We start from the raw sequence: 54910 nt of genomic DNA, 5'->3' as shown, positions 1-54910 counted from the left end.
CAGGCCCACCAACTTCCTCACCCGCCCGGGTGCCTGGGCCAGCACCTGTTGCACGGCCTTGCCGCCCATGGAGTGCCCGACGAGCGAGAAGCTCTCCCAGCCGAGCTGGTCGGCCAGCGCGAGCGCGTCGTCCGCGATCTCGGCGAGCGTGTACGCACCCGCCACGTTCCGGCGCTCGCCGTAGCCCCGGTAGTCGAGGAAGGCGTAGGTGAAGGCGGAGCCGTCCAGGTAGTCCAGGAACGGGCCCCAGCCGGCGCTGGTGCCGAACCAGTCGTGCAGCACCAGGACCTTGTGGGCGCCGGTGCCGATCAGGCGGTGAGGGATCGTCATATCCGTTGTTCTGCCCGCGAATCCGGGCCGCCGAACTACCGGCCGGTAGGCGGATCCGCCACCGCCGGGCGGCCCGCCGGGCACCGGATCAGAGCGTGCGCCGGTACGCCGTGCCGGGCCGGCCGTCGACGACCTCCTCGCCCACCGCCGTGAAGCCGGTGCGGGCGAGTACGGCCCGCGAGGGCGCGTTGTCGAGGGTGGTCACGGCGGTGAGCGCGGTGAGCCCGTACGCCGTGGCGGCGAGCCGGCACGCCTCCTCGACCGCCGCCCGGGCCACGCCCCGGCCGCTCGCGCTCTCGGCGACCCGGTAGCCGAGTCCGGCGCTGCCGCCGGCCGCGTCCACCAGGTTCACCCGGCCGAGCAGCGTGCCCCCGGCGTCCAGGACGACGTGGAAGTGGCAGGCGCCGGTGGCCTGTTCGGCGAGCAGCGCGGCGTGGCGGCCGGCGAACCCGTCCGGGGTGAAGTAGCCGTCCCCGCGGTCGGGCACCGAACGCGCGAAGTACGCCCGGTTCTCGCGTTCGAAGGCGAGGAGGGCGTCCGCGTGTGCGGCGGCGAGCCGTTCCAGCCGCACGGCCGGGCCGGGGGAGCGGGGCGCACCGGGGGTGCCCGGCGTTCCGAGCCGGGGCGCCTCCGGATGGACCGAACCGTCTTCTGTGGTCATCCGATCATGCTCCGGCCCGGGGCGGGAGCTGTCCAGCAGACGCGGAGGACGGCGGACGGGCGGCGCGGGCCGGTCCGGGACGCTGACGGCCGGAGAATGGCGGACAGTCCGCACCCTCGAAGGAGATTCCCGTGATCGGCCGGCTGCAGTGTCTCGTCCTCGACTGTCCCGACCCGGCCGTGCTGGCCCGCTTCTACGCGGGGCTGCTCGGCGGCGAGGTGGACCGGCCGGATCCGCGCTGGTCGCTGGACGAGGCGTGGTCCACCCTGCACACCCCCGGCGGACCGGTGCTCTGCTTCCAGGGGGTCGCCGACCACCGTCCGCCGCGCTGGCCGGACCCCGCCCACCCCCAGCAGGCCCACCTGGACATCGACGTCGACGACCCGGCCGCCGCCGAAGCCGCCGTCCTCGCCCTCGGCGGCACCCTCCTCCGGGACGCCGGGGGGTGGCGCGTCTACGCCGATCCCGCCGGCCACCCGCTGTGCCTCCTGCCCGTCCGCCGCTGACCCCGTCCGCGGCCGGACCGGGCCGCCGCCGGCCCTGCGCACCCCCGGACCGGACCGGCCGGGCGCTCCCCGGCCGGTGTGCCGGAGAGCGCCCCTCGGCGGTTCCGTTCAGGCGATGCGGCGGATGCGGCGGACGGCCAGGACGAGGAGCAGGGCGGTGAGGGCGAGGAAGAGGCCCGTCTCGATGCCCTGGAAGGTCCAGAAGCGGTCGGCCGGCTGGTACTCCTGCCAGTTGGTGTAGGGCGCGGGCCCGAAGCCCTGCTGGGCGAAGTGGGCCACGCACCCGGCGGAGTCGCCGGAGCCGTCGGTGTCGCAGCCGACCCGGGCGTCCGGGAGGACGAGTTCCCCGACGCCGTTGCGGACGCCCTCCTGGTAGACCCAGGAACCGGTGAAGCGGTTGCCCGTGAGCGGGCTGTCGATCGCGTAGCTGAGCGTCTTCGTCGGCAGGAAGTGCGGGCGGGCGAGGGTCTCGACCAGCACCCGGACGGCGACGAAGGCGGCGAGCGAGATGCCCATCGCGGGCAGCACCTTGCGGCTCAGGGTGCCGACCAGGATGCCGAGCGCCACCGCGAACAGCGTGTAGCCGATCGGCGCCGCGCCCTGGACGTCGAAGAAGAGGTAGCCGAGCCGGCCCGCACCGTTGGCGGCCAGCGGGGCCAGCCACCAGGCGACGCCCAGCGAGTAGACCACCGACAGGACGAGGGCGACGGCGCCGACCAGGCCGAACTTGGTGAGGATCCAGCGGCGGCGGCTGATGCCCTGGGTCCAGACCAGCCGGTGGGTGCCGTTCTCCACCTCCCGGGCGACCAGCGGGGAGCCGAAGAAGAGGCCCACCAGGACCGGCAGCAGGACGAAGAGGATGGCGAGGAAGAGCATCGCGCCGTACTGGTTCTCGAAGCGCTGGCTGAGCGACTCGCAGCCGCCGCCGGAGACGAGTTGGGTGCCGCCCAGCTTGCGCAGGCACGCCCCGAGTCCGGAGTCCTCGAAGGTGGACCGCATGCCGAGGCCGGTGGGGATCAGGGCGGCGGCCAGGACGGCGAGGGCGATCGCCGTCCAGAGCGCCTGCTTGCGGTGTTGACGCCAGGTCAGCCAGATCATGCGGCCACCTCCGGGAGGGCGGCGGTGCCGGTGCTGCGGGTGTCCGCGGCGCCCAGGTAGGCGAGGACGAGGTCCTCCAGGGTGACGTCGTGCACGGCCCACCGGTCGGTGTCGACCGGGCCGTCGGTGCGGACCAGCAGGGTGGACTGCCGTTCGGTGTGGCTGGCCCGGATCACCGCCGCCACTCCGGGCACCGCGGCGCCGTCGGCGACCCGCGGGCCGACCAGCCGGCAGTGGGTGGCGAGCAGGTCGTCCACCGCGCCGGAGAGCTGGACGTGGGCGGTCTGCAGGACGATCAGGTGGTCGCAGACCCGTTCGAGGTCGGCGAGCAGGTGGGAGGAGAGCAGCACGGTGGTGCCGTACTCGCCGACCGCACCCATCAGGGCCTGCATGAACTCGTGCCGGGCCAGCGGGTCGAGGGCGGCCACCGGCTCGTCCAGGAGCAGCAGCCGGGGCTTCTTGGCCAGCGCCAGGGCGAGCGCGACCTGGGCGCGCTGGCCGCCGGACAGCTTGCCGACCGGCTTGTCGGCCGCAATGCCGAGCCGGGTGAGCCGCTCACGGGCGATCGCCGAGTCCCAGCGGCGGTTGAGCCGGCTGCCCATGGTGATCAGCTCGGTGGCGGTGAAGTCCGGGTAGAGCGGGGTGTCCTGGGCGACGAACCCCAGGTCGGCCAGGGCGTCGATGTTGTCCCGCGGGTCCCGGCCGAAGACGCGGACCTGTCCGGCGTCGGGCTGCAGCAGGCCGACGGCGAGGTGGAGCAGGGTGGACTTGCCGGCTCCGTTGGGGCCGACCAGGGCGGCGATCCGCCCGGCGGGGAGCTGTAGCGAGCAGCCCCGGAGTGCCCAGGTCTGGCCGTAGCGCTTGCCCAACCCGTCTGTCTGCAAAGCGACTTCCGTCATGTGTTCCCCCAAGGATGCGGTCTGGCGGGATGTCGTACGGGCTAGCCGGTGTGCCGGCTGCCGTGCCGGCCGTCGCCCGGTGGCGTCCGGTCGAACGTGGCCCGCGTGGTGGTGTCGATCAGTGCGGTGATGTCCTCGCGGGTGAGTCCGGCCTCCTGCGCCTTGCGCAGCCAGGTCACCAGCTCGTCGCGCAGTTCCGCCTGGTTGGCCAGCGAAGGTCCGGCCAGGGTGCGGACCAGGAACGTCCCCACCCCGGGCCGGCCCTCGGCGAGCCCCTCCAACTCCAGCTCCCGGTAGGCCTTGAGCACGGTGTTGGGGTTGATCGCCAGGGACTGCGCCACATCGCGCACCTTGGGCAGCCGGTCCCCCGGCTGCGCCAGTCCGACGCGCAGCGCCTGCTTCACCTGAAGCACCAGCTGCATGTACGTGGCCACCCGCGAGCGGCCGTCGAGCACGAACTCGATCACCAGTTGTTCTCCTGTCCTACGACAGTAAGACAGGATAGACGTGCGTCAGTCAAGTGGTGGGAGGGAAAGCTGAATTGCCGCCGGTCAGCGGGGTCTGACGAGGAGTCCGCCGGTTCGCTCGGCGCGCCCGGGCCCGCGGGGTCCGGCCGCCCGTACGGCCGGCGGCCGGAGCTGCGGGGCGGTCAGTGCAGGGACAGCGCGTCGCCCACGGCGAGCCGGCCGGGGGCGGCGACCCCGGCGAGCGCGTCCAGCCGGGCCTCGTGGGCCTGGGCGATGGCCTTGAGGATCTCGGGGGCGTGCGGCAGCCCGGGCTGGGCGGCGGTGGTCATCGCGCAGCGCTCGCTGGACCGGACGAAGGAGAGCCGCGCGCCGGAGCGGGAGCCGGTCCGGCCCTCGCGGCCGAACCACGTGTCCTCGACAAACGGCGGGGTGCCGGGCGGGGTGCGCACCAGGACGTTGGGCCGGAAGCGGCGGACGTCCACGACGGCGGACGGCGCGGCCTCGGCCACCCAGTCGAGGGTGGCGGTGGTGAGCACGCTGACCGGGAGCTGGTCGAAGTGCGAGACGGCGTCCTCGCGGGCGAGTTCGACGTCGTCGCGCTGGAGGTAGGCGCGCAGGAAGGCGGTCGGGTCGGCGACCGGACCGCCCAGCGGGTCGAACAGCTCGGGGCCGTCCAGACGGTGGCCGAGCCGGGAGGAGAGCCGGAGCAGGCCGTCCATCCGCCGGAACCGGCGGGTGTTCTTGCCGGAGCCGAGCTTGCCGTTGGCGTCGCGCACGGCGTAGAGGCGGTCGCCCGCGAGCCCGCGGTCGTCCACCTCGACGGAGTCGAGCCGCTCGCCGCCGGTGGACTTCACGGGGTAGCGCCAGAGCTGCTCGATCACTCCGATGATCTCTGCCATGGCCGGACAGCGTACCGGCGTACGCCGGGGATGGTCTAGACCAAGTGCCCTTCGGGCCAAGCGGTTCGGCAGATCGGGTCGGTCGCTCCCGGTAGGTCCGGGGTGAGCCGGGGCGGTCCGCGGTCACCCCAGCCGGGCCACCGCCCGGACCGGCGCCCCGTCGGCTGCCACCAGCCGGATCGGGAAGAGCGAGATCTCGACCGGGAGCCCGGCCCGCTGCGCCTCCAGCAGCGCCCGCAGATCGGTCAGGTTCTCGGCGATGACCCCGCCGCCGGGCGCGCCGAGCAGGATCCGGTGCGCGGCCAGGGTGGGCTCGTCGGCGGCCGGCTGGTCGTGCTCGTCGGTGAGGTCGGCGAGCAGCGCGGCCACCGCCGGGTCGCCGGGCCCCGGGTCGGGCGTGGGGTCGACGCTGAGCGCGTCCACGCCGACCGTCCGCACCCCGGCGGCGACGATCGCCTCGGCCGCGCCGGCGGACAGGCTGGGGTGGGCGAGATAGGTGTCGGTGCCCCAGTGCCGGGCCCACCCGGTGGCCAGCAGCAGGACGGTGCCCTCGCCGGCGTGCTCCAGCGCGGGCGCGAGCTGCTCGGCGGTCACCTCCGAGCGCGGCTCCAGGCCGCGCAGGTCGGCGACGACCGCGGGGCCGGTGAACCGCTCCAGCGGCAGGCCGTCCAGGGTGGGCCAGGTGACGTCCACGTGGTACGGCGCGTCCACATGGGTGCCGGACTGCGAGCCGAGGTGCAGGGCCAGCACGTTCACCCCGGCGGTCGCGGTGGTGAGCGCGGGTTCCAGGACGACGGCCGGGTCGCCGGGGTAGACCGGCATCGCGGTGGTCACCTGATGGGTGAGGTCGACGAGGGTCGCTGCCATGGCACCCATCCTCCCAGGAGGGCGCCGGGGCCGGGTGGGCCGCGTGAGGATAGAAAGTAAGCACTATGGAAAAGCCGAACCAGCCAGTCCGTCAGCCCTGGGTCGTGGGAGTGTCCGGCGCGTCCGGCACGCCCTACGCCGCTTCCGTGATCCGCGCGCTGCTCGCCGCCGGCGAGGCCGTGGACCTCGTGGTGAGCCGCGCCGCGCGGCTCACCATCCTCGACGAGACCGGCATCTCCTTCCGCGACGCGCACTGGCGCACCGACCTCGCCGCCTGGCTGGCCCTCCCGGAGGACGGCCTGGACGACGTCCGGTACTGGCCCGCCGGGGACTTCGCGGCCGGCCCGTCCAGCGGCTCGTACCCGGCCAAGGGCATGCTGGTCGTCCCCGCCACCACCGGTGCGGTGGCCGGCATCGCGCTCGGCCTGAGCAAGGACCTGCTCCAGCGGGTCGCCAGCGTCACCCTCAAGGAGCGCCGCCCCCTGGTGGTCTGCGTCCGCGAGGCACCACTCAACGGGGTGACGCTGAAGCACCTGGTGGAGCTGGACGCGCAGGGCGCCGTCGTGCTCCCCGCCTCGCCCGGCTTCTACGCCGGCGGCTCCACCGTCCGTGAGCTGGTCGACTTCGTGGCCGGGCGGGTGCTGGACGCCGTCGGCGTGCCGCACGCGCTGTACCGGCGCTGGGAGGGCGAGTTGGGCGCGGCCGCCCGGGAGGGCGACCGGCCGGCCTGACGACATGGGTCCGTCGGCCCGAGGGGGAGTGGGGAGCCGGCAGTCGGGAGAGTATGTTCTCTGCGATATCCGGGTTGGTCCGAGCATGGCACCTTTGAATCCGGATAATGATCTGTGGGTCTGGTGAGGTTCGGAAGGACGCGGACGGTATATGGACACGGTGGACAGACAGCTCATCCAGGCGCTCCGGGAGAACGGCCGTGCGTCCTACGCCGAGCTGGGCCGACTGGTCGGCCTCTCCGGCCCGAGCGTCACGGACCGCATCAACCGGCTGGAACAGGCCGGCGTGATCACCGGCTACCGCGCGACGGTCAACCCGGCCTCGCTCGGTTTCGGTGTCACGGCCCTGATCGGACTCCAACTCACCGACGCGGCCGACCACGAGGACGTCGCGTTCCGGCTGAAGGACCTCGGCGAGGTCGAGGACTGCTGGTTCATCGCCGGTGACGACTCGTACATGCTCAAGGTCCGGGTGCCGGACGTCGAGGGCCTGGAGTCGGCGGTGAAGCGGATCTCCGGGACGAAGGGTGTGGCCCGTACCCGTACGACCGTCGTACTCTCCACCAAATGGGAGAGCCGGGTGAGCGAGCTGCCGCTCGCCGAAGGGGAGTGACGGCGATGGCACTGGTCGGTCTGGAGGAGCTGCACGCGGCCCGGGAGCGGATCGCGGGGGTCGCGGTGCGCACCCCGCTGGTCCCCGCCCCCTGGGCGAACGACGGCGAGCGGCGGCTCTGGCTCAAGCCGGAGAACCTCCAGCCGACCGGGGCCTTCAAGACCCGCGGCGCGTACAACCGGCTCGCCGCGCTGAGCGGGGCCGAGCGCGCCCGCGGGGTGGTCGCCCAGTCCAGCGGCAACCACGCGCAGGCGGTGGCGTACGCGGCGGAGCTGCTCGGCATCAAGGCCGTGATCGTGATGCCGGACACCTCGCCGGCGGTCAAGGTCGAGGGCACCAGGTCGTTCGGCGCCGAGGTGCTGCTGGTGTCGCCGGAGGAGCGGGACTCGGTGCCCGGCGAGCTGGCCGAGCGGCACGGCTACGTCTGGGTGCCGCCGTACGACGACCCGTTCATCATCGCGGGCCAGGGCACCGTGGGCCTGGAGATCGCCGAGGACGCCCCGGCGGAGCTGGACACCGTCCTCGTCCCCGTCAGCGGCGGCGGGCTGATCTCCGGCACGGCGGCCGCGCTCAAGCTGACCCGTCCGGGCGTGCGGGTGATCGGTGTCGAGCCCGAGCTGGCCGCCGACGCCCGGGAGAGCCTGCGGACCGGCGAGCGGGTGGCCTGGCCGGTCGCCGACACGTACCGGACCGTCGCCGACGGGCTGCGCACCCCCTCGGTGGGCGAGCTGCCCTTCCAGCACCTCACCGCCTACGTGGACGACATCGTCACCGTCACCGAGGACGAGATCCGCGCGACGGTGGCGCTGCTGGCCCGGCGCGGCCGGCTGGTCGCCGAGCCGTCCGGCGCGGTCGCCCCGGCGGCGTACTTCCACCGGGCGGCCGAGACCGGCGGACGGCACACGGCCGCCGTGGTGAGCGGCGGGAACATCGAACCGGCGTTGCTCGCGGAGCTGCTCGCGGACTGAGCGCCACAGGGGCGTACGCTCGTTCCGGCAAGGAATCGAAGTCGGAGGAGGCGGGGCACCGCATGGACGCAGGGCTCAAGCGCGAGCTGGAGGCGAAGGTCTACGCGGGTGAGCGGCTGACCCGCGAGGACGGGATCGCGCTCTACGAGAGCGACGACCTGGCCTGGCTGGGCGGCCTGGCCCACCACGTGCGGACGCGGAAGAACGGCGACGTCGTCCACTTCAACGTCAACCGCCACCTCAACATGACCAACGTGTGCAGCGCGTCCTGCGCCTACTGCTCGTTCCAGCGCAAGCCGGGCGAGAAGGACGCGTACACGATGCGCATCGAGGAGGCCGTCCGCCTCGCCAAGGCGATGGAGGTGGACTCCCTCACCGAACTGCACATCGTCAACGGTCTCCACCCGACCCTCCCGTGGCGCTACTACCCGCGTTCGCTGCGGGAGCTGAAGGCGGCGCTGCCGAACGTCTCGCTGAAGGCCTTCACCGCCACCGAGATCCACTGGTTCGAGCGGATCAGCGGCCTGCCCGCCGACGAGATCCTGGACGAGCTGATCGACGCCGGCCTTGAGTCGCTCACCGGCGGCGGCGCGGAGATCTTCGACTGGGAGGTCCGCCAGCACATCGTCGACCACGACACCCACTGGGAGGACTGGTCGCGGATCCACCGCCTCGCCCACAGCAAGGGCCTCAAGACGCCGGCCACCATGCTGTACGGCCACATCGAGGAGCCCCGCCACCGGGTCGACCACGTGCTGCGGCTGCGCGAGCTGCAGGACGAGACCGGCGGCTTCCAGGTCTTCATCCCGCTGCGCTACCAGCACGACTTCCACGACTCCAAGGACGGCGTCGTGCGCAACAAGCTGATGGCCCGTACCGAGATGGCCACCGGCGCCGAGGCACTGAAGACCTTCGCGGTCTCCCGGCTGCTCTTCGACAACGTCCCGCACGTCAAGGTCTTCTGGGTGATGCACGGCGTCACCACCGCCCAGCTGGCGCTCAGCCACGGTGCGGACGACATGGACGGCTCGGTGGTCGAGTACAAGATCACCCACGACGCGGACAACTTCGGCACCCCGAACAAGCTCGGCCGGGACGACCTGCTGGGCCTGATCCGCGACGCCGGCTTCCGGCCGGTGGAGCGCAACACCCGCTACGAGGTCATCCGCGAGTACGACGGTCCCGACCTCGGCCGTCGCGAGACCCCGCAGGCGATGCGCCTCTGACCCCGCGGCCCCGCAGGGGGCCTCCGCGACCGGCGGTTCCCGCCGTCGCGATCCCGTCGCCCGGGCCGCCCGCCGGCCCGGGCGACGGCTTCTTCACGGGCTCGACACAGACCCCGGGTTTCCCAACGGGGCCTCGGTTTGGCAGGATCGGCCGCATGTCCGGTTCCGATCGCTCCACCGCGTACCCGTCGTACGAGCCGGTGTACGAGGTGCCGCAGCAGCCGTACGGCGGTCACCAGCAGCCGTTCCCGCAGCAGTACGAGGCGCCGCACGCGGGCCCGTACGGGTACCAGGACGTTCCGGGCGGCGTGCCGTCCGGGTACCGCAGCCTCGCCGAGCACGACGTCTACGACCAGCCGTTCCAGGCGTCTCCGGCGGAGCCGGAGGACCTGGCGGCCGGACCGGAGCCGTCGGCCCGGCCCCGGTCGGTGCCCGCTCCCGCCGCGGCCCCCGCCGGGTCCCGGGCGGCCGCCCGGGGTCACCGCCGCAAGCCCAAGAAGAAGCGCACCGGCCGGGCCGTCACCGCCGGCACCGCCCTGCTGCTCGCCGCCGCCGCGGGCTGGTACACGGTCGGCCAGGACGCCGCGAGGACGGGCGTGACCAGCGCCGACGGCCCCGGCCCGGACGCCGTCGCCGCCCCGGACCGCTCCACCGCCCAGACGGTGACCGACCAGGCCTCCCCGACCGCCGCCCCCGCCGCCCCGGCCGCCGACGCACGGCACACCGAGGAGCCCGCCGCCGACCGCAGCGAGGCCCGCGCGGACGGCTCGGTGGCCGCCATACCGGGCCTCGGCCCCGGCTTCGCCGCCCGGATACCCGTCGAGACCACCCAGGTCGTCTTCGCCTCCGGCGAGGGCAAGGACACCAACAAGGCCGTGGTCACGCTCTGGACCCGCACCGCCGAGGGCCGATGGCTGGCCGGCGAGACCTGGCAGGGCCACAACGCGTTCAAGGGCTGGACCACCGATCACAACGAGGGCGACCTGCGCAGCCCCATCGGCGTCTTCTCGCTCACCGACGCCGGCGGCCGCAAGGCCGACCCGGGCAGCAAGCTCCCGTACGACAAGGACGCCAACTTCGTGGTCTCCGGCCGGGGCTTCGCCGGCGAGCAGCTCGCCGGTTCCTTCGACTACGTGGTCGCGATCGACTACAACCGGGTGCCCGGCAACTCCCCGCTCGACCCGCGCCGCCCCAACGGCTCGACCAAGGGCGGCGGCATCTGGATCCACGTCGACCACGGGGGCCCGACGCACGGCTGCATCTCCGTCCCGGAGGAGAAGATGGCGCAGCTCATCCGGACCCTGGACCCGGCCGCCCGCCCGGTGATCGTGATGGGTGACGCCGCCTCGCTGGCCGTCTGAGCACGCCGTCCGGGGCCCGGCCGGCCCCGTCGGTGTCCCGCGGCGGCCCGGGCACGCCCCAGTCGCCGCAACGGTCCTTGTCGGTCTCCTACAGCATCCCGGCACGGATCCTGTAGCCGGTCACGCCCGACTGACCAGCGGGTAACCGGGTTGAGTGGGCAGTATGACCGGTTCGCGCATCGTGGCACTCGGCCACTACCAGCCCCCCAAGGTCCTCACCAACGACGACCTGGCGAAGCTGGTCGCCACCGACGACGAGTGGATCCGCAGTCGGGTGGGCATCCGGACGCGCCACATCGCCGAGGGCGAGACCGTGGTCGACCTGGCCACCGAGGCGGCGCAGAAGGCGCTGGCCAACAGCGGGCGGTCGGCGGCCGACGTCGACCTGGTCGTGGTCGCCACCTGCACCGCGGTGGAGCGCAGTCCCAACACGGCCGCCGCCGTCGCCGCCCGCCTCGGCGTGCGCGCGCCCGCCGCCTACGACATCAACACGGTCTGCTCGGGCTTCTCGTACGCGCTGGCCACCGCCGACCACGCGATCCGGGCCGGCGCGGCGCGGCTGGCGCTGGTGATCGGCGCGGAGCGGATGTCGGACACCATCGACTGGACCGACCGGTCCACCTGCGTGATCTTCGGCGACGGCGCCGGCGCGGCGCTGGTCGAGGCCCAGGAGGAGGGTGCCGAGCCGGGCATCGGCCCGGTGGTCTGGGGCTCGGAGCCTGAGCGGGGCGACGCCGTGGTGATCACCGGCTGGGATCCGGTGATCAGCCAGCAGGGCCAGTCGGTGTTCCGCTGGGCCACCACCCAGATCGCCCCGCTGGCCCGGGAGGCCTGCGCGAAGGCCGGTGTCGACCCGTCCGAGCTGAAGGGCTTCGTGCCGCACCAGGCGAACCTGAGGATCATCGACGCGATCGCGTCCCGGCTGGGCATCACCGACGCGGTGGTCGCCCGGGACGTGGTGGACTCGGGCAACACCTCGGCCGCGTCCATCCCGCTGGCCTTCTCCAAGCTGGTCGAGCGCGGCGAGCTGGCGCCGGGCGACCCGGTGCTGCTGTTCGGCTTCGGCGGCGGCCTCGCGTACGCGGGCCAGGTGGTCCGCTGCCCCTGAGCGGGCGGGAGCGGCCCGGAGCGGGCACCGAGAGCCCCTGGACCGGCCCGAGGCCGTCCGGGGGCTCCGTCGTGTCCCCGGGGGCTCACCGAGGGCCTGCCGGGGCCTGTGGGGCCTCACTGGGGCCTACCGGGGCCCGGTAGAGCCGGCCGGGGCCCGCGGTGGCCCGTGGTGGCCCGGTGAGGGCCCGGGCCCCGGTCGGGCCCGGGAACACGTATGCCGGTGGGCGGGCGCCCCGTGCTGGGGTGCCCGCCCACCGGCATGTCGTGGCGCGCTGCGGACCGCCGGCGGACCTCCCCCGAGGACACGGCCGCCGTCCGTCGTACCCCGGACAGGAGGCCGGGGCCGCGCGAAGCGGAAGGGTGGTTGGAGTGGATCGGTCTACTTGGGCGCCTTCTTGCCGGTGACACCCAGGTACACCAGGGGAGCGAGGTTGGGCTTGAGGTCCTTGACCTTGACGCCCCAGGAGGTGAAGGCCTTCTGGTGCTCGGCCGCGGAGGCGAGCAGCGAGACCAGTGACCCGGCGACCGCTGCCGGATCCAGTGACTTGTCGGCCTGGCCCTTCGCCTGGAGTTCCTTGACGGCTTCCGTGAGCGGCTTGGCGACCGCGTTGAGGACGGTCATGCGGATCTTGAAGAACCGCTTGTCCCCTTCGGCGGCACCGAGCGTGACCACTCGGAGAATGGCGTCGTTCTTGCGCCAGAAGGCGAGGAATCCGTCGACCAGTTCTTCCGAAGTGGCCGTGCCGGACTTCCCTGCCCAGGACTTTCCGGCCACCAGCTCTTTGAGGGTGTCGGCGTCCTTGGCCATTTCCTCGGCGATTTCGAGGACAGCGCCCTCGACATCCGGGAAGTACTGGTAGAAGGTCGCGGGGGAGGTACCCGCCATACGGGCGACGTCGATGACCTTGACGTCCCGATAGGGCGACGTGCTGAGCATCTCGCGGAGGCAGTCGAGCAGCTTCTGCCGCGTCTCCTGTCCGCGTCGCCCGGCGACGCGACCGTCGACGGTGCGAACTTGTCCTGTCATGCCGTCAGCTTACCGTGGCACGATCTTGGCGCGATTCGGTGATGCGACTATTACTCCGCACGGGGGTTGGTATAGGCGCCTGAAGCACTTCGGACGGATATTCATCCCGCCCCCGGAGGCGTCTTTGGCGCCCCCCCGTGTGCTTTTGACGCCACAGGGTGACCACCCCTCCGCTGAGGGGTGGTCGAGTAACGGAGCGTGACGATTACGGTTCGGGTGTGACCTGCCCCGCTCGGGGGCTCCGGGCGTGTCGGCGGCAAGCCGCGGCCGGAGCGGACGTCAGAATCCGGCCGTTCCTGCGGCACTGACCGGGCAGTGGGCCGCCGGACCGGCACTGAACGCCGGTGGGCGGGGGAGGTTGGAGTTGCACCCGGCGGCATTGGACAATCAGGTCCGGCACCACGCGGCGGGTGTCCGGCACCACGCGGGCGGTGCGGAAACGGGGAGGTGGCAGCGGGTGGACCAGCTGACGGCGCACGATCCGAGGCGAATCGGGCCCTTCGAGGTACTGGGGCGGCTCGGCGCGGGCGGAATGGGCCTGGTCTACCTGGCGCGCTCCGCGTCCGGCCGGCGGGTGGCGATCAAGACCGTCCGGGGGGAGTTGGCGGAGGACGAGCTGTTCCGGGTCCGGTTCGCCCGGGAGATCGAGGCGGCCAAGACGGTCGGCGGGTTCTACACCGCCGCCGTGGTCGACGCGGACGCGGACGCCCGGGTGCCCTGGCTGGCCACCGCCTACGTGCCGGCCCCGTCCCTGGAGGACCTGGTCACCGACTGCGGGCCGCTGCCGGCCGGGGCGGTGCGCTGGCTGGTCGCCGGCATCGCCGAGGCGCTGCAGTCCATCCACGCGGCCGGGCTGGTCCACCGCGACCTCAAGCCCTCCAACGTGCTGGTGGTCGAGGACGGCCCCCGGGTGATCGACTTCGGCATCGCCGCCGGCGTCTCCAGCACCCGGCTGACCATGACCAACGTGGCGGTCGGCACCCCGGCGTACATGTCGCCGGAGCAGGCCCGGGACAGCAGGGGCGTCACCGGCGCCAGCGACGTCTTCTCGCTCGGGTCGCTCCTCGTCTTCTGCGCCACCGGCCACCCGCCCTACCGGGGCGCGAACCCGGTCGAGACGGTGTTCCAGCTGCTGCGCGAGCAGCCCGACCTCTCCGGCCTGCCGGCCGAGCTGGTCGACCTGGTCCGGGCCTGCATGCGGCCCGCTCCCGAGCACCGGCCGACCCCGGAGCAGATCCAGGCCGAACTGGCCCCGCACCTGTTCTCCCGGGACGACGCCTCCGGCGAGGCCGGGGACTGGCTGCCGCCCAACGCGCTGGCCATGATCGAACGCAAGCGCGGTCGCCGGCAGCCCCCGCCGGTCGTCGTGCCGGCCGCCCCCGTGCAGCCGCCCGTCGCCCCGCCGGTGCCGCAGCCGCACCACCAGGTCCCGCCGCAGGGTCACGGGCAGGACGACCCGCGCACCCGGCCGGGCGGGCGTCACGCCCCGCCGCAGGCCGGGCCGGTGCACACCACGCCGCTCGGCCAGGACCCGGAGCCGGCCACCGAGAAGCTGGCCGCGCCCCGCCGCCACCGCGCGCCGGTCGCCGAGGAGAGCGCCGTCGAGGTGCGGCTGTCCGGCGCCTCGGTGCGGATAGGGCCCGGGCCGCGCGCCGAGCAGGCCGGCTCGGGCGCGGCGCCGGCCGAGACCGACTGGGTCCGCCGGATCACCCCGCCCCCGGCCCGGGCGGCCCGCTGGCGGCCCTGGCGGTTCCGGATGTCCAACGACGTCTGGGGCACGCCGGTGGTCGCCGACGGCACCCTGTTCGTCTCCAGCTTCGAGGTGCACGCGCTGGACATCGCCTCCGGGCAGCGCCGCTACAAGACCCGGGACGTCGCCTGGGCGCTCGCGGTGGACGCCGGCCGGGTGCACGCCGCCGACGGCCCCCACCTGTACACGGTGGACGTCGCGGACGGCGCCGAGCGCTGGCGGCACTCGCTCGACGGCTGGGTGTACTCGCTGGACGCCGCCGACGGCGTGCTCTGTTGCGGGATCCGGGGCGGCGGCGTGCAGCTGCGCTCGGCGGCCGGCGGCGCCGAGCTGTGGCGCGCCGACGACGCCCAGCAGGACTACGAGAACCCGCAGTCCGGCCCGGCCCTGGTGGGGGGCGCGGCCTACTACTACGGCGGCGGGCGGCTGCGCTGCGTCGACCCGCGCGGCGCCGGCCTGCGCTGGTCGGTCCCGGTCGGCGAGGACGTGCCGTCCCGCCCGGCCGAGCGCGCCGGGGTGCTGTACGTGACGGCCGGTACCCGGGTCTACGCGCTGGACGCGGCGAGCGGCGCCGAGCGGTGGCGGTTCGAGGCCCCGGTGGTGCTGTTCACACCGCCCGTGCTGGACGCCGACGCGGTCTACGTCGCCGACTACCTCGGCACGGTGTACGCGCTGGACGCGGCCACCGGGCGGGACCGCTGGCGCGCGGCCACCGGCAACCGGCAGGGCGCCGAGCCGGTGGTGGTCGGCGACGGCATGGTGCTGGTCGGCAGCGGCGAGGTGCTGTACGCCTTCGAGGCGGCCACCGGGCGGGAGCGCTGGCGGTACGCGGCCCGGGGCGAGATCGTCGGCTCCCCGGCCGTCGCCGACGGGCTGGTCCACCTCGGCAGCCGGGACCACTCGCTGCACACCCTGGACCTGGCCGGCGGCCGGCTGCGCTGGGAGCTGGGGACCAAGGGCGAGCTGACCGGCTCGCCGGTGGCGGTCGGCGGGAAGGTGTTCGTCGGCTCCAAGGACCGCTGCGTCTACGCGCTGGACGCGTTCTACGGGACGGCGGTGCCCTCGCACTGACCCGGTGCGCCCGGTGCGCCCGGTGCGCCCGGGAGGGCCGGGAGGGCCGCGCCCGGGGGCCGGGTCTCGGCCTCGCGGCCCTGGGCCCGGGCTAGGGCCGGCGGCGGGCCTCCGGGTGGCGCGCGCACCAGCCCTCCCAGGCCGAGGCGACCATCTCCTCGACCCCGTGGCGGGCGGTCCAGCCCAGCTCGCGGTGGATCAGGTCGGCCGAGGCCACCACCCGGGCCGGGTCGCCGGCGCGGCGCGGGGCGTACTCCGGAGTGGTGTCGTAGCCGGTGACCCGGCCGATGACGTCCAGCACCTCCCGGACGCTGACGCCCTCGCCGCGGCCGATGTTGAGGACCAGGCGGGTCTCGCCCGCCGGGTCGGCGGAGAGCCGCCGGGCCGCCGCCACGTGGGCCGAGGCGATGTCGGAGACGTGGATGAAGTCGCGCACGCAGGTGCCGTCGGGGGTCGGGTAGTCGGCGCCGAAGACCCGCGGGGCCAGGCCGGCGGTGAGCCGTTCGAAGACCATCGGGATCAGGTTGAGGACGCCCGCGTCGGAGAGCTCCGGCGAGGCGGCGCCGGCGACGTTGAAGTAGCGCAGCGAGACCGTGGACAGGCCGTGCGCCCGGCCGGCGGAGGAGACCAGCCACTCGCCGGCCAGCTTGGTCTCGCCGTACGGGTTCATCGGCGCGCAGGGGGCGGACTCGGTGACCAGGTCGACGTCCGGCATGCCGTAGACGGCGGCGGAGGAGGAGAGGAGGAAGCGCCGCACCCCGGCGTCGACGACCGCCTCCAGCACGGTCTGCAGGCCGGCCAGGTTCTCCCGGTAGTAGTGGAACGGCCGTTCGACCGACTCGCCGACCTGCTTCTTGGCGGCGAAGTGCAGCACCCCGCGCACGTCGTGGCCGTGCAGCGCCGCGTCCACGGCGGGCCGGTCCAGCGTGGAGCCCTCGACGAGAACGACCCCCTCCGGCAGCCCGCTGCGGTTCCCGGTGCTGAGGTCGTCCAGCACCACGACCCGCTCGCCCGACGCCACGAGCTGCTGCACCACGTGGGTGCCGATGTATCCGGCACCACCGGTGAGCAACCAAGTCATGCCCGAGATCCTAGGCGTTCCCGCTCCCCCGGTACGCAGCGGGCGAGTCGGCACGGCTATTCGGACATTTCGGTGAAATGCTGACAAAGATCTCTGCGCCATGTCCGTGTACCGAGGGAGCCGGAGGCCGTCACCGTGAACCGCAAGAAGGAGCCCACCCGTCCGATCCCGGCCGGACCGCGTCCGACCGGGCCGAAGGCGTTCGCCGGGAGGCCGCTCGCTCCGGGTGCGGTCGCCGCGCTGACCGCCCTGGCGCTGGCCGCTCCCGCGCTGGCCGGGTGCAGCAGCGGTTCCTCCTCGTCGTCCACCTCCCCGGCCTCCTCCTCCGCTCCCTCGTCGTCCCCGTCGGGCGCCCGGGCGGGCGGCGCCAACCAGCTCCAGGACGACTACCAGCGGGTGATCAAGGACGTCCTGCCCTCGGTGGTGCAGATCACCACCGCCACCGGCCTCGGCTCCGGGATCGTCTACGACGACAAGGGCGACATCGTCACCAACGCCCACGTGGTCGGTTCGGCCACCACCTTCGCCGTCACGCTGGTCAACAGCAGCAAGCCGCTGGACGCCACCCTGGTCGCCAGCTACCCGGAGTCCGACCTCGCGGTGATCAGGCTGAGCAGCCTGCCGGGAGGTCTCAGGCCGGCCGCCTTCGCGGACTCCACCAAGGTCGAGCTGGGTCAGATCACCCTCGCCATGGGCAGCCCGCTCGGACTCTCCAGCAGCGTCACCCAGGGCATCGTCTCGGCCACCGGCCGGACCGTCTCCGAACCGAGCGGCGGCGGCTCGCCCGGCGCCACCATCGGCAACATGGTGCAGACCTCGGCCGCGATCAACCCCGGCAACAGCGGGGGCGCACTGGTGGACCTGAACAGCCGGGTGATCGGCATCAACACCCTCGCCGCCACCGAGCCCGAGGCCAACGGGGCCGCCGCCCCCGGCATCGGCTTCGCCATCCCGGCGTCCACCGTGACCGGCATCGCCGACCAGCTGATCAAGGACGGCAAGGTCACCAACTCCGGCCGCGCCGCGCTCGGCATCACCGCCCGGACCTTCTTCGACCAGAGCTTCCAGCCGGCGGGCGCCGCCGTGGTGGCCGTCGCCCCCGGCGGCCCGGCCGCCTCTGCGGGCCTCCAGCCCGGGGACGTGATCACGAAGATCGGCGACACCGAGGTCACCTCGCTGAACTCGCTCACCACCGCGCTGGCCTCGCTCGCCCCGGGCAGCAAGGTCACCGTCACCTACACCCGGGACGGCCGGAGCGGGACGACCGAGGTCACCCTCGGCACCCTGGAGACGCCGTAGGGCGTCCCCCGAGCCCCCGGGCGGCGGCCGGCCCGTACACCGCGCAAGGGTTCGCGGGCCGCCGCCGTCCGGGCACCGGTCGTCCGGGCACCGGTGAAACCGGGCCCCGTCGCCGGGAGGCGACGGGGCCCGGGTGGGTTTCCGGCCGGAGGTTCCCGCTCAGCGCCGGGCGGTGCGGGTCCGCCAGGGGAGCTCGATCGTCACCGTGGTCGGGCCGCCGTGCGGGCTCTCCACCAGGAAGACGCCGTCCACCGCCTGGATGCGCTCGGCCAGGCCGCCCAGGCCGCTGCCCGGGTAGGGCGCGGCGCCGCCCTTGCCGTTGTCCTGGACCAGCACCATCAGCTGGTCGCCGGCCCGCCAGACGTCCACCGTCGCGGAGCGGGCACCGGAGTGCTTGGAGACGTTGGTCAGCAGCTCGCTGACGGTGAAGTACGCGATGCCCTCGACCGCCGAGTCCGGCCGCTCGGCCGCCCCGTCCCGGCCCTTCAGGTCGACGTGCACCTTGACCCCCTCCGGCACCGTGCAGCGGGCCGCCACCGAGGAGAGCGCCGCGTCCAGGCCGCGGTCGGTGAGCACCGCCGGGTGGATGCCGCGGGCCAGGTCGCGCAGCTCCTGGAGGGCGATCTTCACCTCGCCGTGCGCGTTGCCGACCATCTTCGCGGCGGCGGCCACGTCCTCCGGCGACTCGGTCTCCTGCAGCCGCTCCTTCGCCATGCCGAGGTCCATCGCCAGGGCCACCAGCCGGGCCTGGGCGCCGTCGTGCAGGTCGCGCTCGATCCGGCGCAGGTCGGCGGCGGCGGTGTCGACCACGGTGCCGCGGTCGTCCTCCAGCTCGCGCACCCGCTCGGAGAGCGCCCCCCGGTAGAGCAGGGTCTCCACCAGCATCCGGTCCACCTCCGACTGGTAGCGGACCACCCACGGCAGGACCGGCCAGCCGACCAGGACGCAGACCAGCGTCAGGGTGAAGCTGAGGATGCCCCAGGGCAGCATCAGCACGTAGTAGAGGGCCGAGCGCCAGGAGAGCGCGTCGGTCAGCTGGGCGATCGCGAAGCCGGTGATTCCCGGGCGGCGGCGCTGCACCGGCTCCGGCTCGTGCACCCCGGAGTTGTACAGGGACCGGGCCCGGCGGCGGGCGAACCCGCCCATGGCCCGGCAGCCGGCCAGCCCGGCGGCGAGCAGCGGCAGGCCGATCACGGTGACCGACAGCCCCAGGCCCACGGAGAGCGTCACGATCGTGAAGACGAACCCCGCGATGCCGATCGGCAGGTTCAACAGCAACTGCCCGACCTGCCGCCACATCCGCGCGCCGTACAGCGGGGCGCGCTCCGCCGGCACGTCCCGCTCCTTCGTGCCGTCCGCGGCTCGGCGGTGCAATGGCTTCATCTCGGTCTACCGTCCCTCTCGGTCGAGCTGGTGATCCAAGCTTCGCCGGTCCGGGTCGCACGATGCCATGGGGGTGATACGTCTTCCCGGGCGGGGGTTATCCCCACCCCGTCCGAGGTGGGGCGGCGATACCGGGCGTCCACCGGATGTCCACCGGCCGTCTTGCGGATCGGGCAGGGTACGGGGTACCTGTGCGGTGCACTTAGACTCACGCTCTGGCGATGGTTATGAGCGTGTAAAGAGACGTCGTAGAACTGCCCTGCGGGCGGTTTCCACGGCCGATGTGGAGGCGAGGGCATGGAGGGGCAGCAGGCGGCTGTCGCCGCGGCCGACCCGGCGGCCGGCAGCGGCTACTTCGACGCGTACGCCGCGATGGGCCTGCTCGCCGTCGTCGGCGTGCTCTTCGTCGTCGTGGCGTTCACCGCGAACCGCCTGCTGCGGCCGGTGGTGTACTCGCCCGAGAAACTCCTCGCCTACGAGTGCGGCGTGGACCCGGTGGGGGAGGACTGGGCGCACACCCAGGTCCGCTACTACGTCTACGCCTTCCTGTACGTGATCTTCGCGGTCGACGCGATCTACCTGTTCCCGTGGGCGACCGTCTTCGCCTCCGCCGGCTACGGCGCCGGGACGCTGATCGAGATGTTCGTCTTCATCGGCTTCCTCGCGGTCGGGCTGCTCTACGCCTGGAAGAAGGGCGTTCTGGAATGGACGTGACGCACACCCACCCGCACGGGCACGGCGCCCCGGACGGTCCGGTTCCGCTGGGCGTGCCCGACCCGTCGCGCCCCGGCGCCGCCGCCGAGCGGCGCAGCATCGGCCCGCTGGCCCGGCTCGCGCCGGACCCGGTCAAGGTCGTCCTCAACTGGGGGCGGCGCTACAGCCTCTGGTGCTTCAACTTCGGCCTGGCCTGCTGCGCGATCGAGTTCATCGCCGCGTCGATGGCCAAGCACGACTTCATCCGGATGGGCGTCATCCCCTTCGCGCCGGGCCCCCGGCAGGCCGATCTGATGATCGTCTCGGGGACGGTGACCGACAAGATGGCGCCCGCGGTCAAGCGCCTCTACGAGCAGATGCCCGAGCCGAAGTACGTCATCTCCTTCGGCGCCTGCTCCAACTCCGGCGGCCCCTACTGGGACTCCTACTCCGTCACCAAGGGGGTCGACCAGATCATCCCGGTCGACGTCTACGTGCCCGGCTGCCCGCCCCGTCCGGAGGCGCTGCTCCAGGGCATCCTCAAACTGCAGGAGAAGATCGCCGCCGAGTCGCTGCCCGGCCGCTACACCGCACCCGCCGCGGCGCTCCGCCGCCCGCTGGTGGCCGGGCCCGGTTCCGCCGAGGGAGGGGCCTCATGACCACGGCCGAGCAGTACGCGGCGTCGGTCGGGGAGTGGGCGACCGGCGCCGAAGCGTACGGGCTGATCACCGTCGACGTCCCCGCCGAGCACTGGATCGAGGCGCTCACCGCCGCCCGTGACACGCTGGGCCTGGGCTTCTTCGACTGGCTGAGCGCCGTCGACGAGCTGGCCGAGGGCTTCTCCGTGATCGTCCACCTCGCCTCCGTCGACGCCCCGGGCGTCCGCCACCTGGCGCTGCGCACCCGGGTGCCGCGCGAGAAGGCCGCCCTGCCGACCGCCGTGTCCGTGTACGCCGGTGCCGCCTGGCACGAGCGCGAGACGCACGAGATGTTCGGCATCGACTTCCCCGGACACCCCTACCTCGCCACCCTGCTGCTGCCGGACGGCTTCGAGGGGCACCCGCTGCGCAAGGAGTTCGTGCTCGCGGCCCGGGTCGCCAAGGCCTGGCCGGGCGCCAAGGAGCCGGGCGAGTCCGACCACGGCGACGGGCCGGCGCGGCGCAAGATGCAGCCGGCCGGTGTGCCGGACCCGAACGAGTGGGGTCCCCTCAAGGGCACCCTTCCGCCGGTCGCGGAGCGGCCCGCGCGTGCCGCGCGGGCGGCGGGCGCGGCCCGGACCCCGCGTGCTGCCGGGGCTGCCGGGGCTGCGGCTCGTGCCGCGGGTGCGTCCGCCGAGGGCGCCGCGGCCGTGCGGGCGGACCGGCCGCGGCGGACCAGGACGGTCGACGACGGTTCGGTCAGCCAGGCCACGGAAGCAGTGACGGAAGCGGTGGCGGAACCAGCGACGGACGCGGCGACGGACGCGGCCGGGGCGGCTGCGCCGCCGGTGCGGGCGGACCGGCCGCGCCGGGTCCGGTCGGTCTCCGACGGCTCGGTGAGCCAGGCGGCCGGCGCGGGACCGGAGGCCGACGCGACGCGGGCCCCCGAGGCCGCTGCCGCGCCCGCTCCGGAGGCACCCGCCCCGGAGGCCCCGGCTTCCGCGACCGGTGCTCCCGAAGCTCCGGCCACCGGAGCTCCGGCTCCCGGAAGTGCCGCTCCTGCGGTTGCCGATGAGGAGCGGCCCGGACGCCCGGCGCCCGCGCGGACCAGGTCCGCCGACGCGCCGTGGCACAACCCGGTGCCGGCCCACGACGACTCCCCGAAGGCCCCCGACGCGGACAGGTCCGCGGAGCCCGAGGCGCCCACGAAGCCGGAGCCCGGAGCACCGGCCGCGGCGGGCGACCCGAGCGGCGACCCGAGCGACGGCCCGAGCGGGAAGAGCGACGACGGCGGGACACCGGCCGAACCGGCCGGCCAGGACGGAGACAGCGCGTGAACCTGCTCGACACGGCGCTGCGCTGCGTCGCCACGCTGGTCGTCTTCCTCACCTTCCCCCTGCTCATCGGCCAGACCGAGCACAAGGTGATGGCGCACATGCAGGGCCGCCTCGGCCCGATGTACGCCGGCGGCTTCCACGGCTGGGCGCAGCTGGTCGCGGACGGGGTCAAGTTCGCGCAGAAGGAGGACATCGTCCCGGCCGGCGCGGACCGGCGGATCTTCCAGCTGGCGCCCGCCGTCTCCTTGCTGCCGTACCTCTTCGTGCTGCTCGCGATCCCGGTCGGCCCGGACGGCTTCGTCGGCCAGGCGGTCGACGCCGGACTGTTCTTCGTCCTCGCCGTCATGGGCGTCGGCGTGATCGGCAAGCTGATGGCGGGCTGGGCCTCGGCCAACAAGTTCTCGCTGCTCGGCGGCCTGCGGACGGCCGCGCAGCTGATGTCGTACGAGCTGCCGATGGTGCTCGCGGCGGCGTCCGTCGCGATGGCCGCCGGGACGCTGTCGCTGCCCGGGATCATGGACGCCTGGGAGTGGTACTGGATCCCGTGGCAGATCATCGGCGCGTTCGTCTTCTTCGTGGCCGGTCTGGCCGAGCTGCAGCGCCCGCCGTTCGACATGCCGATCGCCGACTCGGAGATCATCTTCGGCGCGTACACCGAGTACACCGGCCTGCGCTTCGCGCTGTTCCTGCTCTCCGAGTACGTGGGCATCCTGGTCGTCTCCGCGCTCACCGCGGTGCTCTTCCTGGGCGGCTGGCACGGACCGCTGCCGGACCAGCTCGGCTGGCTGTGGACGATCCTGAAGACCTTCGCGCTCGCCTTCGTGGTGATCTGGCTGCGGGTCACCTACCCCCGGTTGCGCGAGGACCAGCTGATGCGCCTCGCGTGGACCGTGCTGATCCCGCTCGCCCTCGTCCAGCTCGCCCTCACCGGCGTCATCAAGGTGGCGATCTCATGAGCTTCCCCGGCGCCGGCCTGGCCAAGGGCCTGGCCGTCACCCTGCGGACGATGACGAAGAAGACCGTCACCGCGCAGTACCCCGAGGTGCAGCCCGACCTCCCGCCGCGTTCGCGCGGCGTGATCGCGCTGCTGGAGGAGAACTGCACGGTCTGCATGCTCTGCGCCCGCGAGTGCCCGGACTGGTGCATCTACATCGACTCCCACAAGGAGACGCTGCCGGCCGCCGACCCGAACGCCCGTGCCCGCACCCGCAACGTGCTGGACCGGTTCGCCATCGACTTCTCGCTCTGCATGTACTGCGGGATCTGCATCGAGGTGTGCCCGTTCGACGCGCTGTTCTGGTCGCCCGAGTTCGAGTACGCGGAGACGGACATCCTGGAGCTCACCCACGAGCGGGACCGGCTCCGGGAGTGGATGTGGACCGTACCGGTGCCGCCCGCGCTGGACCCGGCGGCCGAGGAGCCCAAGGAGATCGCCACCGCGCGGAAGGCCGCGGACAAGCTGGCCGCCGCCGCTGCCGCGGCACTCGAACAGGGGGGTGACGCGCAGTGAGCGCCGCGACCCTGCTCGCCGCGACCGGGTCGCTGGACCCGGCCGCGCGTTCCTTCCTCTCCCCGACCGGGGTGGAGATCGTCTTCCTGCTGGTCGGCATCGCGGTGCTCGGTTCGGCCGTCGTCGCCGTCACCACCAAGCAGCTGGTGCACGCCGCGCTCTGGCTGGTGGCCGCGCTCGGCGGGCTGGCGGTGGAGTTCCTGCTGCTCACCGCCGAGTTCATCGCCTGGGTCCAGGTCCTGATCTACCTCGGTTCGGTGGTCGTGCTGGTGCTGTTCGGGCTGATGCTCACCAAGGCGCCGATCGGGCGCTCGCCGGACGCCGACTCGGGCAACCGCTGGGTCGCCCTGGTGGTGGCGCTGGCCTCGGGCGGCACCCTGGTGACGCTGGTCGTGGACGCCTTCCGGACGTCCTGGATCGACCTCGGCGCGGGCGGTGGCTCCGCGGCGGTGACGGGCGCGAGCCTGTTCCGGACGTGGGTGCTGCCGTTCGAGGCGCTCTCGGTGCTGCTGCTGGCCGCGCTGGTCGGCGCGATCGTGCTGTCGCGCGGCGGCGGACGCCGGGTGCCGGTGCCCCGGGCCGGGCGGATCCGGGCCGGCAAGCCGGTGGGTTCCAACGGGACGGTCGCCGCGACCGCGCCGAAGGCCGCCCCCGCGGTTCCGGCCGTCGAGGCCGCCGAGGTTGCCGAGGTTGCCGAGGCCGCCACGGCTGCCCCGGCCGTCGAGGGCGCCGCCTCCGCTCCCGCTTCCCCTCCGGCCTCCGCTCCGACCACCCCCGAGCAGGAGGGCTGATGCACCTCGCCTACCCCGCCGTCCTCGCCGCGCTGCTGTTCAGCGTCGGCGTGTACGGCGTGCTCGCCCGGCGCAACGTCATCCTGGTGCTGATGTCCGTCGAGCTGATGCTCAACGCCGTCAACCTCAACCTGGTCGCCTTCGACGTCTGGCTGCGCGACTCGTTGCACGCCGGCCAGGCGCTGACCCTGTTCACCATCACCATCGCCGCCGCCGAGATCGGACTCGGGCTCGCCGTCGTCCTGCTGCTGTTCAGGGCCCGGGGCACCGCGGACATCGACAAGGTCACCACGCTGGGCGACCCGGCGGAGTCCACCGTCGACATCGAGGAGGCGCCGGTCGGAGCCGAGGCGCTGAAGGGCCGGGCCGCCGCATGAACCTCGCCCTGCCCGCCCTCGTCCCCGCCCTGCCCGCGCTCGGCGCGGCCGCCACCCTGGCCGTCGGCAAGCGCGTCCCCGGTCTGGCCAGGCCGCTGGCGATCGTGCCGGTGGCCGTCTCGGCCGTGCTCGCCCTGGTCGTCGCGATCCAGCTCGGCAGCGGTCAGTCGCTGGACGTCGCCACCCGCCTCACCCCGACCGGCGGCCCGGACATCGCGCTCGCCTTCCACCTGGACGGCTACAGCTCGCTGATCTCCGTGCTGGTCGGCCTGGTCGCCACCTGCGTGCAGGTCTACTCGACCGCCTACCTCAAGGACGACCCCCGCTACCCCTCGTACGCGGCGCTGGTCTCGCTCTTCACGGCGGCGATGTTCCTGGTCGTGTACTCCGGCGACCTGATCGTGCTGCTGGTCGGCTGGGAGATCATGGGCATCTGCTCGTACTTCCTGATCGGCCACCACTGGGAGACCCAGGACGCCCGCTCGGCCTCGCTCAAGGCCTTCCTGGTCACCAAGCTCGGCGACGTCCCGTTCCTGTTCGGCATCTTCCTGCTCGGCGCCGACGCCGGGAGCTTCCGGATCGAGGACGTGCTGCGGGCCGCCGCCGACGGACAGCTCGGCCACCCCACGCTGACCGCGCTGCTGCTGCTCGCCGGTGTGGCCGGGAAGAGCGCGCAGTTCCCGCTGCACACCTGGCTCCCGGACGCGATGGCCGGCCCGACCCCGGTCTCCGCGCTGATCCACGCCGCCACCATGGTCGCCGCGGGCATCTACCTGGTCGCCCGGCTGCTGCCGGTCTTCCTGCTCTCCGGCGCGGCGCTGGTCGTGCTGGCGGTGATGGCGGCCGTGACGATGATCGGCTCGGCGCTCTGCGCGCTCGCCCAGGACGACCTCAAGCGGGTGCTCGCCTACTCGACCGTCGGCCAGCTCGGCTACATGGCCGGCGCGCTGGCCAGCGGCGACCGCGAGGCGTCCGTCTTCCACCTGGTCAGCCACGGCGCCTTCAAGGCGCTGCTCTTCCTCGCCGCCGGTGTGGTGATCCATGCCGCGCACACCAACTCGATCTCCGTGATGTCCCGGATGCCCGGGCTGCGCAAGCGCGTCCCGGACGCCTACTGGACGATGGGCATCGCCCTGGTCGCCCTGGTCGGTCTGCCGCCGTTCTCCGGCTTCTTCAGCAAGGAGGCGGTGCTGACCGCCGCCGAGCACGCCGCCAACGGCGAGGCGCTGACCAACGGCGTCGGCCCGGCCTCGGCCGTGCCGCAGGCGGCCGGGTGGATCGTGCTGATCTCGGCCGGGCTCACCGCGCTGCTCACGGCGGCGTACGCGACCCGGATGTTCCTGGTCGCGTTCCACAGCCCGGCCACCGCCGGGGCGCCGGCCACGGCCGTCGCCGCCGTCGCCGCCGGTGCCGGGGTCTCGGCGCCGACCGCCACGGGGTCCTCCGACCACGAGGCCGGTGCGCCGTACTCGCCCGAGGTGGACGAGGCCGACCCGGCCACCGCCGAGCCGCCCGCGATGCGCTGGCCGCTGTGGGTGCTGGCCGTCCCGACCGTGGGCTTCGGCGTCGCCGGCCTGCGCTCGGACTGGCTGCCCGCACTGCTCGACGGCGGTTCGCTGCGGCCCTCGGCGGTCACCGCCGTCACCGGCACCGGCCTCGCCGTGGTCGGCATCCTGCTGGCGTACGGGGCCTGGCGCTCCGCCGCGGCCCGGCTCGGCGCCGGGCGGCCCGCCCCCGCGGCGGCGGGCCGGGTACCCGAGCAGGCCGGATCCCCGGCCGCCGAGGTGATCGCCGCCGATCCCGGACGCGCCCTGCTCGGTCCGCTGTTCGACCCGGCCCGGCACGGCTTCGGCGTCGACCGGCTCTACGGAGCGCTGTTCGTCCGCCCGGTGGCCGCCGCCGCACGGCTGGTCCGCTTCCTCGACCGCGAGGTCGTGGAGACCTACGTACGCGGCAGCGGGGTCGGTGCCAACCTGCTCGGCCGGGCCGTCCGGCTCGCGCAGACCGGCAACGCGCAGACGTACCTCAGCGCGCTGCTGGCCGGCGTCGTCCTGCTGGTCGTCCTGGTGGCGGTGTAGCCGGATGAACCAGCCGATCCGTCCCACCCCGTCGACCGCAGCCCGTAGGAGCCCCCGATGAACGCGGTCCTCATCGCCCTCCTGGCCCTGCCGGTGCTCGGGGCCGCGCTCACCCTGGCGCCGGTGTTCGGCACCGACGCGGCCGCCGCCGACCGGCGCGCGCTGCGCTTCGGCACCGTGCTGACCGGCGTCGTCCTGCTGCTCACCGTCGTCCTGGCGGCCGGTTTCGACCACGACGAGCCCGCCCGGATGCAGGCCACCACCGACGTGGCCTGGATCCCGGCCATCGGCGTGCGGTTCCACCTCGGTGTGGACGGCGTCTCGCTCCCGCTGATCGTCCTGACCTCGCTGCTCACCTTCCTCTGTGCGCTGTACTCGGAGCGGCGGCTGCCGTCCGGGGAGGGCGTGCCGTCGGCCCGCTCCTTCGTCGGGCTGTTCCTCCTCCTCGAAGTGGGCATGCTCGCCACCTTCGCGGTGCTGGACCTCCTGCTCTTCTTCGTGGCCTTCGAGATCGTGCTGATCCCGATGTACTTCCTGATCGCCCGCTGGGGCACCGGGGCCAAGGTGCCGGCCGCCAACCGGTTCATCCTGTACACGCTGCTCGGGTCGGCCGTGATGCTGCTCGGCTTCCTGCTGGTCGGCGGCAAGGCCGGAACCTTCGACATGCAGGCGCTGGCCGCCGCCCACGGCTCGGGCCTGAGCCACTCCACCCAGGTGATCGCCGCCCTGGCGATCATGGTCGGGCTCGCGGTCAAGGCCCCTGCCTGGCCGCTGCACAGCTGGCTCCCGGACGCGCACACGGCGGCCCCGACGGTCGGTTCCGTGCTGCTCGCCGGCGTGCTGCTGAAGATGGGGACGTACGGCCTGGTCCGCGTCCTCCTCCCGGTCGTCCCCGACGGCACGGCGACCCTCGCCCCCTACCTGGGCGCCTTCGCCGCCGTCGGCATCGTCTACGGCTCGCTGGCCTGCCTCGCGCTGGCGCGGCCCGGCGCCAAGGGCGACCTCAAGCGCCTGATCGCCTACTCCTCCGTCGGCCACATGGGCTTCGTCCTGCTGGGCATCGCCTCCCTCACTCCGGTGGGCGTCAACGGCGCGCTGTTCGCCAACATCGCCCACGGTCTGATCACCGGTCTGCTCTTCTTCCTGGTGGGCGCGATCAAGGACCGTTACGGCACGGCGGACCTCGACACCCTGGCCGGTACCACCGGCGCCGCCCTGTACGGACGGGCACCGCGGATCGGCGCGCTGCTCGCCTTCGCGGCCGTCGCCAGCCTCGGCCTGCCCGGGCTGGCCGGCTTCTGGGGCGAGCTGCTCGCGATGTTCGGCGCGTTCGACCCGGCCGAGGGCCTCTCGCGTCCCGCGTTCGTCACCTACATGGTCCTGGCCGGCCTCGGCACCCTCCTCACCGCCGCGTACCTGCTGATCGTGGTCAGGCGGGTCTGCATGGGCGATCCGAAGCAGCCCGCACCGGTGGCCGAACTCGCCGACCTGCGCCCGTACGAGGCCGTCAGCTGGACGCCGCTGGTCGCCCTCACCCTGCTGGCCGGTCTCTGGCCCGCTCTCCTGCTCGGTCTCTCCGAGCCCGCCGTCAAGCACCTCCTCGGGGGTGGCTGACCATGCTCGGCACCCAGCTGAGCGCCCAGCTCCTCGGCGCGCAGCTCAGCACGCAGCTCGGCACGGGCAGACAGCTCGGCGCCGCGACCGGCACCGCACTCGGACCTCACTCCACGGGGCAGCCCACTGTGACCTCCCTCGCCGTAGCCAACCCGGGCAGCCTGATCCAGTCCGTGGACTGGGTGGCGATCGCGCCCCCGCTGATCGCCGCGTTGGCCGCCCTCGCGGTGCTGGTCACCGACCTCTTCCTGCCCGAGCGCCACAAGCGGCTGCTCGGCCGGCTCACGGCCGGCGGACTCGCCCTGGCGCTCATCGCGCTCCTCCCGCTCGTCGGAGGCTCACCCCGAGCCACCTTCTGTGCGCAGAACGTAACAGGGGTCACTGACAACGCGGGCTGCTCGTACGTCGCCGACCACTTCGCCCTGGTCTTCCAGCTGCTCGCGCTCGGCGGCGCGCTGATCGCCGCCCTGCTCTCCGCGCACACCGTGGAGGACGAGAAGCTGCCCGGCGGCGAGTACTGGTTCCTGCTGCTCTCCAGCGCCGCCGGCGCCGCCCTGCTGCCCGCCTCCCGCGACCTCGCCACCCTGGTGATCGCCCTGGAGGTGGCCTCGCTGCCGGCCTTCGCACTGGTCGCGCTCCGCCGGGACGGCCGGGGGGCCGAGGCCGCGCTCAAGTTCTTCCTCTCCTCCGTCACCGCGACCGCCGTGATGCTGCTCGGCGTCGGCTTCGTCTACGCCGCGAGCGGCAGCCTGCACCTGGGCGCCGTCGCCACCGGCCTGGAGCACGCCCCCGCGCAGCTGAAGCCGCTGGCCCAGGCCGGCGCGGTGCTCACGCTGGCCGGCTTCGCCTTCAAGGTCGCCGCCGTCCCGTTCCACTTCTGGGTGCCCGACACCTACACCGGCGCCCCGCTCCCGGTGGCCGGCTACCTCTCGGTGGTCGGCAAGGCGGCCGGCCTCGCCGGGCTCGCCCTGGTCACCACGATCGCCTTCCGCCCGTACGCGCACACCTGGGGCCTGGTGCTGGGGGTGCTGGCGGCCGTCACCATGACCGTCGGCAACGTGGGCGCGCTGCGCCAGCGGTTCGACACCCGGTTCAGCGCGGTGCGGCTGCTCGCCTGGTCCTCGGTGGGCCAGGCCGGGTACCTGCTGGTGCCGCTGGCCGCCGCCGGCTACGCGCCCACCACGACCGACCCGCTGGGCGCCACCGCCGCGTACGCGCTGATCTACGGCGTGGTCAACCTCGGTGCCTTCGGCGTGGTGGCGGCGGTCGGCCGCCGGGCCGGGACCAGCGTCGACGACTTCCGCGGCCTGTTCGCCCGCAGGCGCTGGACGGCGCTGGCGCTGGCCTTCTTCCTGCTCTGCCTGGCCGGGCTGCCGCCGGGCGTCATCGGCCTCTTCGGCAAGGTGGTGGTGTTCCGCGCCGCCGTCGACGCCGGGCTGGGCTGGCTGGCCGCGGTGATGGCCGTCAACGTCGTCGTCGCCCTGTACTACTACCTGCTCTGGACGGCGCGGCTGTTCGCCCCGGCGGAGGCCGCCGGGGAGGCGCCGGCCGCCTCCGAGCGGAGGCTTCCGGTCACCCTGACGGCCACCCTGGGGCTCACCGCCTCGGCGGCGGTGGTGCTGTCGGTGGCTCCGCAACTGGTGCTCCAGGTGGTCGGCGGCTCGCTGTTCTGAGGCGGGCGGGGAAGCCCCGGTACGTCTGAGCTGGTCCTCCGGTCGGGTGTCGCGCTGGTCACAAGGGAACAAGGCCCCGGGCCCCACCCGTTGACCGGGCAAGAGGGACGAGGCAGAAAGGGCTTCCCCACGCACCATTGGAGGGCCAGCCGTGCACCGCCGGCACAATGGACTGAGGACCGCCGCCCTGCTCGGCGGCCTCTCGGCGCTGATCCTCGTGATCGGCAGCTTCTTCGGCCGGACGGGCCTCGTGGTCGCCCTGGTGGTCGCCCTCGGCACCAACGCCTACGCGTACTGGAACAGTGACAAGCTCGCCCTGCGGGCCATGCGGGCCCGCCCGGTGAGCGAGATCGAGGCACCGCGGCTCTACCGGATCGTCCGGGAGCTCTCCACCTCGGCCCGCCAGCCGATGCCCCGGCTGTACATCTCGCCGACCCCGGCCCCGAACGCGTTCGCGACGGGCCGCAACCCGCGCAACGCGGCGGTCTGCTGCACCGACGGCATCCTGCACCTGCTCGACGAGCGCGAGCTGCGCGGCGTCCTCGGCCACGAGCTGAGCCACGTCTACAACCGCGACATCCTGATCTCCTCGGTGGCCGGGGCGCTCGCCTCGGTGGTGATGTTCCTGGTCAACTTCGCCTGGCTGATCCCGTTCGGCCGCGGTGACGACGACGACGGGCCCGGCCTGTTCGGGATGCTCGCGATCATGATCCTGGGACCGCTGGCCGCCTCGCTGATCCAGCTGGCCGTCAGCCGCTCCCGGGAGTACCAGGCCGACGCCGACGGCGCCCGGATCACCGGCGACCCGCTCGCCCTGGCCGGTGCGCTGCGGAAGCTGGACGCCGGGACCCGGCAGCTGCCGCTGCCCCCCGAGCCGCAGATCAAGACCGCCAGCCACATGATGATCGCCAGCCCGTTCCGGCCGGGCGAGGCCGGGACGAAGCTGTTCTCCACCCACCCGCCGATGGCCGAGCGGATCGCCCGCCTGGAGCGGATGGCAGGCCGCCGGGACTGACCTCGCGCGGGCCCGGAGGGTCCCCGCCGCGGCGGGGACCCTCCGGGCTCAGCCGGTCGTCTCCTCGTACGCCCGCCGGAGGCGCCGGACGCCCTCCGCCACCATGGCGGGGCTGTCCGCGGCCGCGTAGCTGAGCCGCAGGTGCGGGGCCGGGGGCTCGGCGGGGTGGTACGGGCGGCCCGGGGTGACCAGCACGCCGGCCCGCAGGGCCGCCGCGGTGAGCACCGTCTCGTCGGTGCCGTCGGGGAGCCGCAGCCAGAGGTGGTAGCCGCCGAACCGGTGCGCGCCCAGCAGCCCGGGCAGCTCGTGGCGCAGCGCCGCCACCGCGGCCCGCCGACGGTCCCGCAGTTCGGCGCCGAGCGTGCGCAGATGGCGGGCCCAGCCGGGGTCGGCCACCAGTTCCAGGGCCGCCTCCTGGAGCGGCCTGGGCACGAAGAAGCTGTCCACCACCTGGGTGGCGCGCAGCCGTTGCAGCGCCGGGCCGCGCGCGGTGAGCGCGCCGATCCGCAGGTTGGGCGAGGTGGCCTTGGTGAGCGAACTCAGGTGGACCACGATGCCGTCCGGGTCGTCGGCGGCCAGCGGGCGCGGCAGCGCCGGCGCGTCGGCGTGGACCAGGCGGCGGGCGAAGTCGTCCTCGATCACGAAGGCGCCGGCCGTCCGGGCGATCCGCAGCACCTCGGCGCGGCGATCGGGGGAGAGCACCGCGCCGGTCGGGTTCTGGAACAGCGGCTGGCAGAAGAACACCCGGGCCCGGGTGGCGTCGAAGGCGGCCGCGAGCAGGTCGGGGCGCACGCCGTCCCCGTCCACCGGGACGGGGACCGGCCGCAGCCCGGCGGCCCTGGCCACGGCGAGGGCGCCCGGGTAGGTCGGAGACTCGACCAGCACGGGGGCGCCCGGGGAGGCGAGCGAGCGCAGGGCGATGGTGAGAGCGCTCTGGCCGCCGGCCGTGATCAGCACGTCGCCCGCGCCGAGCGGGCCGCCGCTGCCGCCGATGTCCCGGGCGAACCAGGCGCGCAGCTCGGTCAGCCCGTCCACCGGCGGGCGGTCCCAGGCGCCGGGCCGGCGTCCGGCCCGGGCCAGCGCGGCGGCGAGCAGGCGCTCGGGCTGGAGCGAGGCGTTCGGGTAGCCGCCGTTGAGGTCGAGCACGTCGGGCCGGGGGACGTTCAGCATGGCGAACATCGGTCCGGCGCCGACGTCGCGCGGGCCGGCCTCGGCGCTCAGCGCGACCTCCTGCCAGGAGAGGTCGCCCGGGCGGGCGGGCGGCGGGGCGTGCGGGTGAGCGCCGTCGGACGCAGCGGACGCCGCGGTCGGCGCGGTCGCGGAGGTCCGGAAGACGCCGGCGCCGGGCCGGGAGACGACCAGGCCCTCCGCGGCCAGCACGGCGACCGCCCGGGAGACCGTTCCCGGGCTGACCTGGTGCCGCTCCGTCAGGACCCGGCTCGACGGCAGCTTCCGTCCTTCCGGGTAGCGCTCCACTTCCCGGCGCAGTCTGTCGGCGAGTTCGACCACACTGCTACGCTCGTTCATGAAGACACAAGATAGCGCTACGCATCGTGCGGCGGTAGCAGCGAAGCCCGCGACGAGCCACCCGGTCGGCCCCACCGGCCCCGGTCCCGGAAGCGCGGCACCCGCCGTCGGCGTCACCGGCACCGCCCTGGCGGCCCTCGGTGTCCTCTCCTTCTCTTTCAGCTTCCCCGCCACCTCCTGGGCGCTGACCGGCTTCGGCCCGTGGACGGCCACCGGGCTGCGCGGCCTGCTGGCGGGCCTGCTCGCCGCACTCTGCCTCGCCGCCGCCCGCGTCCCGGTGCCCGAACGGCGGCACTGGCCCGGCCTGCTGGTGGTCTCGGCCGGCTGCGTGCTCGGCTTCCCGCTGCTCACCACGCTCGCGCTGCAGAGCTCCTCGACCGCGCACTCCGCGGTCGTCATCGGCGTGCTGCCGCTGGCCACCGCGTCGGTCGCCGCGCTGAGGGCGCGCCGGGCGTCGGGCCGGTCCGGTGGCACCGGCGCGGCGAGCCGTCCGTCCCGGACCTTCTGGTGCGCGGCGCTGGCCGGCGCCGCGGCGGTGCTGGGCTTCACGCTGGTGCAGAGCCACGGGCGGCCGAGCGTCGCGGACCTCTACCTGTTCGCGGCCCTGCTGGTCTGCGCGGCCGGGTACGCGGAGGGCGGCCGGATCTCCCGGGAGATCCCGGGCTGGCAGGTGATCGGCTGGGCGGTCGTCGTGGCGCTGCCGGTCACCGGGCTCATCACGGCGGGAGCGCTGGCCGTCGAGCCGGTCGGGTTCGGGGCGAAGGCGGTGGCCGGGCTCGCGTACACGGCGGCGGTCTCCCAGTTCGGCGGGTTCGTCCTCTGGTACCGGGGAATGGCGGAGATCGGCGTGCCGAAGGCCAGCCAGCTGCAGCTGGCGCAGCCGCTGCTGACGCTGGTCTGGTCGGTGCTGCTGCTGGGCGAGGAGCTGCCGGCGGCCGCGCCCGTCACGGCCGTGGCGGTGCTGCTCTGCATCGCGGTCACCCAGCGGTCCCGGACGTGAGACCGGGGCGTGAGGCCGGGGCGCCCGGGCCCGTGGTCGTCCCGGGCCCGGGCGACGGGGATCAGGAGGCGGTGCGCTCGGGCCGGTAGACGCAGAGGGCCCAGATGATGAAGACGTCCAGCGCGATCACGGTGATCGACCAGAACGGGTAGTACGGCATCGCCAGGAAGCTGTCGGCGGCGCTCACCGCGGTGAGGAAGACGCCGGTGTACCGGGCCCAGGCGGCGCCCTTGAGGACGAACGCGCCGACCACCGCGACCAGCGCGCCGACGACGATGTGGATCCAGCCCCAGCCCGTGAGGTCGAACCGGAAGACGTACCGGGCGGAGCTCAGGAAGACCTCGTCCTCGTGGACCGCCATGATGCCCCGCAGCACCTCCATGATGCCGTTCAGGAGCATCAGGACACCGGCGAAGACGACGAGGCCGGGCGCCCAGTCGCTGAACCGGGTGGCCGAGGCCGGTGGCGGCGGCGCGCCGGTGCCGGAGCGCCAGGGCGGCGGCTGATCGGGAGGGGTCGACGTGCTGCTCATGGGTTCCTCCAGGGCCGGACGCCGGGGCCGGACAGGCGTTCGGAGAGGCGTCCGGATCTCGACCGTCCACCTCCGGCCGGTGCCGGGCAACCGGACACGCCTGTTCGGGTGACCCGTGCCGCACCGGCCCGCACCGCCCGGCACCGCCCTGCACCGTCGTACCCGGCCGGCGGTGGAACGCCTGCGAACCACCGCACCGGCGGCAGGTCTGACCGGCGCGGACACCGGCGGCGACCGGGCTCCCTTTACCTGCTCGTTAGGATGACCGGCATGGCAGAGGACACCAACACCCCGACGGCCGGGGACCCGCGGGCCCGGCGGCGCGGCCAGGGCGAGCTGGAGGCGCAGGTGCTGGCCGTGCTCCAGCAGGCGCCGGGCCCGGCCACGGCCGGATGGGTGCAGGAACGCCTCGACGGCGACCTCGCGTACACCACCGTGATGACCATCCTCTCCCGGCTGCACGCCAAGAGCGCCGTCTCCCGGACCCGGTCCGGCCGCTCCTACCTCTGGCAGGCCGCCTCCGACGCGGCCGGCCTCGCGGCCCTCCGGATGCGCCGGGTCCTCGACGGCGAGGCCGACCGGGACGCCGTGCTCGCCAGCTTCGTGACCGCACTGCTCCCGCACGACGAGGAACTGCTGCGCACGCTGCTCGACAGCGCCTCCGCGCCCGATCTGCCGACGACGGGCCCGGCGGCGCCCGGCCCGTCGGCGACCGACCGCGAGAGCTGAGCCCGGGAACCGACCGTGGGCGTCTTCGTCTTCCTCCCGCTCGTCCTGCCGCTGACGGCGCTGCCGATCGCGCGCCTCACCGAGCAGCACCTCCACCCGCGCGGCGCGGCCCGCCTGCTGACCGGGATCAGCATCGTGATGGCGCTGTGCAGCGCGCTCTGCCTCGGCCTGATCGGGGTCGTCGGCACCGCGCAGATCCCCGGCAACCCGCTGCCCGACAGCTGGTCCGACCCGGAGGTCCGGGCGGCCCTGCCGTACCACGAGACGGTCGGCACGGCGGCGCTCCTCGTCCTCGCGGTGGTGTTCGTGGCCCTGGTCCGGACGGTCGCCCGCCACCTGCGGATCCGCGCCCGTGCCCGGCGCGCGCTCGGCCGCGCGCTGCCCGGCGCCTCCGACGTCGCGCTGCTCCCCGACTCCGCCCCGTACGCCTACGCGCTGCCCGGCTCCCTCCGTTCGCCCGGACGCGTGGTGGTCTCCACGGGCATGCTCGCCGGTCTCGCCGACGACGAGCGCGCCGCCCTGCTCGCCCACGAACGCGCCCACCTCGCCCACCGGCACCACCGCCACCTGCTGGCCACCCAGCTGGCCGGCTGCGTCAACCCCTTCCTGCGCCCGCTCCAGCGCGCCGTGGCCTACAGCGCCGAACGCTGGGCCGACGAGGAGTCCGCCCAGGCCGTCGGCGACCGGCGGATCACCGCCCGCGCCGTGGCCCGCGCCGCCCTCGCCTCCCACCGGGCGCCCGCCTACGCGGCCTTCCCCGCCTTCGCCGCGCCCGGTCCCGGCCCGGTGCCCCGCCGCGTCGCCGCCCTGCTCGGCCCCGTCCCGAGCTCCCGCAACTGGCCGCCCGCCCGCACCCCCGCCGGGCTCGCCGCCCTCGTGGCGGCCCTCGGCACCGCCGCCTCGGCGGTGTCCGCGCTCAACGCGGCGGTGGCCCTGCTCCTCGTCCTGAAGGCCGTCACCCCGCTGTAGCGGCTCCGCCCCGCCCGGTGCGGAGGGTGACGAGTCGACGGACCGACGGGTCACGGATGGCTTCCACCGGTAGCGGTTCGTGTGCGCACGTGCCGGAATGGTGACAGCCGGTGTTCACCACCGGGCCGAAATCCAACGCCTCGAAAGGGCTCTTCCATGCGCACCATGCACCGCATCCTCGCCGCCACCGCCGTCGTCCTCCCGCTCGCCGTCTGCGGCGCCACCGTCGCCTCCGCGGACGCCGCGGGCGACGCCGTGCCCGTCGCCCACTTCGACAAGGGCTCCTTCGCGGTCGGCCCGGACGGCAGTGCCCTGCACCTGACCAGCGTCCACTTCGGCCCCGACGGCGCCAGCTACTTCGACGGCATCCTGGTCATCGGCCAGCACGGCGTCGCGGGCACCTTCACCGACACCGGCATCGGCCTCGGCGACTGACGGCCCCCGCCCCTGCTCCGCGCCGCCCGGCCAGCCCGGGCGGCGCGGAGTGCTTTCCGTGGCGGCGTAGACACCGGTCACAGCGGGCATGGCTGGTCATAGGGGTCGACCGTCGACCGTGAGAGGGTGCCAACCATGAAGGTGATCGGCTTCGTCCTGAACGTCCTCTGGTTGATCTTCTGCGGCATCTGGATGGCGATCGGCTACGTGATCGCGGGAATCATCTGCTGCGTGCTGATCATCACCATCCCGTTCGGCATCGCCGCGTTCCGGCTGGCGGGGTTCGTCCTCTGGCCGTTCGGGCGCAAGGCGGTGGAGCGGCCGGACGCGGGGGCGCCGTCCTTCGTGGGCAACGTGATCTGGCTGGTGTTCGCCGGGTGGTGGCTGGCGCTGGCGCACCTGATCACCAGCATCCCGCTGTTCATCTCGATCATCGGCATTCCGTTCGGGTGGGCGAACCTCAAGCTGATCCCCGTCTCGCTGATGCCGCTCGGCCGCGAGATCGTCCCGAGCGACGAGCCGTGGGGCGCGCGGTAGCCGGAGCACCGACGCACGTCACCGGGCCGGCGAGGGCGACACCCTCGCCGGCCCGGTCGTACGAGGTCAGGCGGCGGCGAGGCCGGCGAGGGCGGTGCGGGCCGCGCTGAGGGAGGTCGCGGCGAGGGGGCGGTAGGGGGTGAGGGCGGGGACGTCGTCGGCGCGGGTGAGTTCGGCGTGGACGAAGCTCAGGTGTTCGGCGGGGACGCCGAGGTTGTCGAAGTACGCCCGCAGGTAAGGGGTCTGGAAGTCGAAGGCCTCGCGCGGGGTGCCCGGGCCGTAGGCGCCGCCGCGGGCGGTGACGACGACGACCCGGGTGGCGGCGAGCAGGCTGCGGCCGGTGACGGGGTCGCTGAAGGCGCCGGGGAAGGTGACCCGGTCGATCCAGGCCTTGAGCGCGGCGGGAACCGTGAAGTTGTACATCGGGACGCCGAGCAGGAGGGTGCCGGCCGCCCGGAGCTCGGTGATCAGGGGAAGGGTGAGGGACCACTCGTCCCGTTCGCCGGGGGAGGCGGCGACGGCCCGGACGTCGGCGAGCGGGACCGTGCCGCGGCGTTCGACGCGGACGCCGAGGGCGGCGTAGGCGGCTCCGATCGGCGGGACCGGATCGGCGGCGAGGTCGCGGTGACGGTAGCCGGCGGTGCCGTGGCGGGCCTGCCAGGCGCGGGCGAAGCGGGCGGTCAGCCGGCGGCTGACGGACTCGCCGGGCGGACTCGCGCTGCAGTCCAGGTGGAGCAGGGTGGCGGGGACGGCGGGGGTGGCGGTCATCGGGAGGCTCCTTGTCACCTCGGTGGAGCGGGGATCGTCAACCCTGTGACGGGGCCGCGCGAGGAAAGGTGACCGATGGACGGGCGCGAGGAACTGGCGGTGCGGTTCGAGGCAGAGCGGGGGCGGTTGCGGTCGGTCGCGCAGCGGATGCTCGGCTCGACGGGGGAGGCCGAGGAGGCCGTGCAGGAGGCCTGGCTGCGGTTGGAGCGGGCGGACGCGGCGGCGGTGGCGAACCTCCCGGGGTGGCTGACCACGGTCGTCTCGCGGATCTGCCTGGACGTGCTGCGGGCGCGGGCGGGGGCCGGGAGGCGGGAGGCGCACGTCGAGGAACCGGTGGTGGAAGGACCGGAGGCGGAGGCGGAGCTGGTCGAGGAGGTGGGCCGGGCGATGCTCGTGGTGCTGGACCGGCTGGGGCCGGCCGAGCGCGTCGCGTTCGTGCTGCACGACGGGTTCGCGGTGCCGTTCGAGCAGATCGGGCCGGTCGTCGGGCGGACGCCGGTGGCGGCGAAGAAACTGGCCAGCCGGGCCCGGCAGCGGGTCCGGGGGACGGCGGGGGCGGAGCCGGCGCCGCCCGCCGGGCACCGCGCGGTGGTGGAGGCGTTCCTCGCCGCCGCGCGCGGCGGCGACCTGGACGCGCTGCTCGCGGTCCTGGCGCCGGACGTGGTGCGCCGGGCCGACCCGGCGGCCCTGCCCGCCGGGCGTCCGGCGGTGGCGCGCGGCGCGCTCGCCGTGGCCCGGGAGACCCGGGTGATCGGGCAGCGGGCGCGGTTCGGCGTGCCGGTGCTGGTGGACGGCGGGATCGGGGTGGCGATCGCGCCGGGCGGGCGCCTGTGGCTGGTCCTGCTGATGACGGTCGCGGACGGGCGGGTGGCGGGCTTCGAGGTGGTCGCGGACCGGGCGCGGCTCGCCGGGACGGAGATCACGCTGTTGCCCTGACCGCCGCCGCTCGGCAGTCACCGCCGACCGCAGCCGACCGCAGCCGCTGCCGGCCCGGTGCCGTCAGCGGGGGACGTCGGCGAGCCGGACGATCATCTTGCCGGTGTTGGCGCCCCGGAGCATGCCGAGGAAGGCCTCGACGACCCGGTCGAAACCCTCGACGACCGTCTCGTCGGGCACGACGGCGCCGGAGCGCAGGTGCGGGACGAGGAAGTCGTACAGCTCGGGGCGGGCGTCGAGGTGGTCGCGGACCAGGAAGCCCTCCAGCCGCAGGCTCTTTCCGACCACGTCGAACAGGTTGCGCGGGGCGGGCGGCGGCGACTGGAGGCGGTTGTACTGGGCGACCGCCCCGCACCAGGCGATCCGGCCGTGGTCGCGGAGGGCGGCGATGGCGGCTTCGAGGTGGTCGCCGCCGACGTTGTCGAGGTACACGTGCAGGCCGTCGGGGGCGGCCTCGCGGAGGCGGTCGGCGATCGGGGCGTCGTGGTAGTCGAAGGCGGCGTCGAATCCGAGGTCCTCGGTGAGGTGCCGCACCTTGGCGGCCGAGCCGGCGCTGCCGACGATCCGGCCGGCGCCGAGGAGGCGGGCGATCCGGCCGGCCGCCGTACCGACCCCGCCGGCCGCCGCCGAGACGAAGACCGTCTCGCCCGGCTGCAGCCGGGCGACCCGGGTCAGGCCGACCCAGGCGGAGAGGCCGGTGCCGCCGAGGATGCCCAGGTGGGCGCTGAGCGGGACGCCCGCGAAGTCCGGGAGGACCGTCGTCTCGGCGGCGGTGACCACCGAGAGGGTGCGCCAGGCCCGGCGGTGGTGCACGAGGGCGCCGACGGGGAGGGCCGGCGTCCGGGACTCGACCACCCGGCCGAGGGCGCGGCCCTCCAGCGGGGCGTGCAGCTCCCAGCTCCCGGTCGCGTCCATCTCCTCGCGCATGTACGGGTCGACGGACTGGTAGACGTTCTCGACCAGGGCCTCGCCGTCGGCGAGGGGCCGGACGGTCTCGTCGAGGAAGGCGAAGTTCTCGGCGCCGGGGGCGCCGGTGGGGCGGGAGACGAGGTGGACGACGTGGGCGACGGGGCGGGGCATGGTGGGCTCCGGGATCGTTGGGGCGGTGATGATCACCGTAGGGAGGCGGGGCGGAGCCGGGCAGGGGGCAGCGGTGATGGGTGGGTCGGTTCCATGAGCGGAATCGATGGAAGGCGGGTGGGGAGGTAGGTTCGGCGGTGTCGACGGGTGGCCCGGACGAGCGCCGGGGCTGACTGCCGGGGCTGACTGCCAGGACCGAGGGTCGGGGCCGAGGGTCAGGACCGAGGGTCGGGGCCGACCGACCGGGCTGAGTGGCAGGAGTGAGTGGCATGGGTGAGCCGGGTCCGGACCTCGCCCCGCACGAGTTGCGGGTCCTGGTCGCGGTGGAGGAGGCGCAGGGGTTCACGGCGGCTGCCGCGCGCCTGGGTACGAGCCAGTCCGCCGTCTCGCACGCCGTGCGCACCTGCGAGCGGAAGCTCGGCGCGGTGCTCTTCGACCGCGGGCGCCACGGCGCACGCCCGACCGAGGCGGGCGTGCGGGCCGTCGCGTACGCCCGGAGGGTTCTGCGGCTGCTCGCGGCGATGGGTCCCGAGGTGCGGGCCGCGGGGGCGGGGGACCACGCCGGGGCGGTCACCGGGCCGCTGCGGATCGCCGCCTTCCGCAGCGTCGCCGCGCACCTGCTGCCGCCCGTTCTGGCCCGGCTCGCCGCCCGCCACCCGGGGCTCACACCGCAGGTCCGGATCGTCCGTGAGATCGGGCGCGGCACGGCCGGCGAGGTCGCGGACGGCCGTGCCGACCTCGGGCTCGCCACCCTGGACGCGAGCGTGCCGCCACCGGTGCCCGGGCTGCTCTCCGTCCGGCTCTTCGAGGAGGAGTACGCGCTGGTGCACCCGGTGGGCCACCCGGCACCGCACGGGCTGCCGCTGGTCGACTGGGACGAGAACTGCGGCTCGTACACCCGGGACTGGTGGGACCGGCAGGACTGGATCCCGCCCGCGACCATCGACGTCGAGGACGACACGGTGGCCGTCTCGCTCGTGTCGCAGGGGTTGGGGATGGCGATCATGCCCCGGACCGCCCTGCTCGGCGCCCCGGCCGGGCTGGCACTCACCGACCTCGGGCCGCGTCCGCCGAGCCGCCACGTCGGATACGTGACGACGCCGGAGCTGGCGGGCACGGCGGCGGTGCGGGCGCTGATCCGGGAGCTGCGCGGCCTCACCCTGCCGGCGGGCCTGGTCGCGGTGTGAGGACGGCGGCCCGGCCCGGGCCGCCGACGACCGGGGGCGGGGGCGGGGCCGTCCCCCGACCGGCCGGACCGGCGGCTCAACGGGCAGTGGCTCAGTGGCTCAGCGGGCGGCGGCGGTGACCGGGCGGGAACGCAGGGCCCAGGCGGTGGCCGGGGCGGCGCAGAGTGCCGCGAGCAGGACGGCGCCGGCGGCGACGAGGCCGACCGGCCGCCAGGGCAGGACCCACGGTGACGGCGTGCCGAGCAGGGCCGCCGCGCCGTGCATGGTGCCGAGCTGGACGGCGGTCACCGCGCAGCCGAGGACCGCGCCGACCGCCACCACCAGCACCGACTCGGCGGTCACCAGCCGCACCACCTGGGCCCGGCCGGCACCCGCCAGGCGGAGCAGGGCGAGTTCGCGACGGCGGTCGGCGGTGGCCGTCAGGATCGTGTTGGCGAGGGCGATGCCCGTGTAGACGAGGGCCAGACCGAGCACCAGCACCGTACGCAGCCAGGCCGTCCGGGCCTTGGCGGGCGCGGTGGCGGCGAGCCAGTCCTCGCGGCTGAACACCGTCGCGCCGGACGCCCGCGCGGCGGTCCGTACCTGTTCGGCGGCACGTACCCGCTCGGCGTCGGCGAGGTGGTCCAGGCGCACCTCGATCCGGTCGGTGCGGGCGCCGGGCGCGTTGGCGGCGGTGACGTACAGCCCGTTGTCGCCGAGGCCGTCGCGCAGCACGGCGGCCACCCGCAGGGTCGCCCGGCTGCCGTCGGCCCGGACCACCGGGACCGGCTCGCCGATCGTCGTGCGCCCCCATTCCGCCGGCAGGACGAGAGAGCCGTCGTCGAGGTCGGCCGGAGAACCGGCCAGCAGGGGCAGCCGGGCGAGGGCGGCGAGCCCGGCCGGGTCGGCCACCCGCGCCTCGGAGCGGACCACCACGCCGTCCGGCTCCACCAGCGAGAGGCGGGTCGGACCGGTGGGGGACAGGGTCACGCCGGGGACGGCACGCAGGGCGTCCGCCGTCGCGTCGGGTGCGCCGCCGTCGGCGGGGACGACGACCAGGTCGGCGGCGGTACGGGCGCGGGCCTCGGCGGAGCGGGCGGCGCTCACGGTGTCCAGCGCACCCGCCAGCGAACCGGTCAGCGCCACCGACACCAGCACCGGCGCGGCCACCGCGCCGGTCCGGCGGAGCGCGGCGGCGGCGTTGGCGCGGACCAGCCGCCCGGCGTACCCGGTGAACCGGGCCGGGGCGAGCCGGCCGAGGGCGCGGACCAGGGGAGGGGCGAACAGCGGGGAGAGCAGGCCGCACGCGGAGATCAGCCACATCGGCTGCGTGGTGTAGGTCTTGCGGTGCAGCAGGTCGACGGGGTCGGTGGCGAGCGCGGCGGCGGTGAGGACGGCCGCGGTCAGCAGCAGGCCGAGCCCCGTGACGAGGCGCCCGACGGTCAGCACACCGGCGTCGAGGTCGGCCGTGCGCAGGGCGTCCAGCGGGCCGACCCGGCCGGCCCGGCGGGCGGCCACCGCGACACCGCACAGGGCGACCAGCAGGCCGGTCCAGAACGCGGTGAACAGGGGCCAGCCGGTCGGGCCGAGGGCGAAACCGGGCGGGGCCATCCCCACGCCGGCCAGCCTGCGGAGCAGCACCGGCGCCCCGAGCCGGCCGAGCGCGCAGCCGGCTGCGGAGGCGACCGCGCCGAGCAGCAGCGCCTCGGCCAGCACGGTACGGCGGACCTGGGCGGGGGTGGCACCGGCCAGCCGGAGCAGACCCAGCTCCCGGCGCCGCTGGGCGACGGCGTAGGAGAACGTGGACGCGACGACGAACGCCGAGACGAACGCGCTCACCCCGCCGGCGGTGCCGAGGGCGGCGACCAGCGAGACCAGCTCCTCGCCGCCCGGGCCGCCGGGGGTGCCGAGCGCGGCGGCGAGGCCGAGCAGCATGACGGCGGTCATCGCGACGCCGAGGGCGAGGGCGAGGAAGGCTCCGAGGAGGGAGATCCAGCGTGCCTTCAGGGACTTGAGCGCGATCCGCAGCATTCTCATGGGGTCCAGCGAACCGCCGCGGGGTGGTGCGGGGCAGCAGGCCGGGGGCCACTCCGGGAGGTAGGGCGGGCCCTACCCGTAGGGGGAGCGGGGGGTGGCCGCACCGGACGTCGGGCCCGCCGACTTCCTGTGCGGGGCCGGAGCGAGCGGGGCGGGGCCGGAGCGAGCGAACGGTAGGCCTGGCCCTACCGACGGCCCGCCGCCCGGGTGCCTAGGGTGGGCCGCTGGTGCAGCCGGACCGGACCGGCGCGGGGCAGGGGGAGTCGGCGCGGTGGACGGGGTGGCGGACGGGCCGGTGGGTGGGCCGGTGGACGGGCGGCCGGCGGGCGTGTGGGGGCAGGTGGCGCGGCCCGGGTTCCTCCGGTCGTCGGCGCCTTGGCGGGCGGCGGCGTACCTGCTGACGACCGGGCTGACGGGGCTGCTGCTCTGCGGCGGGCTCCTGGTGGCCGGGGTGGCCGCCGGAGTGCTGGCGGTGCTGCTGGTCGGGTTGCCGCTGCTCGCCGCGCTGGCGTTGGTCGGGCTGCCGGTCGCGGCCTGGGAACGGCGGTTGGTCCGGCTGGTGGCGGACGCGCCGGTGCCGGATCCGCACCTCGTCCCCGACCGCCCGGGCCTGGCGGCCTGGCTGCGGCTGCGCTACCGCGAGCGGGCGACCTGGCGCGAACTGGGCTTCGCCCTGCTCGCCGCGTGCGTGCTCTGGCCGATCGACCTGACCGTGGCCGGCTTCGCCCTCGCCGTCCCCGGGTACCTGCTGGCCGCACTGCCGATGCTCCTGCTGGACGGCGAGCAGGTGAACGTCCTCAAGCTGTGGCAGGTCCACTCCCCGGTGGTGGCGGGCCTGTTCGGGCTGGCCGGCCTGCTGCTGGCGCCCCTGCTCGGCTATCCGCTGGCGGCGGTGGCCGCAGCCCGCGCGGCGCTGGTGCGACTGGTGCTCGCACCGGGCGGGCAGGACCGTCGGATCGGTGAACTGGTTCGCTCCCGGGCCCGGTTGGTGGACGCCTTCGAGGCGGAGCGGCGCCGGATCGAGCGCGATCTGCACGACGGCGCCCAGCAGCGGTTGGCGGCCCTGCGGATGACGCTCGGCCTGGCCCGGCTGGACGCGCCGCCGGACGGTCCGCTGGCCGCGAGGCTCGCCGAGGCGCACCGGGAGGCGGGAGAAGTGCTCTCCGAGCTCAGGGAGTTGATCAACGGGATCCACCCGCAGGTGCTCACCGACCGGGGTCTGCCGGACGCCTGCGCGGACGCCGGCGACCGCTCGCCGATCCCGGTCACCACCCGCTTCGCGCTGCCCGGGCGGCTGCCGGCGCCGGTCGAGTCGGCCGGTTACTTCGCCGTCGCCGAGGCGCTCGCCAACGTCGCCAAGCACAGCGGCGCGAGCGCGGTGACCGTCGACGGACGGTACGCCGGCGGCCGGTTGACCATCGAGGTGGCGGACGACGGCCGCGGCGGCGCCGACCCGTCGGGCGGCAGCGGGCTGACCGGGCTGGCCGACCGGGTCGCGGTCGTGGACGGCACACTGACGGTGAGCAGTCCGCCCGGCGGACCGACCCTGGTGCGGGTGGAGATCCCCTGCACCCCGGCCCCGTCCGCGGCGCCGGCCGACGGAGGAGCAGGACGATGAACGAGCAGGCAACCGGCGCGCTGAGGATCGTGGTCGCCGAGGACGGGGTGCTGCTGCGCGAGGGGCTGGTCGGCCTGCTGGCCCGGTTCGGGCACGAGGTGGTGGCCGCGGTCGGCGACGCCGAGGCGCTGCGGACCGCGGTCGGCGCGCATGCGCCGGACCTCGTCGTCACCGACGTCCGGATGCCGCCGGGCCAGACCGACGAGGGACTGCGGGCGGCGGTCGCCCTGCGCGAACGCCGCCCGGGACTGCCCGTCCTCGTCCTCAGCCAGTACGTGCAGCACTCGTACGCGGCGGAGCTGCTCGACTCCGGGGACGGCTCGGGCGTCGGCTACCTGCTGAAGGACCGGATCGGCCAGATCGAGGAGTTCGTCGCCGCGGTCGCCACGGTGGCGGCGGGCGGCACGGTGGTCGACCCGGAGGTGGTCCGGCAGCTGCTGCGCCGCCGCCGGGACCCGTTGGAGCGGCTCACCCCGCGCGAGCGGGAGGTGCTGGCGCTGATGGCGGAGGGCCGGTCGAACGCGGCGATCTGCCGGGAGCTGGTGGTGTCGGACGCGGCGGTGGGCAAGCACATCGGCAACATCCTGATGAAGCTGGACCTGCCGCCCGCGGAGGAGTCGCACCGCCGGGTGCTGGCGGTGCTGCGGTTCCTCCGGGGGTGACGGGCCCACCGGGAGGGCGGCCGGGGAGGGCGCCCCGTCCGGTCAGGCTCCCTCCGGGCGGGGGCCCGTCCGGTCAGGCCCCGTCCGGGCGGGGGCCCGGGTCCGGGGCGGGCGAGACGGCCTCGCGCAGCTTCGCGAACTCCGCCGCCAGCGCGTCCAGGGTGTAGTGGGCGTTGAGGCCGCTGGGGTTGGGCAGCACCCAGACCTCGGTCCCGCCGATCGACTCCTCCTGCCGTCCGATCGTCACGGTCCGCCGCCCGAACGCCGTCCGGTACGCGCCGATGCCGAGCACCGCCAGGGCCCGCGGCTCCAGCCGCAGCACCCGGGCGGTGAGCGCGGCGCCGCCCTCGCGCAGCTCCTCGGCGGTGAGCTCGTCCGCCTTGGCGGTGGCGCGCGGGGCGACGTTGGTGATGCCCAGCCCGAGGTCGAGCAGCCGGCGCTGCTCGTCCGGGCTGAACTGGTGCGGGGTGAAGCCCGAGCGGTGCAGCGCGGGCCAGAAGCGGTTCCCCGGACGGGCGAAGTGATGGCCGGTGGCGCCCGACCAGAGACCGGGGTTGATGCCGCAGAACAGCACCCGAAGGCCGTCGGCGGAGACGTCCTCGATGGTGGTGTCACGGGCGGCGGACAGCTGTTCCGCGGTCGGCTTCGTCGGGCGCGCGGGCTTCTCCACGTCGGGCGTCTCGGTCATTCGTCCAGTCTGCCGGTGGTGGCCGGTGCCCCGGCCGCCGGGGCGCCCGCCACCTCTGCCGACGTCCGGGCGGGTGCCGCCGACCCGGCCCCGGCGGTCGCCGGGACCGCCGCGCGGGTCGCCGCCAGGGACCGGGCCCGCCGCCGTGTCCGCAGCCACTGCACGCCGTACACCACCGCCGCCGCGTACGCCCAGCCGACGAAGACGTCCACGATGAAGTGCTCCGCGCCGTACACCAGGGTGAAGGTCATCGCGAGCGGGTACGCGACCAGCAGCATGCGCAGCCGACGGCCGGCCGTCGGCCAGAAGAAGAAGAGCAGCATCGCCGGGTACGCCGAGTGCAGCGAGGGCATCGCGGCGACGTCGTTGGCGAACCGGCTGCCGTTCTCGAAGATCGACCCGGCCCGGGGGAGCCCGCTCTCCGTCAGCACGTCCGACACCACCCGGGTCAGCGCCGGGAGGTGGCCCTCCTGGGAGGCGAGCCACGGGGGGACGGCCGGGTAGAGGATGTACGTCGCGAAGCCGGCGAAGGTCAGCGCGAGGTAGCAGGTGAGCAGGTGCCGGAACCGGTCGTGGCGACGGCGCCAGAGGACCGCGAGCACCACGAAGACCAGGAAGAAGTGCGACATGTAGACGGCGACCGCCGCGTAGTCGTACCAGTGCGGCGAGCCGGGTGTGTACAGCCCGTGCTGGAGCCGGACGGTCAGGGTCTCACCCAGGCCGATCAGTTCGTCGGCCCGCTGCTGCGGCCACAGGTACGGGCCCCACGGGGTGTGCGCGCCGTAGCCCCGCAGCAGCGAGTACGTCCAGACGACGGCCATCACCGGCACCCAGTCGCGCAGCACGAGCAGGAAGCCGCGCGGGCCGTGGCCGCTGTGCACGGCGGCGGCCAGCAGCGCGCCGATCAGCCAGAGGAACACCACGTCGTTGGAGTACGGCAGCCCGTAGGCGCGGACGTACCAGAGGAGGGCGAGCAGGTAGAGCGGCCACGCCAGCAGCCGGATCCGGGACAGGGCACCGGAGCGGGCGCCGTTCCGGGTGCCGGTCGCCGGGCGTAGCCGCCCGGCGCTCGCGGGAGGGGACGGCGGCGCCGGTCGCAGCATTCTGGTCATGCCGGTCGAAGCTAGCAAGGCATTCTTGGAGAACTCTCGGTGCGAACGGCCGTCCTTTCAGGTAGACCTCAGAAATGCCCCGTGCGGCGGAACGGCGGGCCCGCGGAGCGGGGTCCCGGTCGTTCGGGTGTTCGTGCACCCGGCCCTTCTGGCGCACGGGTGTTCGGTGGCGGGGGTGCGAGGGCGGTCCGGGGTCGGGGCGGTCGGGAGCCCCGGGGCTTCGGAGGTTCGAGGCCCCGGAGGTTCAGGACACGATGCCCAGCTCGTGCGGGGTGTTGTTGAACCGCCGCCCGGCCTGCTCGGTGACCGTCACGATGTCCTCGATCCGCACCCCGAACCGGCCCGGCAGGTAGACGCCCGGCTCGATCGAGAAGCACATGCCGGGGACGAGCGGCTGCTCCTCGCCCTCGACCAGGTACGGCGGCTCGTGCGTGGTGATCCCGATGCCGTGGCCGGTGCGGTGGATGAAGTACTCGCCGTACCCGGCCTCGGTGATGACCCGTCGGGCGATCCGGTCGATCTCCTGGCAGCTCACCCCGGGCCGGACCGCCTCGAACGCCGTCTGCTGCGCCTCCCGGACGACGTCGTGGACCTTCCGCACCTCGGCCGGGACGTCGGTGCCGAGATGCACGGTCCGGGTGGTGTCGGAGCCGTAGCCGTCCTTGAGACCGCCGAAGTCCAGCACGACGGTGTCACCGGACTCGATGACCCGGTCACCGGCCTCGTGGTGCGGGTCGGCGCCGTTCGGGCCGGAGCCGACCACGGTGAAGTCGACCTGGCTGTGCCCGTACTGGATGAGCAGCGCGCTGAGGTCGGCGGCCACGTCGGTCTCCCGGCGCCCGGCGAACTCGACCTCCAGGATGCCCCGGTAGGCGGCGTCGGCGGCGCCGCCGGCCGCGGCGAGGCGCTCCAGCTCGTCCGGGCCCTTGACGGCGCGCAGCATCGGCAGGGTCTCGGTGAGCGAGGTCCAGCCGGTGCCGGGCAGGGCGGCCTGGAGGCCGAGCAGGTGCATGGCCCAGGCGTTGTCGGAGATGCCGTACCGGCCCGCCCGGTCGAGCAGCGGGGCGGCGGTGGCGTACGGGTCCTGGCCGTCCGTCCAGTCGAGCAGCCGGACGGCGGGGGCGCCGGCCGCCTTCTCGGCGTCGGGGCGTTCCAGCACGGGGACGATCAGGGCGGGCTCGTGCCCGGCGCCGAGGACGAGGGCGGTCAGGCGTTCGGTGATCGCGGTGGGCTGGTACCCGGTCAGGTAGACGAGGTCGGGGCCGGGGGCGACGACCAGGCCGGCCAGCCCGGCGGCGGTGGCGGCCGAGGCCGCCCGGTCGAGGCGGGCTCGGTAGTCCTCGGTGGTGAAGGGTCGGGGCATGCGAGGTCTCCTGGTGGGGGCGAGCGCTCCGGGGCGGTCGGAGCCCGGGCGGTCGATGTCCGGGGGTGCGATGTCCGGGGGCCGATGTCCGGGGGGTGCGGTGTCCGGCCGGGGCTCGACCGCCCGGGCCGGCGTCAACTCCGTTACGGCCTGGGCGAGTCGGCGTAGTGCTTGAGGAACAGCGCCTCCACGTGCGCCATGTGCTCGATCTCGCCGGGGTCGACGCTCTCGTTGGGCGCGTGGATCAGGCAGCGCGGCTCCTCGACGCCCATCAGGATGATCTCCGACTCCGGGAAGGTCCTGGCGAACACGTTGCAGAGCGGGATCGAGCCGCCCTGGCCGAGGAAGGAGAGCGGTCGTCCGTAGACCTCCTGCGCGGCCTTGTCGAGCGCCGCGTACGCGGGCCCGCCGGTGGCGGCCCGGAACGGCGAACCGGTGCTCTCCGGGGCCACCTCGACGTGCACGCCCCAGGGCGCGGCGGCCTTCAGGTGCGCGACGAGGGCCTCCTGCGCGGCCTGCGGGTCCGTACCGGGCGGGACGCGGAGGCTGACCCGAGCCCGGGCGGTCGCCGGGACGGCGGCGGCGGAGCCGACCACGGGCGGGCAGTCGATGCCGAGCACGGTGACGGCCGGGCGGGCCCAGAGCCGGTCGGCGACGCTGCCGGAACCGGTCAGCCGGACGCCGTCCAGGACTCCCGCGTCGGTGCGGAACTGCTGCTCGTCGTAGCCGACGCCGCTCCAGCCACCGGTGCTGTCCAGGCCGTCGATCCGCGTGCCGCCCTCGGCGTCGCGCAGCGTGTCGAGGACGCGGATCAGCGCGGCCAGCGCGTCCGGGGCCGGACCGCCGAACATGCCGGAGTGCACGTCGCCCTTGAGCGTGGCGACCGTGACCACCACGTTGGTGAGGCCGCGCAGCGAGGTGGTGGCGGTGGGCACGCCGACCGACGCGTTGCCGGTGTCGCAGACCAGCAGGGCGTCGGCGTGCAACTCGCCCGCGTGCGGCGGCACGTAGGCCTCCAGGCCGCCGGTGCCCTGCTCCTCGGACCCCTCGACGACCAGCTTGATGCCGACCGGGAGGTCGTCGCCGAGCGCCCGCAGCGCGGTGAGGTGCATGACGATGTTGCCCTTGCAGTCGGCGGTGCCGCGCCCGTACCAGCGGCCCTCGCGCTCGGTCAGCTCGAACGGCGGGGAGGTCCAGGCGGCGTCGTCGAGCGGGGGCTGGACGTCGTAGTGGCTGTAGAGCAGGACGGTCGGTGCGCCGGGCGGGGGCGGACGGTGGCCGACCACGGCGTGGCTCCCGTCCGGGGTCTCCTCCAGGTGGACGTCGCGCAGTCCGGCTTCACCGAAGGCGGCGGCGACCCACTCGGCGGCCTGGCGGCACTTCTCCGGCGGGTACTGGCGGGGGTCGGCGACGGAGGGGATGGCGACCAGTTCGGCCAGGTCGGCCTTGGCGCGGGGCATCAGGGCGGCGATCCGGCCGGCGAGTTCGTCGGTCATGGGTTCGGCTCCTTCCGGGGCAGGTGGGGCGGCCGGCTGTCGGGTCCGGCCGGCTGTCGGGTCCGGTCGGGTGCCGGCGGGTCGGTTGCCGGTTGCCGGCGGCTCAGGTGCGCGGCTCAGGTGCCGGCGGGTCGGTGGCCGGCGCTGTCGGGCGTCAGTTGCGCACGGTGTCGTGGAGCTTGAGGTCGTCGATCTTGTCCTTGATGGCGGAGAGCTTGTCCGGGCAGTAGACCGAGAGCACGATCGTCTCGGCGAGGATCACCTCGCGGTCGGAGAGCACCGGACGCTGGCCGGGGCCGCCCGCGCCGTTGGACATGCCGTGCTTCCACTGCGCCTGCGTCAGCGAGTCGGCCGGGTCCTGGCAGACGGCGCCGCCGTCCTCGCCGAGGGTGTGCACGATCTGGCTCTGGGAGGGCACCGGGTAGCCGGCCGCGCCGAGTGCCTCGGAGAGCTGTTGGGCCTTGCGGTTGGCCTCGTTGGTGGAACGCAGCTGGGAGTAGGTCAGGAGGCCGGTGACCAGCATGGCGACCAGGAGGACGATCGCGCCGATGTAGATCCAGCGGTGCTGGGAGGCCATCAGGCTGCGGGTCATGACGCACCTCCGGGGGTACCGCCGGTACCGGGTCCGTCTGGTCCGCCGTGGGGTCCGGTGCCGGGTCCGCCCGGCCCGCCGTCGGGTCCGGTGCCGGGTCCGTCGGGTCCGCGGGGGTCGTCGTGGGTGCTGCCGGGGCCGACGTGGTCCGCCGGTCCGCCGTCGTGGGGCCGGTTGCCGGCCGACCTCTCGGCGGTCGACCGTTCGGCGGAGGACCTCTCGGCGGCCTCCACCTCGGCGAGTTCCGCCTGCGCGTCGGGCGAGCGCCACTCGGGCTTGCGCAGCCGCAGGAACAGGTACGGGATCACCAGCCCGAGCAGGGCCAGACCGCCGCCGACGATCACCACGTACGACCAGACCGAGCCGCTGCCGAACTGCGAGGAGGGGACGAAACCGATCGCCATCGCGGCGGCCGAGGCGATCAGGCCCGTCACCGCGATCGGCACCAGCGCCGGCGCGCGGTAGCCGCGCGGGTGGTCGGGCTGGGTGCGGCGCAGCCGGATCGCGGCGGTGAACATCAGCAGGTAGACGATCAGGTACACCTGCGTGGTGATCACCGAGAAGATCCAGTAGGCACTGGAGACGTTCGGGATCAGCGCGTACGCGAGGGCGATGACGGTGGTGACCACACCCTGGGTGACCAGCAGGTTCTGCTGGACCCCCTCCCCGTTGAGCCGCTGCAGGAACGGCGGCAGGTAGCCCTCCTGCCGGGAGATCATCAGCAGGCCCTTGGACGGTCCGGCCAGCCAGGTGAGCATGCCGCCGAGCGAGGCGGAGACCAGCGCCACCGCGATCACCGGGGTGAGCCAGCCGATGTGGAAGTACTGGAAGAACGAGTCGAAGGCCTGCATCACGCCCGCGGTCAGGCTGAGCTCGCTGGACGGCACCACCCAGCTGATCGCCAGCGCCGGCAGGATGAAGATCGCCAGCACCATCCCGGAGGAGGTGAACATCGCCCGCGGGAACTCCTTGGCCGGGTCGCGGAGCGAGGAGACGTGCACCGCGTTCATCTCCATGCCGGAGTAGCTGAGGAAGTTGTTGACGATCAGCACCAGGCTGGCCAGACCGGTCCACTGCGGGAACAGGTGCGCGGCGTTCATCGGCGCGGCGGAGGGGTTGCCCTGGCCGAGGAAGACCAGACCGAGCACCACCAGCAGCACGCCGGGGATCAGCGTGCCGATCACCAGGCCCATCGAGGAGAGGCCGGCCACGGCCTTGGTGCCGCGCGATGAGACCCAGACGCCGGTCCAGTACAGCACCATGATCACGATCGCGGTGTACAGGCCGTTGCTGGCGAGCGCCGGGTTGACCACGTAGGCGATGGTCGACGCCACGTACGCGAGCAGGGACGGGTAGTAGAAGATCGTCATCGCGAACTGGCACCAGACGGCCAGGAAGCCGAGCGGCTTCGACAGGCCCTCCGACACCCAGCGGTAGACACCGCCCTCCCAGCCGGACGCCAGCTCGGCGGAGACCAGCGCGGTCGGGAGCAGGAAGACGACCGCCGGGAGGAGGTAGAGGAAGACGCACGCGAGGCCGTAGACCGCCATCGTCGGGGCGGAGCGGAGGCTGGCCACCGAGCTGGTCGTCATCAGGGCGAGCGTCAGCCAGGACATCCGGGGCGCGCTCGCGAGCCTGGTCGCGACCGCGCCGGTGCGCTGCCGGGTGGCCGGGCCGGTGCCGGCGCCTCCGGGACCCGCTCCGCCCGGTCCCGTTCCTCCCGGCCCGCCCGTACCGGGACTGCCACGACCGGACGAGGGCACGTCCATGGAACTCATCAGTCCTCCTCGGGGCCCGGCGGGTCTGGTTCGGCGGGCCTGGTCCAGCAGCCCGCCCCGGGGATGGCCCCGGGGCGGGCCGTACCCGGCCAGTTCACCCGGTTGCCGGTGACGCCGCATGCGGCGTGCACCCGCACGGGTGATCGACTCTCAGGGGTGGGCGGAGGAGTGCGGCCGGCCCGCCGTCCGGTTTTCGGGTCGGCGGACCGGTGGGGCGGTGTACCGGTGGCCGGTGTACCGGTGGTCGGGCGAGGCGGTGGACCGGCGGGCGGGGCGGGGGTCGCCGGGACCGGCACCCTGGCCACCGCGAGCAGTAGCACGCCGGGGCCCGCCAGCCGGTGCAGCCGGCCCACCAGGAACGCGCCGGCCAGTGCCCCGACGGCCTACCCGGCCGGCGCCGGCCCGATCCCGCCGCTCGACGTACCCTGCCCGCGCGGGATCACCATCACCGGGGCGGCAACATCGGGGTGGCCGCCACGTCGAGGACCAGGACGACGGCGAGGGCGGAGGAAGGCGTTGGCGGCGAGGAAGCGGAAGCCGGCGAGGGCACCGCCGTCCTTCTCCGGGGAGTCCTGCGCCGGGGGGCTCGCGTCCGCCGCTCCCGGGCGGTTCGGGAACCGGACCAGCAGGGCCGAGGCCAGCGCGAGCAGCGAGGCGAGCGCCGTCCCGATGTACGGTGCGCCCCGGCCGGGCCCGAACAGTGCCCCCGCCGGCGGCGGCCCGACCGGCCCCGCGCCGCTCATCCGCGCCTCGTCCTGCGCCGGCGCCTGCCTCAGTTGCTAGGGCGGGACGACCGAGCGCACCGCGAGCAGCCGGACCGGACCGCTGTACGCGACGGTCGCGCCGATCACGACGGCCACCGGACAGGGTGTGGACGAGGGTCGGCCGGTCCAGGGCCATCGCCGGCGGGACGCTCGCGGAGGCGAGCAGCCGGGTGCCGTCGGCGGCGATCAGGATCCGCCGGCGGTCGTACCGGTCGGCGACCGCGCCGCCGTGGACCCGAGGACGACGGCGGTGCCGATCCGGAGAGGGCGACTTCTCCACCCCGCAGGAGGGCTCGGTCGGCCTCCCCGGGCTGTTCTCGCACGTCACGCTGCGGCTCAGCCCCGAGCGGCTGGTCCGGCTCCGGGCCCAACTCAAGCACGTGTTCGCCGAGTTGCACGCCGAAGGGCAGAGCGCGTCGGCGGATGCGGTGGAGGTGGCCGTCTTCGCCCTGCTGTACGGGGTCCGGCCGGACGCAGCCGTCCCGGCCGGGACGGCCGATCCGCCGGAGGCCGCCGGTCCCCCGCCGGCCGGCTCTCGAAGCGGTACCCGGCCGGGCACGGAATCGTAAACGCCGGGCGCACTGTCAGTGCCATGGTTCAGGATGACTGAATGTCATACGAACTTCAGGCGCTGATCGGCTCGGCGGAGCTGGTCGCAGTGGCGGCCGCCGAGGTTCCGGCGGCCCGCCCCCGACCGCTGGCCCAGGGGTTGGCGATGATCCCGGCGACACCAGCCTTCCTGGCCTCGCTGCGACTCGGCGGGCAGGAGTCGGCGACCACCGGAGCCGTCGGCTTCGCCTGGTTCCCGGACGGCCTCGAACGCAGGCTCGCCGCCTGGTCCAAGGCCGGCCCGATCGCCTGCGTCGAGGCGAACTTCTTCGGCGGCACCGGCACCCAGCGCGCCGCCGTCTGGGCCGACGGCCGGCTCGACCTCGGCCCGCTCGCCGGTGGCGAGTTCGAACCCACGCCGCCCGAGGGCAGTCCGATCTCCCGCGTCCTGCGCAGGCTCGGGGCCCGGGTGGAGGACGCCGCCCACCGCGACGAGTTCGACGCCGTCGGCCTCGGCGAGCACCGCAGCACGGCCTCCTGGGCGTCGGCCCGCTGACCCGTCACCCCGGGGAGCGGTCGGCGCCGACCGCCTGACGGCGTGTCGCCGCCGGTCGCCGCGTGTCGTGCACCGTTCGGCGTACACGCGGTGGCTGGGCCAACTGGCCTGCCCCACGGTGTGAATCAGGCATTTCGCCTGATTCGTACCGAGAGGAAAGCATCACCCATGCGTGCCACCTGGATGGCCACCGCGCTGACCGCAGCCCTTGTGCTGGCTCCGGTCGCCACGGCGACCTCCGCCACCGCCGCCGGCAACGGAGCCGCGGTCGCCCCCGCCCACGTCAGCACCTTCGCGGTCCCCGTCGACCTCCCCCTGCCCGTCCCGGCCGCCCCCGCGGTGCCCGGTGCGGAGGCCCTCCCGTCCCTGCCGGATCTCTCGACGCTGTTCGCCCTGCCGGCCATCCCGGCGGCCCCGGCGGCCCCGGTCGCTCCTGCCGTCCCGGCCGCTCCCGCGGTCCCCGATCCGACGGCCGCCCTCGGTGGAGTCCTCCAGTTGGTCGACGGCCTGCTCTCGACCGTCGCTCCGCTGCTCGGGGCGCCCGACCTCGGGCCCCTCCAGCAACTCCTCGCCTCGCTGGAGGCGACTGTTCAGGCCCTGATCGGCCAACTGCCCGCACCCCCACCGGTGACGGCCCCCGTCCCGCCCCCGACCGTCGACCCCCCGGCGACCCCGACCGTCCCGCCGGCGGACCAACTGGCCTTCCTCAAGGCCCAGGCGCAGGCCCAGGTCCAGGCCCTCCTCCAGGCCCGCCCCCTGCCCGGTGTCGCCGCTCCCCACTGACGGCGCCCGCCCGCACGACGGCGGCCCCGGGGGGGGGGGGCGGGCGGGCCCCCGGGGGGGGGGGTGGGGGCGGCGGGCGGGGGTGCGGGGGCTTCCGCGGGGGGGTCGGAAACCGGGGCAGCCGGGGGGCCGGCAGCCGGGGTGGCCGGGGCGTCCGACC

Annotated in this window: 54 protein-coding genes (1 of these 54 only partly in view); 32 read left to right on the top strand and 22 right to left on the bottom strand. The window is 74.6% G+C overall.

Annotation, left to right across the window (positions count from 1 at the left end):
- Positions 1 to 330, bottom strand: the 5' portion of a protein-coding gene (locus tag ACFWIC_RS12660; protein WP_329885485.1) for an alpha/beta hydrolase. Its footprint begins 426 nt before the window's first position; only the first 330 of its 756 coding nucleotides appear in the window; its start codon is at positions 328 to 330; its stop codon lies beyond the left edge, outside the window.
- Between the two features lie 88 nt (positions 331 to 418).
- Complete coding sequence (locus tag ACFWIC_RS12655) at positions 419 to 991, bottom strand: GNAT family N-acetyltransferase (RefSeq protein ID WP_380518160.1); 573 nt, start codon at positions 989 to 991, stop codon at positions 419 to 421.
- A 131-nt stretch (positions 992 to 1122) separates the two neighbouring features.
- Between ACFWIC_RS12655 and ACFWIC_RS12650 the strand changes: the two genes are divergently transcribed.
- Positions 1123 to 1497: a VOC family protein gene (locus ACFWIC_RS12650; RefSeq protein WP_329950317.1), complete on the top strand. Its 375-nt coding sequence runs from the start codon at positions 1123 to 1125 to the stop codon at positions 1495 to 1497.
- A gap of 108 nt (positions 1498 to 1605) precedes the next feature.
- Here ACFWIC_RS12650 and ACFWIC_RS12645 read toward each other — a convergent pair whose 3' ends face one another.
- The 5 genes from ACFWIC_RS12645 to ACFWIC_RS12625 all read right to left on the bottom strand — a co-directional run bounded on the left by ACFWIC_RS12645 (position 1606) and on the right by ACFWIC_RS12625 (position 5727).
- Entirely contained in the window at positions 1606 to 2595 is a 990-nt protein-coding gene (locus tag ACFWIC_RS12645; RefSeq protein ID WP_355403288.1) for an ABC transporter permease subunit, read from the bottom strand.
- Positions 2592 to 3479 carry an ABC transporter ATP-binding protein gene (locus ACFWIC_RS12640; protein WP_329950319.1) on the bottom strand — a complete coding sequence of 296 codons (888 nt, stop codon included), beginning with the start codon at positions 3477 to 3479 and terminating at the stop codon, positions 2592 to 2594. The genes ACFWIC_RS12645 and ACFWIC_RS12640 overlap by 4 nt, the downstream gene beginning before the upstream one ends.
- A gap of 56 nt (positions 3480 to 3535) precedes the next feature.
- Positions 3536 to 3961: a GntR family transcriptional regulator gene (locus ACFWIC_RS12635; protein WP_329950320.1), complete on the bottom strand. Its 426-nt coding sequence runs from the start codon at positions 3959 to 3961 to the stop codon at positions 3536 to 3538.
- A gap of 182 nt (positions 3962 to 4143) precedes the next feature.
- Positions 4144 to 4860, bottom strand: coding sequence for an MOSC domain-containing protein (locus ACFWIC_RS12630; protein WP_329950321.1), 717 nt, complete (start codon positions 4858 to 4860; stop codon positions 4144 to 4146).
- Positions 4861 to 4983: 123 nt separating this feature from the next.
- Positions 4984 to 5727 carry a cyclase family protein gene (locus tag ACFWIC_RS12625; protein ID WP_329885478.1) on the bottom strand — a complete coding sequence of 248 codons (744 nt, stop codon included), beginning with the start codon at positions 5725 to 5727 and terminating at the stop codon, positions 4984 to 4986.
- 65 nt (positions 5728 to 5792) lie between these two features.
- On the opposite strand from ACFWIC_RS12625, the gene ACFWIC_RS12620 reads away from it, so the two are divergent.
- The 6 genes from ACFWIC_RS12620 to ACFWIC_RS12595 all read left to right on the top strand — a co-directional run bounded on the left by ACFWIC_RS12620 (position 5793) and on the right by ACFWIC_RS12595 (position 11734).
- Positions 5793 to 6458, top strand: coding sequence for a UbiX family flavin prenyltransferase (locus ACFWIC_RS12620; RefSeq protein WP_329950322.1), 666 nt, complete (start codon positions 5793 to 5795; stop codon positions 6456 to 6458).
- A 151-nt stretch (positions 6459 to 6609) separates the two neighbouring features.
- Positions 6610 to 7071, top strand: coding sequence for an Lrp/AsnC family transcriptional regulator (locus ACFWIC_RS12615; RefSeq protein ID WP_327678059.1), 462 nt, complete (start codon positions 6610 to 6612; stop codon positions 7069 to 7071).
- A gap of 5 nt (positions 7072 to 7076) precedes the next feature.
- Positions 7077 to 8039, top strand: a complete 963-nt coding sequence (locus ACFWIC_RS12610) for a threonine/serine dehydratase (protein ID WP_380518153.1) — start codon at positions 7077 to 7079, stop codon at positions 8037 to 8039.
- A 62-nt stretch (positions 8040 to 8101) separates the two neighbouring features.
- Positions 8102 to 9265: an aminofutalosine synthase MqnE gene (mqnE, locus tag ACFWIC_RS12605; RefSeq protein WP_329885475.1), complete on the top strand. Its 1164-nt coding sequence runs from the start codon at positions 8102 to 8104 to the stop codon at positions 9263 to 9265.
- A 155-nt stretch (positions 9266 to 9420) separates the two neighbouring features.
- A complete protein-coding gene (locus ACFWIC_RS12600; protein WP_380353550.1) occupies positions 9421 to 10626 on the top strand; it encodes a L,D-transpeptidase family protein in 1206 nt (401 codons plus the stop codon).
- A 163-nt stretch (positions 10627 to 10789) separates the two neighbouring features.
- A complete protein-coding gene (locus ACFWIC_RS12595; RefSeq protein ID WP_329885474.1) occupies positions 10790 to 11734 on the top strand; it encodes a beta-ketoacyl-ACP synthase III in 945 nt (314 codons plus the stop codon).
- Positions 11735 to 12115: 381 nt separating this feature from the next.
- Here ACFWIC_RS12595 and ACFWIC_RS12590 read toward each other — a convergent pair whose 3' ends face one another.
- Positions 12116 to 12763, bottom strand: coding sequence for a TetR family transcriptional regulator (locus ACFWIC_RS12590; RefSeq protein WP_266311629.1), 648 nt, complete (start codon positions 12761 to 12763; stop codon positions 12116 to 12118).
- A gap of 457 nt (positions 12764 to 13220) precedes the next feature.
- Between ACFWIC_RS12590 and ACFWIC_RS12585 the strand changes: the two genes are divergently transcribed.
- Positions 13221 to 15584, top strand: a complete 2364-nt coding sequence (locus tag ACFWIC_RS12585) for a PQQ-binding-like beta-propeller repeat protein (protein ID WP_329885473.1) — start codon at positions 13221 to 13223, stop codon at positions 15582 to 15584.
- Between the two features lie 91 nt (positions 15585 to 15675).
- Here ACFWIC_RS12585 and galE read toward each other — a convergent pair whose 3' ends face one another.
- Positions 15676 to 16665, bottom strand: coding sequence for a UDP-glucose 4-epimerase GalE (gene galE / locus ACFWIC_RS12580; protein ID WP_329885472.1), 990 nt, complete (start codon positions 16663 to 16665; stop codon positions 15676 to 15678).
- A 240-nt stretch (positions 16666 to 16905) separates the two neighbouring features.
- Here galE and ACFWIC_RS12575 point away from each other — a divergent pair, with 240 nt between their 5' ends.
- A complete protein-coding gene (locus ACFWIC_RS12575; RefSeq protein ID WP_380353639.1) occupies positions 16906 to 17964 on the top strand; it encodes a S1C family serine protease in 1059 nt (352 codons plus the stop codon).
- Positions 17965 to 18123: 159 nt separating this feature from the next.
- Here ACFWIC_RS12575 and ACFWIC_RS12570 read toward each other — a convergent pair whose 3' ends face one another.
- Entirely contained in the window at positions 18124 to 19347 is a 1224-nt protein-coding gene (locus ACFWIC_RS12570) for a sensor histidine kinase (protein ID WP_380518148.1), read from the bottom strand.
- A gap of 297 nt (positions 19348 to 19644) precedes the next feature.
- On the opposite strand from ACFWIC_RS12570, the gene ACFWIC_RS12565 reads away from it, so the two are divergent.
- The 11 genes from ACFWIC_RS12565 (at position 19645) to htpX (ending at position 31073) form a co-directional block, all read left to right on the top strand.
- The gene (locus ACFWIC_RS12565; RefSeq protein ID WP_329885471.1) at positions 19645 to 20061 is read left to right on the top strand and encodes an NADH-quinone oxidoreductase subunit A; all 417 of its coding nucleotides are present in this window, start codon (positions 19645 to 19647) and stop codon (positions 20059 to 20061) included.
- A complete protein-coding gene (locus ACFWIC_RS12560) occupies positions 20052 to 20699 on the top strand; it encodes an NADH-quinone oxidoreductase subunit B family protein (RefSeq protein WP_329885470.1) in 648 nt (215 codons plus the stop codon). Before ACFWIC_RS12565 ends, ACFWIC_RS12560 begins: the two co-directional genes overlap by 10 nt.
- Positions 20696 to 22015: an NADH-quinone oxidoreductase subunit C gene (locus ACFWIC_RS12555; protein WP_380518145.1), complete on the top strand. Its 1320-nt coding sequence runs from the start codon at positions 20696 to 20698 to the stop codon at positions 22013 to 22015. Before ACFWIC_RS12560 ends, ACFWIC_RS12555 begins: the two co-directional genes overlap by 4 nt.
- Entirely contained in the window at positions 22012 to 22971 is a 960-nt protein-coding gene (gene nuoH / locus ACFWIC_RS12550) for an NADH-quinone oxidoreductase subunit NuoH (protein WP_329885468.1), read from the top strand. The genes ACFWIC_RS12555 and nuoH overlap by 4 nt, the downstream gene beginning before the upstream one ends.
- Positions 22968 to 23525 carry an NADH-quinone oxidoreductase subunit I gene (locus ACFWIC_RS12545; protein ID WP_329885467.1) on the top strand — a complete coding sequence of 186 codons (558 nt, stop codon included), beginning with the start codon at positions 22968 to 22970 and terminating at the stop codon, positions 23523 to 23525. The genes nuoH and ACFWIC_RS12545 overlap by 4 nt, the downstream gene beginning before the upstream one ends.
- Positions 23522 to 24316: an NADH-quinone oxidoreductase subunit J gene (locus tag ACFWIC_RS12540; RefSeq protein WP_380518141.1), complete on the top strand. Its 795-nt coding sequence runs from the start codon at positions 23522 to 23524 to the stop codon at positions 24314 to 24316. The genes ACFWIC_RS12545 and ACFWIC_RS12540 overlap by 4 nt, the downstream gene beginning before the upstream one ends.
- Entirely contained in the window at positions 24316 to 24693 is a 378-nt protein-coding gene (gene nuoK / locus ACFWIC_RS12535; protein ID WP_329950330.1) for an NADH-quinone oxidoreductase subunit NuoK, read from the top strand. Before ACFWIC_RS12540 ends, nuoK begins: the two co-directional genes overlap by 1 nt.
- Positions 24690 to 26771 carry an NADH-quinone oxidoreductase subunit L gene (locus ACFWIC_RS12530; RefSeq protein WP_380353539.1) on the top strand — a complete coding sequence of 694 codons (2082 nt, stop codon included), beginning with the start codon at positions 24690 to 24692 and terminating at the stop codon, positions 26769 to 26771. The genes nuoK and ACFWIC_RS12530 overlap by 4 nt, the downstream gene beginning before the upstream one ends.
- Positions 26772 to 26828: 57 nt before the next feature.
- Positions 26829 to 28385, top strand: coding sequence for an NADH-quinone oxidoreductase subunit M (locus ACFWIC_RS12525; RefSeq protein WP_329950332.1), 1557 nt, complete (start codon positions 26829 to 26831; stop codon positions 28383 to 28385).
- A gap of 128 nt (positions 28386 to 28513) precedes the next feature.
- Positions 28514 to 30058, top strand: a complete 1545-nt coding sequence (locus ACFWIC_RS12520; RefSeq protein WP_380353636.1) for an NADH-quinone oxidoreductase subunit N — start codon at positions 28514 to 28516, stop codon at positions 30056 to 30058.
- A gap of 151 nt (positions 30059 to 30209) precedes the next feature.
- Positions 30210 to 31073: a zinc metalloprotease HtpX gene (gene htpX / locus ACFWIC_RS12515; protein ID WP_329885461.1), complete on the top strand. Its 864-nt coding sequence runs from the start codon at positions 30210 to 30212 to the stop codon at positions 31071 to 31073.
- Positions 31074 to 31121: 48 nt separating this feature from the next.
- On the opposite strand, the gene ACFWIC_RS12510 is transcribed toward htpX, so the two are convergent.
- The gene (locus ACFWIC_RS12510) at positions 31122 to 32600 is read right to left on the bottom strand and encodes a PLP-dependent aminotransferase family protein (protein ID WP_329950334.1); all 1479 of its coding nucleotides are present in this window, start codon (positions 32598 to 32600) and stop codon (positions 31122 to 31124) included.
- Here ACFWIC_RS12510 and ACFWIC_RS12505 point away from each other — a divergent pair.
- The gene (locus ACFWIC_RS12505; protein ID WP_380518136.1) at positions 32599 to 33600 is read left to right on the top strand and encodes a DMT family transporter; all 1002 of its coding nucleotides are present in this window, start codon (positions 32599 to 32601) and stop codon (positions 33598 to 33600) included. The genes ACFWIC_RS12510 and ACFWIC_RS12505 overlap by 2 nt on opposite strands.
- A 61-nt stretch (positions 33601 to 33661) precedes the next feature.
- Here the strand turns inward: ACFWIC_RS12505 and ACFWIC_RS12500 are convergent, their stop codons facing one another.
- A complete protein-coding gene (locus tag ACFWIC_RS12500) occupies positions 33662 to 34132 on the bottom strand; it encodes a hypothetical protein (RefSeq protein WP_329950336.1) in 471 nt (156 codons plus the stop codon).
- Positions 34133 to 34402: 270 nt separating this feature from the next.
- On the opposite strand from ACFWIC_RS12500, the gene ACFWIC_RS12495 reads away from it, so the two are divergent.
- The 4 genes from ACFWIC_RS12495 to ACFWIC_RS12480 all read left to right on the top strand — a co-directional run bounded on the left by ACFWIC_RS12495 (position 34403) and on the right by ACFWIC_RS12480 (position 36802).
- Positions 34403 to 34861, top strand: a complete 459-nt coding sequence (locus tag ACFWIC_RS12495) for a BlaI/MecI/CopY family transcriptional regulator (RefSeq protein WP_329950337.1) — start codon at positions 34403 to 34405, stop codon at positions 34859 to 34861.
- Between the two features lie 15 nt (positions 34862 to 34876).
- Positions 34877 to 35830: a M48 family metalloprotease gene (locus ACFWIC_RS12490; RefSeq protein ID WP_329950338.1), complete on the top strand. Its 954-nt coding sequence runs from the start codon at positions 34877 to 34879 to the stop codon at positions 35828 to 35830.
- A 156-nt stretch (positions 35831 to 35986) separates the two neighbouring features.
- Positions 35987 to 36265: a hypothetical protein gene (locus ACFWIC_RS12485; RefSeq protein ID WP_329885455.1), complete on the top strand. Its 279-nt coding sequence runs from the start codon at positions 35987 to 35989 to the stop codon at positions 36263 to 36265.
- A gap of 135 nt (positions 36266 to 36400) precedes the next feature.
- Positions 36401 to 36802, top strand: a complete 402-nt coding sequence (locus ACFWIC_RS12480) for a YccF domain-containing protein (RefSeq protein ID WP_329885741.1) — start codon at positions 36401 to 36403, stop codon at positions 36800 to 36802.
- Positions 36803 to 36868: 66 nt separating this feature from the next.
- Here ACFWIC_RS12480 and ACFWIC_RS12475 read toward each other — a convergent pair whose 3' ends face one another.
- The gene (locus tag ACFWIC_RS12475) at positions 36869 to 37570 is read right to left on the bottom strand and encodes an FMN-dependent NADH-azoreductase (protein ID WP_380518132.1); all 702 of its coding nucleotides are present in this window, start codon (positions 37568 to 37570) and stop codon (positions 36869 to 36871) included.
- Positions 37571 to 37645: 75 nt separating this feature from the next.
- On the opposite strand from ACFWIC_RS12475, the gene ACFWIC_RS12470 reads away from it, so the two are divergent.
- The gene (locus ACFWIC_RS12470; protein WP_380353524.1) at positions 37646 to 38506 is read left to right on the top strand and encodes a sigma-70 family RNA polymerase sigma factor; all 861 of its coding nucleotides are present in this window, start codon (positions 37646 to 37648) and stop codon (positions 38504 to 38506) included.
- 63 nt (positions 38507 to 38569) lie between these two features.
- Here the strand turns inward: ACFWIC_RS12470 and ACFWIC_RS12465 are convergent, their stop codons facing one another.
- Entirely contained in the window at positions 38570 to 39586 is a 1017-nt protein-coding gene (locus ACFWIC_RS12465; RefSeq protein WP_329950341.1) for an NADP-dependent oxidoreductase, read from the bottom strand.
- A 269-nt stretch (positions 39587 to 39855) separates the two neighbouring features.
- Between ACFWIC_RS12465 and ACFWIC_RS12460 the strand changes: the two genes are divergently transcribed.
- Positions 39856 to 40773 (top strand): LysR family transcriptional regulator, encoded by a 918-nt coding sequence (locus tag ACFWIC_RS12460; protein WP_329950342.1) that lies wholly within the window; start codon positions 39856 to 39858, stop codon positions 40771 to 40773.
- Between the two features lie 99 nt (positions 40774 to 40872).
- On the opposite strand, the gene ACFWIC_RS12455 is transcribed toward ACFWIC_RS12460, so the two are convergent.
- The gene (locus ACFWIC_RS12455; protein ID WP_380353519.1) at positions 40873 to 42789 is read right to left on the bottom strand and encodes an FtsX-like permease family protein; all 1917 of its coding nucleotides are present in this window, start codon (positions 42787 to 42789) and stop codon (positions 40873 to 40875) included.
- Positions 42790 to 43069: 280 nt separating this feature from the next.
- Between ACFWIC_RS12455 and ACFWIC_RS12450 the strand changes: the two genes are divergently transcribed.
- Positions 43070 to 44407, top strand: coding sequence for a sensor domain-containing protein (locus tag ACFWIC_RS12450; protein WP_380518218.1), 1338 nt, complete (start codon positions 43070 to 43072; stop codon positions 44405 to 44407).
- Positions 44404 to 45069, top strand: a complete 666-nt coding sequence (locus ACFWIC_RS12445) for a response regulator transcription factor (protein WP_329950344.1) — start codon at positions 44404 to 44406, stop codon at positions 45067 to 45069. Before ACFWIC_RS12450 ends, ACFWIC_RS12445 begins: the two co-directional genes overlap by 4 nt.
- A gap of 73 nt (positions 45070 to 45142) precedes the next feature.
- Here the strand turns inward: ACFWIC_RS12445 and mug are convergent, their stop codons facing one another.
- From mug to ACFWIC_RS12410, 7 genes are all read right to left on the bottom strand, one after another.
- Positions 45143 to 45757: a G/U mismatch-specific DNA glycosylase gene (gene mug, locus ACFWIC_RS12440; RefSeq protein WP_380518126.1), complete on the bottom strand. Its 615-nt coding sequence runs from the start codon at positions 45755 to 45757 to the stop codon at positions 45143 to 45145.
- Entirely contained in the window at positions 45754 to 46869 is a 1116-nt protein-coding gene (locus tag ACFWIC_RS12435) for a phosphatase PAP2 family protein (protein WP_380353512.1), read from the bottom strand. The genes mug and ACFWIC_RS12435 overlap by 4 nt, the downstream gene beginning before the upstream one ends.
- A gap of 244 nt (positions 46870 to 47113) precedes the next feature.
- Positions 47114 to 48232 (bottom strand): aminopeptidase P family protein, encoded by a 1119-nt coding sequence (locus ACFWIC_RS12430; protein WP_329885447.1) that lies wholly within the window; start codon positions 48230 to 48232, stop codon positions 47114 to 47116.
- A 143-nt stretch (positions 48233 to 48375) separates the two neighbouring features.
- A complete protein-coding gene (locus ACFWIC_RS12425; protein ID WP_329950347.1) occupies positions 48376 to 49728 on the bottom strand; it encodes a dipeptidase in 1353 nt (450 codons plus the stop codon).
- Positions 49729 to 49882: 154 nt separating this feature from the next.
- Positions 49883 to 50320: a hypothetical protein gene (locus tag ACFWIC_RS12420; protein ID WP_329950348.1), complete on the bottom strand. Its 438-nt coding sequence runs from the start codon at positions 50318 to 50320 to the stop codon at positions 49883 to 49885.
- On the bottom strand, positions 50317 to 52098 hold the full coding sequence (locus ACFWIC_RS12415; RefSeq protein ID WP_380518121.1) for an APC family permease: 1782 nt from the start codon (positions 52096 to 52098) through the stop codon (positions 50317 to 50319). Before ACFWIC_RS12415 ends, ACFWIC_RS12420 begins: the two co-directional genes overlap by 4 nt.
- 383 nt (positions 52099 to 52481) lie before the next feature.
- The gene (locus ACFWIC_RS12410) at positions 52482 to 52841 is read right to left on the bottom strand and encodes a hypothetical protein (protein WP_380518118.1); all 360 of its coding nucleotides are present in this window, start codon (positions 52839 to 52841) and stop codon (positions 52482 to 52484) included.
- Between the two features lie 125 nt (positions 52842 to 52966).
- Between ACFWIC_RS12410 and ACFWIC_RS12405 the strand changes: the two genes are divergently transcribed.
- From ACFWIC_RS12405 to ACFWIC_RS12395, 3 genes are all read left to right on the top strand, one after another.
- On the top strand, positions 52967 to 53431 hold the full coding sequence (locus tag ACFWIC_RS12405; RefSeq protein ID WP_380518115.1) for a hypothetical protein: 465 nt from the start codon (positions 52967 to 52969) through the stop codon (positions 53429 to 53431).
- Between the two features lie 41 nt (positions 53432 to 53472).
- Positions 53473 to 53967: a hypothetical protein gene (locus ACFWIC_RS12400; protein WP_329950351.1), complete on the top strand. Its 495-nt coding sequence runs from the start codon at positions 53473 to 53475 to the stop codon at positions 53965 to 53967.
- Positions 53968 to 54135: 168 nt separating this feature from the next.
- Entirely contained in the window at positions 54136 to 54750 is a 615-nt protein-coding gene (locus ACFWIC_RS12395; RefSeq protein WP_380518112.1) for a hypothetical protein, read from the top strand.
- The last annotated feature ends 160 nt before the right edge of the window (positions 54751 to 54910 follow it).

Origin of the sequence: Kitasatospora sp. NPDC127035 (assembly GCF_042726075.1) — a bacterium.
In the GTDB taxonomy this organism is placed as follows: Bacteria; Actinomycetota; Actinomycetes; order Streptomycetales; family Streptomycetaceae; genus Kitasatospora.
Note: the sequence above shows the minus strand (reverse complement) of the source record. Positions and strands in the feature narration are given on the sequence as shown.

Bases quoted from the DNA above. Each gene is read 5' to 3' on its own strand.
- ACFWIC_RS12655 (WP_380518160.1), bottom strand. From the start codon at position 991: ATGACCACAGAAGACGGTTCGGTCCATCCGGAGGCGCCCCGGCTCGGA.
- ACFWIC_RS12645 (WP_355403288.1), bottom strand. From the start codon at position 2,595: ATGATCTGGCTGACCTGGCGTCAACACCGCAAGCAGGCGCTCTGGACG.
- ACFWIC_RS12630 (WP_329950321.1), bottom strand. From the start codon at position 4,860: ATGGCAGAGATCATCGGAGTGATCGAGCAGCTCTGGCGCTACCCCGTG.
- ACFWIC_RS12625 (WP_329885478.1), bottom strand. From the start codon at position 5,727: ATGGCAGCGACCCTCGTCGACCTCACCCATCAGGTGACCACCGCGATG.
- ACFWIC_RS12620 (WP_329950322.1), top strand. From the start codon at position 5,793: ATGGAAAAGCCGAACCAGCCAGTCCGTCAGCCCTGGGTCGTGGGAGTG.
- ACFWIC_RS12615 (WP_327678059.1), top strand. From the start codon at position 6,610: ATGGACACGGTGGACAGACAGCTCATCCAGGCGCTCCGGGAGAACGGC.
- ACFWIC_RS12610 (WP_380518153.1), top strand. From the start codon at position 7,077: ATGGCACTGGTCGGTCTGGAGGAGCTGCACGCGGCCCGGGAGCGGATC.
- mqnE (WP_329885475.1), top strand. From the start codon at position 8,102: ATGGACGCAGGGCTCAAGCGCGAGCTGGAGGCGAAGGTCTACGCGGGT.
- ACFWIC_RS12600 (WP_380353550.1), top strand. From the start codon at position 9,421: ATGTCCGGTTCCGATCGCTCCACCGCGTACCCGTCGTACGAGCCGGTG.
- ACFWIC_RS12595 (WP_329885474.1), top strand. From the start codon at position 10,790: ATGACCGGTTCGCGCATCGTGGCACTCGGCCACTACCAGCCCCCCAAG.
- ACFWIC_RS12590 (WP_266311629.1), bottom strand. From the start codon at position 12,763: ATGACAGGACAAGTTCGCACCGTCGACGGTCGCGTCGCCGGGCGACGC.
- galE (WP_329885472.1), bottom strand. From the start codon at position 16,665: ATGACTTGGTTGCTCACCGGTGGTGCCGGATACATCGGCACCCACGTG.
- ACFWIC_RS12570 (WP_380518148.1), bottom strand. From the start codon at position 19,347: ATGAAGCCATTGCACCGCCGAGCCGCGGACGGCACGAAGGAGCGGGAC.
- ACFWIC_RS12565 (WP_329885471.1), top strand. From the start codon at position 19,645: ATGGAGGGGCAGCAGGCGGCTGTCGCCGCGGCCGACCCGGCGGCCGGC.
- ACFWIC_RS12560 (WP_329885470.1), top strand. From the start codon at position 20,052: ATGGACGTGACGCACACCCACCCGCACGGGCACGGCGCCCCGGACGGT.
- ACFWIC_RS12555 (WP_380518145.1), top strand. From the start codon at position 20,696: ATGACCACGGCCGAGCAGTACGCGGCGTCGGTCGGGGAGTGGGCGACC.
- ACFWIC_RS12545 (WP_329885467.1), top strand. From the start codon at position 22,968: ATGAGCTTCCCCGGCGCCGGCCTGGCCAAGGGCCTGGCCGTCACCCTG.
- nuoK (WP_329950330.1), top strand. From the start codon at position 24,316: ATGCACCTCGCCTACCCCGCCGTCCTCGCCGCGCTGCTGTTCAGCGTC.
- ACFWIC_RS12530 (WP_380353539.1), top strand. From the start codon at position 24,690: ATGAACCTCGCCCTGCCCGCCCTCGTCCCCGCCCTGCCCGCGCTCGGC.
- ACFWIC_RS12525 (WP_329950332.1), top strand. From the start codon at position 26,829: ATGAACGCGGTCCTCATCGCCCTCCTGGCCCTGCCGGTGCTCGGGGCC.
- ACFWIC_RS12505 (WP_380518136.1), top strand. From the start codon at position 32,599: ATGAAGACACAAGATAGCGCTACGCATCGTGCGGCGGTAGCAGCGAAG.
- ACFWIC_RS12510 (WP_329950334.1), bottom strand. From the start codon at position 32,600: ATGAACGAGCGTAGCAGTGTGGTCGAACTCGCCGACAGACTGCGCCGG.
- ACFWIC_RS12500 (WP_329950336.1), bottom strand. From the start codon at position 34,132: ATGAGCAGCACGTCGACCCCTCCCGATCAGCCGCCGCCCTGGCGCTCC.
- ACFWIC_RS12495 (WP_329950337.1), top strand. From the start codon at position 34,403: ATGGCAGAGGACACCAACACCCCGACGGCCGGGGACCCGCGGGCCCGG.
- ACFWIC_RS12485 (WP_329885455.1), top strand. From the start codon at position 35,987: ATGCGCACCATGCACCGCATCCTCGCCGCCACCGCCGTCGTCCTCCCG.
- ACFWIC_RS12480 (WP_329885741.1), top strand. From the start codon at position 36,401: ATGAAGGTGATCGGCTTCGTCCTGAACGTCCTCTGGTTGATCTTCTGC.
- ACFWIC_RS12475 (WP_380518132.1), bottom strand. From the start codon at position 37,570: ATGACCGCCACCCCCGCCGTCCCCGCCACCCTGCTCCACCTGGACTGC.
- ACFWIC_RS12470 (WP_380353524.1), top strand. From the start codon at position 37,646: ATGGACGGGCGCGAGGAACTGGCGGTGCGGTTCGAGGCAGAGCGGGGG.
- ACFWIC_RS12465 (WP_329950341.1), bottom strand. From the start codon at position 39,586: ATGCCCCGCCCCGTCGCCCACGTCGTCCACCTCGTCTCCCGCCCCACC.
- ACFWIC_RS12460 (WP_329950342.1), top strand. From the start codon at position 39,856: ATGGGTGAGCCGGGTCCGGACCTCGCCCCGCACGAGTTGCGGGTCCTG.
- ACFWIC_RS12455 (WP_380353519.1), bottom strand. From the start codon at position 42,789: ATGAGAATGCTGCGGATCGCGCTCAAGTCCCTGAAGGCACGCTGGATC.
- ACFWIC_RS12445 (WP_329950344.1), top strand. From the start codon at position 44,404: ATGAACGAGCAGGCAACCGGCGCGCTGAGGATCGTGGTCGCCGAGGAC.
- mug (WP_380518126.1), bottom strand. From the start codon at position 45,757: ATGACCGAGACGCCCGACGTGGAGAAGCCCGCGCGCCCGACGAAGCCG.
- ACFWIC_RS12435 (WP_380353512.1), bottom strand. From the start codon at position 46,869: ATGACCAGAATGCTGCGACCGGCGCCGCCGTCCCCTCCCGCGAGCGCC.
- ACFWIC_RS12430 (WP_329885447.1), bottom strand. From the start codon at position 48,232: ATGCCCCGACCCTTCACCACCGAGGACTACCGAGCCCGCCTCGACCGG.
- ACFWIC_RS12425 (WP_329950347.1), bottom strand. From the start codon at position 49,728: ATGACCGACGAACTCGCCGGCCGGATCGCCGCCCTGATGCCCCGCGCC.
- ACFWIC_RS12420 (WP_329950348.1), bottom strand. From the start codon at position 50,320: ATGACCCGCAGCCTGATGGCCTCCCAGCACCGCTGGATCTACATCGGC.
- ACFWIC_RS12415 (WP_380518121.1), bottom strand. From the start codon at position 52,098: ATGAGTTCCATGGACGTGCCCTCGTCCGGTCGTGGCAGTCCCGGTACG.
- ACFWIC_RS12410 (WP_380518118.1), bottom strand. From the start codon at position 52,841: ATGAGCGGCGCGGGGCCGGTCGGGCCGCCGCCGGCGGGGGCACTGTTC.
- ACFWIC_RS12400 (WP_329950351.1), top strand. From the start codon at position 53,473: ATGTCATACGAACTTCAGGCGCTGATCGGCTCGGCGGAGCTGGTCGCA.
- ACFWIC_RS12395 (WP_380518112.1), top strand. From the start codon at position 54,136: ATGCGTGCCACCTGGATGGCCACCGCGCTGACCGCAGCCCTTGTGCTG.